At 66.7% G+C, this 56,100-nt stretch carries 48 protein-coding genes (1 of these 48 only partly in view); 12 read left to right on the top strand and 36 right to left on the bottom strand.

Translation table 11 applies throughout. The features are described 5' to 3' along the window. The 5 genes from pheT to ACMI1Q_RS00690 form a co-directional block, all read left to right on the top strand. Positions 1-2,185 carry the 3' portion of a phenylalanine--tRNA ligase subunit beta gene (gene pheT, locus ACMI1Q_RS00710; RefSeq protein ID WP_419502452.1) on the top strand. Its footprint begins 290 nt before the window's first position, so the window shows 2,185 of its 2,475 coding nt (coding positions 291-2,475); its start codon lies off the left edge, out of view; it ends in the stop codon at positions 2,183-2,185. Positions 2,186-2,308: 123 nt separating this feature from the next. Then, the gene (locus tag ACMI1Q_RS00705; RefSeq protein ID WP_330056370.1) at positions 2,309-2,554 is read left to right on the top strand and encodes an IreB family regulatory phosphoprotein; all 246 of its coding nucleotides are present in this window, start codon (positions 2,309-2,311) and stop codon (positions 2,552-2,554) included. A gap of 131 nt (positions 2,555-2,685) precedes the next feature. After that, positions 2,686-3,807, top strand: coding sequence for a glycosyltransferase family 1 protein (locus tag ACMI1Q_RS00700; protein ID WP_419502451.1), 1,122 nt, complete (start codon positions 2,686-2,688; stop codon positions 3,805-3,807). A gap of 5 nt (positions 3,808-3,812) precedes the next feature. Continuing rightward, complete coding sequence (locus ACMI1Q_RS00695; protein WP_417026773.1) at positions 3,813-4,793, top strand: glycosyltransferase family 2 protein; 981 nt, start codon at positions 3,813-3,815, stop codon at positions 4,791-4,793. Between the two features lie 38 nt (positions 4,794-4,831). Further along, complete coding sequence (locus ACMI1Q_RS00690; protein ID WP_419502450.1) at positions 4,832-6,076, top strand: glycosyltransferase; 1,245 nt, start codon at positions 4,832-4,834, stop codon at positions 6,074-6,076. Between the two features lie 61 nt (positions 6,077-6,137). Here the strand turns inward: ACMI1Q_RS00690 and ACMI1Q_RS00685 are convergent, their stop codons facing one another. The 27 genes from ACMI1Q_RS00685 to ACMI1Q_RS00555 all read right to left on the bottom strand — a co-directional run bounded on the left by ACMI1Q_RS00685 (position 6,138) and on the right by ACMI1Q_RS00555 (position 38,584). After that, positions 6,138-7,205, bottom strand: a complete 1,068-nt coding sequence (locus ACMI1Q_RS00685; RefSeq protein WP_419502449.1) for a hypothetical protein — start codon at positions 7,203-7,205, stop codon at positions 6,138-6,140. 130 nt (positions 7,206-7,335) lie between these two features. Then, positions 7,336-9,120, bottom strand: a complete 1,785-nt coding sequence (locus tag ACMI1Q_RS00680; protein ID WP_419502448.1) for a hypothetical protein — start codon at positions 9,118-9,120, stop codon at positions 7,336-7,338. Positions 9,121-9,229: 109 nt separating this feature from the next. Then, entirely contained in the window at positions 9,230-9,682 is a 453-nt protein-coding gene (locus ACMI1Q_RS00675) for a CD1247 N-terminal domain-containing protein (protein WP_394978904.1), read from the bottom strand. 87 nt (positions 9,683-9,769) lie between these two features. After that, positions 9,770-10,327 carry an elongation factor P gene (efp, locus tag ACMI1Q_RS00670; RefSeq protein WP_177521315.1) on the bottom strand — a complete coding sequence of 186 codons (558 nt, stop codon included), beginning with the start codon at positions 10,325-10,327 and terminating at the stop codon, positions 9,770-9,772. A gap of 115 nt (positions 10,328-10,442) precedes the next feature. Next, on the bottom strand, positions 10,443-11,252 hold the full coding sequence (locus ACMI1Q_RS00665; RefSeq protein WP_419502476.1) for a TIM barrel protein: 810 nt from the start codon (positions 11,250-11,252) through the stop codon (positions 10,443-10,445). A gap of 47 nt (positions 11,253-11,299) precedes the next feature. Continuing rightward, a complete protein-coding gene (locus ACMI1Q_RS00660) occupies positions 11,300-11,803 on the bottom strand; it encodes a YqeG family HAD IIIA-type phosphatase (protein WP_419502447.1) in 504 nt (167 codons plus the stop codon). 107 nt (positions 11,804-11,910) lie between these two features. Continuing rightward, positions 11,911-12,087 carry a 30S ribosomal protein S21 gene (gene rpsU, locus ACMI1Q_RS00655; protein WP_177521317.1) on the bottom strand — a complete coding sequence of 59 codons (177 nt, stop codon included), beginning with the start codon at positions 12,085-12,087 and terminating at the stop codon, positions 11,911-11,913. A 149-nt stretch (positions 12,088-12,236) separates the two neighbouring features. Further along, positions 12,237-14,651: a leucine--tRNA ligase gene (leuS, locus tag ACMI1Q_RS00650; RefSeq protein ID WP_419502446.1), complete on the bottom strand. Its 2,415-nt coding sequence runs from the start codon at positions 14,649-14,651 to the stop codon at positions 12,237-12,239. Between the two features lie 58 nt (positions 14,652-14,709). After that, positions 14,710-15,078 (bottom strand): ribosome silencing factor, encoded by a 369-nt coding sequence (gene rsfS / locus ACMI1Q_RS00645; protein ID WP_177521319.1) that lies wholly within the window; start codon positions 15,076-15,078, stop codon positions 14,710-14,712. A gap of 50 nt (positions 15,079-15,128) precedes the next feature. After that, a complete protein-coding gene (locus ACMI1Q_RS00640; RefSeq protein ID WP_419502445.1) occupies positions 15,129-16,430 on the bottom strand; it encodes an LCP family protein in 1,302 nt (433 codons plus the stop codon). 16 nt (positions 16,431-16,446) lie between these two features. Then, positions 16,447-17,037: a bis(5'-nucleosyl)-tetraphosphatase (symmetrical) YqeK gene (yqeK, locus tag ACMI1Q_RS00635; protein WP_419502444.1), complete on the bottom strand. Its 591-nt coding sequence runs from the start codon at positions 17,035-17,037 to the stop codon at positions 16,447-16,449. Beyond that, positions 17,027-17,650, bottom strand: a complete 624-nt coding sequence (gene nadD / locus ACMI1Q_RS00630) for a nicotinate (nicotinamide) nucleotide adenylyltransferase (RefSeq protein WP_394978913.1) — start codon at positions 17,648-17,650, stop codon at positions 17,027-17,029. Before nadD ends, yqeK begins: the two co-directional genes overlap by 11 nt. A 29-nt stretch (positions 17,651-17,679) precedes the next feature. Further along, on the bottom strand, positions 17,680-17,976 hold the full coding sequence (locus ACMI1Q_RS00625) for a YhbY family RNA-binding protein (RefSeq protein WP_419502443.1): 297 nt from the start codon (positions 17,974-17,976) through the stop codon (positions 17,680-17,682). Between the two features lie 30 nt (positions 17,977-18,006). Then, positions 18,007-18,738 carry an RdgB/HAM1 family non-canonical purine NTP pyrophosphatase gene (gene rdgB / locus ACMI1Q_RS00620; protein ID WP_419502442.1) on the bottom strand — a complete coding sequence of 244 codons (732 nt, stop codon included), beginning with the start codon at positions 18,736-18,738 and terminating at the stop codon, positions 18,007-18,009. Positions 18,739-18,754: 16 nt separating this feature from the next. Further along, entirely contained in the window at positions 18,755-19,672 is a 918-nt protein-coding gene (gene ftsY, locus ACMI1Q_RS00615; RefSeq protein WP_419502441.1) for a signal recognition particle-docking protein FtsY, read from the bottom strand. A 114-nt stretch (positions 19,673-19,786) separates the two neighbouring features. Beyond that, complete coding sequence (gene smc, locus ACMI1Q_RS00610; RefSeq protein ID WP_419502440.1) at positions 19,787-23,347, bottom strand: chromosome segregation protein SMC; 3,561 nt, start codon at positions 23,345-23,347, stop codon at positions 19,787-19,789. Positions 23,348-23,365: 18 nt separating this feature from the next. Then, complete coding sequence (gene rnc, locus ACMI1Q_RS00605; RefSeq protein ID WP_419502439.1) at positions 23,366-24,031, bottom strand: ribonuclease III; 666 nt, start codon at positions 24,029-24,031, stop codon at positions 23,366-23,368. Between the two features lie 22 nt (positions 24,032-24,053). Next, positions 24,054-25,064 carry a phosphate acyltransferase PlsX gene (gene plsX, locus ACMI1Q_RS00600; RefSeq protein WP_330059073.1) on the bottom strand — a complete coding sequence of 337 codons (1,011 nt, stop codon included), beginning with the start codon at positions 25,062-25,064 and terminating at the stop codon, positions 24,054-24,056. Positions 25,065-25,097: 33 nt separating this feature from the next. Next, positions 25,098-26,405, bottom strand: coding sequence for a methylenetetrahydrofolate--tRNA-(uracil(54)-C(5))-methyltransferase (FADH(2)-oxidizing) TrmFO (gene trmFO, locus ACMI1Q_RS00595; RefSeq protein WP_419502438.1), 1,308 nt, complete (start codon positions 26,403-26,405; stop codon positions 25,098-25,100). Beyond that, positions 26,402-28,477 carry a type I DNA topoisomerase gene (topA, locus tag ACMI1Q_RS00590; RefSeq protein ID WP_419502437.1) on the bottom strand — a complete coding sequence of 692 codons (2,076 nt, stop codon included), beginning with the start codon at positions 28,475-28,477 and terminating at the stop codon, positions 26,402-26,404. Before topA ends, trmFO begins: the two co-directional genes overlap by 4 nt. 19 nt (positions 28,478-28,496) lie before the next feature. Beyond that, positions 28,497-29,582 (bottom strand): DNA-processing protein DprA, encoded by a 1,086-nt coding sequence (dprA, locus tag ACMI1Q_RS00585; RefSeq protein ID WP_419502436.1) that lies wholly within the window; start codon positions 29,580-29,582, stop codon positions 28,497-28,499. Beyond that, positions 29,579-30,361 carry an RNA methyltransferase gene (locus ACMI1Q_RS00580; protein WP_177521331.1) on the bottom strand — a complete coding sequence of 261 codons (783 nt, stop codon included), beginning with the start codon at positions 30,359-30,361 and terminating at the stop codon, positions 29,579-29,581. The genes dprA and ACMI1Q_RS00580 overlap by 4 nt, the downstream gene beginning before the upstream one ends. A 115-nt stretch (positions 30,362-30,476) precedes the next feature. Then, complete coding sequence (rplT, locus tag ACMI1Q_RS00575; protein ID WP_177521332.1) at positions 30,477-30,830, bottom strand: 50S ribosomal protein L20; 354 nt, start codon at positions 30,828-30,830, stop codon at positions 30,477-30,479. A gap of 60 nt (positions 30,831-30,890) precedes the next feature. Further along, on the bottom strand, positions 30,891-31,094 hold the full coding sequence (gene rpmI / locus ACMI1Q_RS00570) for a 50S ribosomal protein L35 (RefSeq protein WP_177521333.1): 204 nt from the start codon (positions 31,092-31,094) through the stop codon (positions 30,891-30,893). 25 nt (positions 31,095-31,119) lie between these two features. Then, positions 31,120-31,674, bottom strand: a complete 555-nt coding sequence (gene infC, locus ACMI1Q_RS00565) for a translation initiation factor IF-3 (RefSeq protein WP_177521334.1) — start codon at positions 31,672-31,674, stop codon at positions 31,120-31,122. Between the two features lie 202 nt (positions 31,675-31,876). Next, on the bottom strand, positions 31,877-35,347 hold the full coding sequence (locus ACMI1Q_RS00560) for a UvrD-helicase domain-containing protein (RefSeq protein ID WP_419502435.1): 3,471 nt from the start codon (positions 35,345-35,347) through the stop codon (positions 31,877-31,879). Positions 35,348-35,362: 15 nt separating this feature from the next. After that, positions 35,363-38,584 (bottom strand): PD-(D/E)XK nuclease family protein, encoded by a 3,222-nt coding sequence (locus tag ACMI1Q_RS00555; RefSeq protein WP_419502434.1) that lies wholly within the window; start codon positions 38,582-38,584, stop codon positions 35,363-35,365. Positions 38,585-38,745: 161 nt separating this feature from the next. Here ACMI1Q_RS00555 and ACMI1Q_RS00550 point away from each other — a divergent pair, with 161 nt between their 5' ends. Then, a complete protein-coding gene (locus ACMI1Q_RS00550; protein WP_177522732.1) occupies positions 38,746-39,315 on the top strand; it encodes an HDIG domain-containing metalloprotein in 570 nt (189 codons plus the stop codon). A 134-nt stretch (positions 39,316-39,449) separates the two neighbouring features. Next, entirely contained in the window at positions 39,450-40,106 is a 657-nt protein-coding gene (locus ACMI1Q_RS00545; RefSeq protein WP_419502433.1) for a DUF1413 domain-containing protein, read from the top strand. 45 nt (positions 40,107-40,151) lie between these two features. On the opposite strand, the gene ACMI1Q_RS00540 is transcribed toward ACMI1Q_RS00545, so the two are convergent. From ACMI1Q_RS00540 to ACMI1Q_RS00515, 6 genes are all read right to left on the bottom strand, one after another. Beyond that, complete coding sequence (locus ACMI1Q_RS00540; protein WP_419502432.1) at positions 40,152-40,955, bottom strand: peptidoglycan-binding domain-containing protein; 804 nt, start codon at positions 40,953-40,955, stop codon at positions 40,152-40,154. Positions 40,956-41,014: 59 nt separating this feature from the next. Continuing rightward, positions 41,015-41,602 carry a stage II sporulation protein R gene (locus ACMI1Q_RS00535; RefSeq protein WP_419502431.1) on the bottom strand — a complete coding sequence of 196 codons (588 nt, stop codon included), beginning with the start codon at positions 41,600-41,602 and terminating at the stop codon, positions 41,015-41,017. A gap of 102 nt (positions 41,603-41,704) precedes the next feature. Next, positions 41,705-42,589 (bottom strand): 4-(cytidine 5'-diphospho)-2-C-methyl-D-erythritol kinase, encoded by an 885-nt coding sequence (gene ispE / locus ACMI1Q_RS00530; RefSeq protein ID WP_419502430.1) that lies wholly within the window; start codon positions 42,587-42,589, stop codon positions 41,705-41,707. Positions 42,590-42,601: 12 nt separating this feature from the next. Next, positions 42,602-43,756 (bottom strand): DUF362 domain-containing protein, encoded by a 1,155-nt coding sequence (locus ACMI1Q_RS00525; RefSeq protein WP_419502429.1) that lies wholly within the window; start codon positions 43,754-43,756, stop codon positions 42,602-42,604. Then, positions 43,749-44,930, bottom strand: a complete 1,182-nt coding sequence (locus tag ACMI1Q_RS00520) for an aminotransferase class I/II-fold pyridoxal phosphate-dependent enzyme (RefSeq protein WP_419502475.1) — start codon at positions 44,928-44,930, stop codon at positions 43,749-43,751. The genes ACMI1Q_RS00525 and ACMI1Q_RS00520 overlap by 8 nt, the downstream gene beginning before the upstream one ends. Beyond that, positions 44,930-45,409 (bottom strand): Lrp/AsnC family transcriptional regulator, encoded by a 480-nt coding sequence (locus ACMI1Q_RS00515; protein WP_177521195.1) that lies wholly within the window; start codon positions 45,407-45,409, stop codon positions 44,930-44,932. Before ACMI1Q_RS00515 ends, ACMI1Q_RS00520 begins: the two co-directional genes overlap by 1 nt. Positions 45,410-45,568: 159 nt before the next feature. Between ACMI1Q_RS00515 and ACMI1Q_RS00510 the strand changes: the two genes are divergently transcribed. From ACMI1Q_RS00510 to ACMI1Q_RS00495, 4 genes are read left to right on the top strand one after another with little or no spacing between them, the layout of a single operon-like run. Next, positions 45,569-45,838: an ACT domain-containing protein gene (locus tag ACMI1Q_RS00510; protein ID WP_394964873.1), complete on the top strand. Its 270-nt coding sequence runs from the start codon at positions 45,569-45,571 to the stop codon at positions 45,836-45,838. Positions 45,839-45,860: 22 nt separating this feature from the next. Further along, complete coding sequence (locus ACMI1Q_RS00505; protein WP_419502474.1) at positions 45,861-47,222, top strand: PFL family protein; 1,362 nt, start codon at positions 45,861-45,863, stop codon at positions 47,220-47,222. A gap of 13 nt (positions 47,223-47,235) precedes the next feature. Further along, positions 47,236-47,631 (top strand): DUF2752 domain-containing protein, encoded by a 396-nt coding sequence (locus ACMI1Q_RS00500; RefSeq protein ID WP_419502428.1) that lies wholly within the window; start codon positions 47,236-47,238, stop codon positions 47,629-47,631. 3 nt (positions 47,632-47,634) lie between these two features. Then, positions 47,635-49,161 carry a DUF4234 domain-containing protein gene (locus ACMI1Q_RS00495; RefSeq protein ID WP_419502427.1) on the top strand — a complete coding sequence of 509 codons (1,527 nt, stop codon included), beginning with the start codon at positions 47,635-47,637 and terminating at the stop codon, positions 49,159-49,161. Between the two features lie 84 nt (positions 49,162-49,245). On the opposite strand, the gene aspS is transcribed toward ACMI1Q_RS00495, so the two are convergent. The 3 genes from aspS to ACMI1Q_RS00480 form a co-directional block, all read right to left on the bottom strand. Next, complete coding sequence (gene aspS / locus ACMI1Q_RS00490; protein WP_419502426.1) at positions 49,246-51,030, bottom strand: aspartate--tRNA ligase; 1,785 nt, start codon at positions 51,028-51,030, stop codon at positions 49,246-49,248. Between the two features lie 144 nt (positions 51,031-51,174). Next, positions 51,175-51,504, bottom strand: coding sequence for a DUF4234 domain-containing protein (locus ACMI1Q_RS00485; RefSeq protein ID WP_419502425.1), 330 nt, complete (start codon positions 51,502-51,504; stop codon positions 51,175-51,177). Between the two features lie 107 nt (positions 51,505-51,611). Further along, positions 51,612-53,558 carry an NAD(+) synthase gene (locus ACMI1Q_RS00480; protein ID WP_419502424.1) on the bottom strand — a complete coding sequence of 649 codons (1,947 nt, stop codon included), beginning with the start codon at positions 53,556-53,558 and terminating at the stop codon, positions 51,612-51,614. A 259-nt stretch (positions 53,559-53,817) separates the two neighbouring features. On the opposite strand from ACMI1Q_RS00480, the gene ACMI1Q_RS00475 reads away from it, so the two are divergent. Next, positions 53,818-55,824: a DUF5107 domain-containing protein gene (locus tag ACMI1Q_RS00475; protein ID WP_419502423.1), complete on the top strand. Its 2,007-nt coding sequence runs from the start codon at positions 53,818-53,820 to the stop codon at positions 55,822-55,824. Positions 55,825-56,100: the final 276 nt, after the last annotated feature.

Genomic DNA, 56,100 nt, shown 5'->3' with positions numbered 1-56,100 from the left:
GAAGCTCCCCGGCGGCGTGGAGATCAAAACGGGCGTGCTGCGGGGCGTGGAGAGCTGCGGCATGCTGTGCAGCCTGGGCGAGCTGGGCCTGACCACCCACGACTTCCCCTACGCCATCGAGAACGGCATCCTGGTGCTGGACGAGCGGGATTACCCCGACGGCATGCCCGCTCCCGGCACCCCCGCTGTGGAGGCTCTGGGCATGGACGACGTGGTCTTTGAGTTCGAGATCACCCCCAACCGCCCCGACTGCCTTGCGGTGCGGGAGCTGGGCCGCGAGTGCGCCGCCACCTTCGGCGTGCCCTTCAAGGACCACACCCCCACTGTGAAGCCCGGCCACGGCAACGTGAACGACCTGCTCAAGGTGGACATCGAGAACAGCGAGCTGTGCATGCGCTACTGCGGCGCGGTGGTGGAGAACGTGCGCGTTGCCCCCAGCCCCAAGTGGATGCGGGACCGGCTGCGGGCCTGCGGCGTGCGCCCCATCAACAATCTGGTGGACATCACCAACTATGTGATGCTGGAGTACGGCCAGCCCATGCACTGCTTCGACCACAAGTATGTGAATGGCCAGCACATCCATGTGCGCAACGCAAAACCCGGCGAGCACATCGTCACCCTGGACGGCGTGGACCGCGCCCTCAGTGAGGAGATGCTGGTCATCGCCGACGACGCGGGCCCCATCGGCGTGGCCGGCGTGATGGGCGGCGAGTACAGCGGCACCTACGAGCACACCACCACCGTGGTGTTCGAGAGCGCCATGTTCTACGGCCCCTCCATCCGCACCACCGCCAAGAAGCTGGGCCTGCAGACCGAGGCCTCCGCCAAGTACTCCAAGGGGCTTGACCCCAACACCTGCGCCCCGGCCCTGGCCCGCGCGCTGGAGCTGGTGCAGCTGCTGGACGCCGGCGACGTGGTGGACGGCGTGGTGGACATCTACCCCGCGCCCCGCACCGAGAACCATGTGCCCCTGCGCCCCGAGGTCATCAACCGCCTGCTGGGCACCAGCCTCTCCCGCCAGGAGATGGTGGACATCCTGCTGCCCCTGGGCTTCCGCCTGGAGGGCGACGTGGTGGTCTGCCCCACCCTGCGCGACGACGTGAAACGGGACTGCGACCTGGCCGAGGAAGTGGCCCGGTATGTGGGCTACAACAAGATGCCCAGCACCCTGATGAAGGGCGTGGCCGAGGCCCGGCCCACCCCGCGCCAGAGCTTTGACGAAAAGCTCACCCGCACCCTGGCCGGCTACGGCCTGTGGGAGTGCGAGAACTTCAGCTTTTACAGCGCCAAGTGCTTCGACGCCATCCACCTGCCGGAGAACGACCCCCTGCGCAACGCGGTGGTCATCTCCAACCCCCTGGGCGAGGACACCAGCATCATGCGCACCACCGCCCTGCCCAGCGTGATGGACGTGGTGGCCCGCAACTTCAGCGCCCGCGCCGCCGAGTGCGCGGTGTTCGAGCAGGCCACCGAGTATCTGCCCAGCCCCCTGGCCGACGAAGTGGCGGACAACGACTTCAACGACTACCCCGCCCTGTGCAAGAAGCTGGCCGCCGAGGGCAAGACCCCCAGCGACCTTTTGCCCACCGAGGTGCAGAAGCTCATTCTGGCGGCCTACGGCCCCCAGTGGGACTATCTGGCCATGAAGGGCGTGGTGGAGGGCCTGCTGGCCACCGCCGGCATCAAGGACTTCACCGTGGAGCGCAACGCCGAGGGCGCTGCCTTCCATCCCGGCCGCGCCGCCGACATCTTCGTGAAGGGCGAAAAGGTGGGCACCGTGGGCGAAGTTCACCCCACCGTCTGCGCGGGCTACGGCGTGAAGGCCCGGGTGGTGGCCGCCGACCTGAACCTCGACAAGCTCTTCGAGCTGCGGGGCGGTGAGCCTCAGTTTGCGCCGCTGCCCAAGCACCCCGCCACCAGCCGCGACCTGGCCCTGGTGGCCGACGAGGCCGCTCCCGCCGCCGCGCTGGCCGGGTGCATCAAGGCGAACGCCGGCGAGCATCTGGAGAGCCTGACCCTCTTTGACGTGTACACCGGCGAGAAGGTGGGCGAGGGCAAGAAGAGCCTGGCCTACAATCTGGTGTTCCGCGCCGCGGACCGCACCCTCACCGACGAAGAGGTGGACGGCGCCATCAGCCGGGTGCTGAAGGCCCTGGGCGAGATGGGCGTGACCCTGCGCAGCTGAGCAGTTTTGAGCACAATTAACAAAAGTGTCACGCTTTTGTAGTGTTCCCCTGCTTGCAATCGGGGAGATTATCCTGTATACTATTGCATATAAACTACTGCCTTGGTAAAGGGGGGCTTCGAGATGTCTGATCCTACCGCTGTATTCTCCATCTACGACGAGCGCGACCGCGAGATCCGCGCCGTGGTGCAGGAGGTGTACGACGCACTGAAGGAAAAGGGATACAACCCCATCAACCAACTGGTGGGCTACATCCTCTCGGAGGACCCCACCTACATCACCACCTACAAGAACGCCCGCTCTCTCATCCGCAAGGTGGACCGAGATGACCTCTTGCAGGCGCTGGTGCGCAATTACGTGAATCCCTGATCTTTCAAGGGGGCTCCGCCGGGCGGCGGGGCCCCTTTTCTTGCGTTCTCTGCGCCCCGGCTCATTTGCAAAGGCCGGGGCTTTTTGCTATACTGATGCGTGTATCCTGAACCATGAAAGGGGGCGGCCGCATGGCGCCGATCCGGGTGCTTCACTGCGTGGCGGGCCTGGGCCACGGAGGCTACGAGAGCCTCATCATGAACCTCTACCGCAACATCGACCGGGAGAAGGTGCAGTTCGACTTCGTCTCCTCCTTCCCCGGCGTGTACGAGCCGGAGATCGAGGCCCTGGGCGGGCGCATCCACCGCATCCCCTTCATCACCCAGAAGGGCCCCTTCGTCTACACCGCCGCCCTGGACAGGGTGCTGCGCGCCGAGCCACGCTATCCCATCGTCCACTCCCACATGGACAAGTTCAGCGGCCTTGTGATGAAGCGGGCGGCGAAGGCGGGCATCCCGGTGCGCATCGCCCACAGCCACAACACCAAGAACGAGGGCGGGCTTGCCTTCCAGCTGGTGAAGGACCACTACGGCCGGATGGTGCTGCCCTGGGCCACCGATCTGTTCGCCTGCAGCAAGGCCGCCGCCGACTGGATGTTCGGCGAAAAGGCCGCCGAGGCGCGCATCCTCTTCAACGGGGTGCAGCCGGAGGACTTTGCCCCCAGCGCCGAGGCCCGAAGCCACATCTGCGCCGAGCTGGGCCTTGCCGAGAGCACCTTTGTGGCCGGGCATGTGGGCCGGTTCACCGAGCAAAAAAACCACGCCTTCCTTTTGGAGATTTTCGCCGCTCTCCACGCCCGCCGGCCGGACAGCGCCCTGCTGCTGGCGGGGGACGGCCCCCTGCGGCCCAAGATGGCCGAGACCGCCCGCAGGCTGGGCCTTGAGAGCGCGGTGCGCTTTCTGGGCCCCCGGCAGGACGTGCCTGCGCTGCTCTCCGCCATGGACTGCTTCATCTTCCCCTCCCACCACGAGGGCCTGCCGGTGACGCTGGTGGAGGCCCAGGCGGCGGGGCTGCCGGTGGCCGCCAGCAGCGCCATCACCGACGAGGTGTGCATCACCCCGCTGGTGCGGCGGCTGGGGCTGGACGAGGCCGCCGACACCTGGGCCGCCGCGGCGCTGGAGCTGGCGGAAGGCGGTTTTGCCGCCCGCAGCTGCCCCGCCGGGGCCATCCGCGGGGCGGGCTATGACATTGCGGACACCGCCCGCTGGCTGGAGGAGTTCTATCTCGCCCGCGCCGCGGGCAGCGAGGAGTGAAACACATGGAGCGACCGCTCATCACGGTGATCGTGCTGGTCTACAACGCGGGGGACTATCTGGGCCCCTGCCTGGAGAGCATCTCCCGCCAGACGATGACCGACTTTGAACTGCTGCTGGTGGACAACGGCAGCACCGACGGCTCGGGCGAGGCCTGCGACGCCTTTGCCCTGGCGGAGCCCCGCTGCCGAGTCATCCATCAGGAGAACCTGGGCATCATCGGCGGCCGGGGCGCGGGCGTGCGCGCCGCCCGGGGCGAGTATCTGGCCTTTGTGGATTCCGACGACCTGCTCCACCGGCGGATGCTGGAAGTGCTGGCGGAAAGCTGCCGCTCCACCGGCCTGCCGGTGGCCTGCTGCCGCTTTCTGCCCTTTTTGGGCGAGCAGCCCCCCGAGGTGCCGGACGAGCCGGGCCAGCGGCTGCGCTTTGAGGCCCCCCGCCAGCTGGACGCGCTGCTCCACGACAAGCGGGTGGAATACAGCCTGTGCAACAAGCTCTACCACCGGGGTCTGTTCGAGGGGTTCGACTTCTCCTCCCCCGTCATCTACAACGAGGACCTCTATCTCAACTGGCACATCCTGCAGCGGGTGAAGGGCATGGCCTTTGTGGACCTGGTGGGCTATTTCTACCGCCAGCACGCGGCCTCCACCACCCACCGGCCCCTGAACCGCCGTGCGCTGGAAGACCAGCTGTTCGTGGCCTCCACCATCCTGACCGAGGCGGAGGGCGGCGTGCTGGAGCCCTCGGTGCGGGCCTTCTATTACGAAAAACTTTTGTATCTGGACAGCATGATCCTGCGGCAGGAGAACGCCCGGGATTTCTGCGCCGACCACCGCCGCCTGCGCGGCCAGCTGCGCGGCGGGCTGGCCCAGGCGCTGGCCCTGCCCCGCCTGCCCGCTAAAATGAAGGCCGTGGCGCTGGTGGCCTGCCTGCCGGGGCCTTTCTACCGCTGGCTGTGCCGCCTGCTGCTCACCGACCGCCGCTGATTTTCAAAGCCGCCCGTCTTCCGGGCGAGGTGTTTTGTATGAAACTGCTCTTTATTCTGGACACCGTGGAGTTCCCTCTGGCCCCCACCCCCGCGCTGGCGCGCCGGGCGGCGGGCCTGCTGGCGCAGCGGGGCCACACCGTTCATCTTCTGGAACTGTGGGACGGGCGCACCCCGCCCCCCGCCGAGCCGGGATGTGAAAGCCACCTGCTGGCCTTTGGCGACGAGCGGCGGATGAACGAGGCGCTGGAGTTCGGCCGCGCCGGGGGCACGCCGGTGCCCCTGCGCCTTGCCCGCCTTGCCGCAAAGCCCGACGCGGCGCTGGCGGCGGTGCGGCAGATTGCCCTGAAGCGCCCCCGCCGCCTTGTGGCCGCCCGCAGCGCCATCGAGCGGCTGGACGCGGCCGAGGGCTTTGACGCCGCGGTGGCGGTGGCCGCCCCCTACGCGGGCAGCTTCGCTTTGGCCGAGGCCGCCGTGGCCTGCACCAAGATCGACTGGCAGATGGACCCCTACGCGGCCAACGCCAGCTATTCCGCCCCCGGGGCCTGGGACCGGGAACGGCAGCTGGCGGACGCCATGGACAAGCTGCTGGTGGCCCCTGCCATGGCCCGTTACTACGCCCCTGGCGCGCCGCTGGCGGACTTTGCCGGGCGGATGCAGGTGCTGGACTTTCCCAGCCTTGTGCCCCCCGCCCCCGCCGCGGCGGCGGTGAAGAGCGAGGCCGGGCGGCGGCGGTGCGTCTTTGTGGGCAGCCTCTACCCCGCCCTGCGCACCCCCCACTACGCCCTGGAGCTGTTCCGGGCGCTGAACGACCCCGGCTGGGAGCTGGTGTTCGTGGGCGGCGGCTGGGACAACTACCCCGCCGGCCTGCCCGAGGCCTGCCGGGCCGTTCTGGGCGAGCGGCTGGTCATCACCGGCCCGCTGCCCAGAGAGAAGGCGGAGGGCTATCTGGCGGGCGCGGACGTGCTGCTGAGCCTGGGCAACGACCTGGACAACCAGGTGCCCAGCAAGCTGTTCGAGTACTTCGCCGCCGGCAAGCCGGTGCTGCATCTGGCAAAGCGGGCGGACGACCCCTGCCTTTCCTATTTCGACCGCTGGCCTTTGGCCCTTTGCCTTTTCGAGAGCGAGGGCACGGGCGCGGATGTGACGGCGCGGCTGGGCCGCTTTCTGGCCGATGAGGGCGGGCGCACCCTGCCTTTTGCCGAAGCCGAGCGTCTCTTTGCCGAAAACACCCCCGAACACGCCGCCGGCGTGCTGGAGGCGGCCTGCGCGGGAGCGCAGTAAATCGCTTTTTTGCAAAAAGTCCCCTTGCCGGGAATCTTCCCGGCAAGGGGACTTTGCTTTGTTATTCTGTCAGTCGCCGGGCCTCCATCAGCCAGGTGCGGCTCACCGGGCCGTTGTCCGGCGGCACCAGGCCGAATCGGTACTCCATGCGCACCTCGCCCTCCGTGGTCGGGATGGTCACTGTGGCCACCACTTCGTCCACTGGCCGCATGGGGGCATTGCCCTCGGCGGCCTGGTCCTTCGTCAGCTGCCGGGAGTACTCCACCGACACCTGTTCCTCAAAAAAGCGTGCAGGGTCCTCCGCCGCGGGCAGGGCCACAAGACCGTTGTCGAGCAGACCGCTCTCCTGCAGCCGCACGTCCGCGCTGTTCCAGACCCCGTTTTCCGGCGAAAAGTCCGCCTGGACCATCCGCAGCACATCCGCTTGGGAAAGGGCCTGCCCGTCCGTGCCCGGCCAGCTCTGCGCCCGCAGGGCCAGCCAGCAGGTGAACTCCTCCGCCGTCCAGTCGGCGGGAGAGGTGTAGTCCCGCCAGACGCCGCCGGCGGCGAGGGCTGCCAGCTGGTGTTGGAGGATGGCCCACTGGTCGTCGGTGACGGCGAGTTCGGCGGCCTCGAACGGCGCGGGGACGTCATCGGGGCCGATGTCCGCAACGCTGGACGCGACGATGTCATAGCCTTCCCCCGCGGGTTCCAGCAGCGCCAGCACGGTCCAGATGCCGCCGGCGTACTGGGGGCCGTTGATGGTGGCCTCGGGGGTGTACTCCACCCGGAAGACGGCGGCGAAGAGCCGCCGGGCCTCGTCGGCCTCCAGCCAGCCCCGCCAGGTGCGCTCTTGCTCCACCAGGTGCTCGTCCAGCAGCGGGTATTCGTCCCAGCCTTCGGGCGGCACCACCCCGGCGCCGCGCACCTCAAAGGCGGCCAGACGGCTCTCGTCCGGGACACAGTGCAGGCGCAGCGCTTCGGCCAGCACCGCTTCGTCCAGGGCCTCGTCCGCCGGGGCGCTTTGGGCGGCGGACGTGCCGTCCGTCTGCCGCGTCTCCTGCCTTGACGCCGAAGCTGCCCGGACGCATCCGCAGTTCAGCGCAAGCATCAACGCCAGCGCCGCGCATCCCGCTTTTCTTTTCTTCATTTTCTTCCCCTCCTTTTTGCATTCCTTTTCGCCGCCCCCGGGCGGCGTCCTTCCATCCCGGTATACGCAGGAGGGACAGGGGTTATTGCCCGACGCAAAGGGCCGCCCCAGGGAGGAGGATGGAACAAGGTCACCACTGGTAGCGCAGATCGGCAAAGCCGGCGTTCGGGTCCAGGCCGAGGCTCTCCAAAAAGGCGCGGCTGGCGTCGTCCTGGGTGCAGAACACCAGATAGTCGTAGCCGCGGGCCTGCTCCTCGTCCAGCTCGGTGCAGAAATCCACCAGCGGGCTGTACAGGGCATAGCGCACCACATAGCGCTCGCTCCAGGTGTCCAGCCCCATGCCCTCCACGTACATCAGGTAGGAAGCGCCCTCCGGCAGGCCGTACTGCTCTTTCAGGTCCAGCCAGTAGTTCTGGCGGGCGGAAGCAGAGGCCGACCGGGCGGAATACCACAGGTGGGAGAAGCTGCCGTGGGCCCCGGTGAGGCCGAAGGAGAAGAGGGCCAGCGCCCCGCAGAGGGCGAAGGCCTGCCACTGGCGCACTGTGGCGGGAACAAAGCCCCGCAGGCGGCCCGCGTCTTCCAGCGCGGGCTCCAGATACACCAGCGCCAGCACGATGGCTGCGGCGGGCAGGCACTCGAACCAGCTGGCGGCATAGCGGCGGATGCTGGCGATGGCCAGCATCTCGTCGGTGTTCATGCTGAACAGGTAGGTCCCGGCCAGCGCCGCCACATAGACGGCGGTGGCCCCCGCCCAGGCGGCGGCGTAGCCCGCCGCGGCCCGCCAGCGCATGGCTTTGAGCAGCGCCAGAACGAGGCAGGTCAGCAGAAAGACGGCGGAGAAGAGATGGAGCCGCAGCACCGGCGGGTCGGAGACAAAAAGCCAGAACCCGCGGAATTTTTCCCAGAAGGCGGCGATGTCCTCGGGGGTCTTGCCGCTCAGCTGCTCGCCGTAGGCCGTGAGGGAGGCGGCGTGCTTGCTGCTTGCGCCCTCCACGAACACCAGCGCCACATGGGCCTGCCACAGCCACCAGGTGAGGGCCGGAGCGGCCAGGGGCAGTGCGGCGAAGCCGGCGGTTTTGAGGCTGCGGTTCTGCCCGGCCCGCGCCAGCAGCACCATCAGCGGGATGGCGCCCAGCACCACAAAGAACATGCCGCTGTTTTTCAGGATGGCCAGGAAGCACAGCACCGGCAGCGACGCCGCCAGGGCGCGCTTGGGCTCATGGCGCAGCGCCGCGGTGACGGCCCACACGCCGGCGGTGAGGGCGGTGAGCATGCCGTCCACCCGCAGTTCCCGCCAGACTACGCTCAAGGCCGCCATATAGACGCCGTAGCCCAGCACCGCCGCGCCGGCGTACCACCGCTTTTTGCACAGCGGCGCAAAGGCCAGGATGGCCGCCAGGAACAGAAGGCTCTGGGCAAAAAGCATGCTGCCGTCGGAAAAGCCGACGAGGTCGCACACCACCTTGATCCACAGGGTGGCCGCGGGAGGATAGTCCACGAATTCCACCATCGTGTCCGCCATGTTGGGCAGCCGCCCCTCGGTGACCACGGTCTTGGCGGCGATGGCCCAGTGGGCCAGTTCATCGTGGTTGTCGATCACACGGCCCCGCTCCAGCAGCAGGGTGGCCCCTGCCGCCGCCAGAAACAGCGCTATGGAAACGCAGACGAAGGGGCGCAGCGCCTGCCATTTTTCCCGCACAAGGCAGGTGACGGCCAGCACCGGGCCCGCCAGATAGAGGGCCAGCTGCACCGGCCAGATGATGTTGAGCAGCCCCGCGGCGTACACCACGACCCCCGCGCCGCACATCGTCACCAGCGGGGTGACGGCGGCGGGCAGCTTCGCTTTGCGGCACAGCCACAGGCACCAGCAGCCCAGCCAGGCGAAAAAGGCCCCGGCACGCAGCACCAGAAGCATCGTATGCAACCTTCTCTCTCCTCCTTTTGCTCAAAAAGCAAAGGCGGGCGCGGCCTCCCACAACGGTGGCCGGACCCGCCTTTCGGGCCTTGGCGGCCCGTGTCAAATCTTATTCTTCCTCGGGGGCGTCGCAGTCGGTGCAGCCGTCGCACTCGCCGTCGCACTCGGTGAACTCGATGTCGAACTCAGCGCCGCAGTTGGGGCAGCTGATCTTCTCGTTGAAGAGGGTGTCCTCGTCCACCACGGTCACAGCGCCGCAGTTGGGGCAGGTGAGCTCATACTCAACCTCGGCCTCCAGCTCGCCGTCGTCCTCGTCGTCCTCTTCCTCGTCGTCCATGTCGTCGCCGTAGACGTACTCTTCCAGCTCGTCCATGTCCTCGTCCATGGCGTCCAGCTCGTCGTAGACCTGGTCCAGATCGTCGTCCAGATCGGTGACGGTGTCGCACAGCTCGGCCAGCAGCTCGTACATGGCCTTGAGCACCTTGCCCTCTTTGGTCTCCTCGCTGATCTCCAGACCTTCCATCAGGCCCTTCAGATAGGCGGCTCTCTCGTTCAGTTCCATAGGGATGTTCCTCCTATTATTGCAGATTTGAAATGAAAAGCCGGGCGGCGGCATTGCCGCCGCCCGGGGCTGATCGCATTGCTTGGCTCAGGCGCGCTCCATATACTCGCCGGTGCGGGTGTCGATGCGGATCTTGTCGCCCTCGTTGATGAACAGGGGCACACGGATCTCAGCGCCGGTCTCCAGCTTGGCGGGCTTCAGGGTGTTGGTGGCGGTGTTGCCCTTGAAGCCGGGCTCGGTCTCGGTGACCTCCAGGACCACGAAGTTGGGAGCTTCGATGCCGAACACGTTGCCCTTGTAGCTGAGCACCTTGACCATCTCGTTCTCCTTCACGAACTTGAAGGAGTCGCCCAGGTCCTTCTCGTTGATGGGCACCTGCTCGTAGGTCTCCATGTCCATGAAGTAGTACAGACCGCCGTCGTTGTAGCTGTACTGCATCTCACGCCGCTCGATGTAAGCGGTGGGGAACTTGGCGCTGGGGTTGTAGCTGGTCTCGGTGACGGCGCCGGTGATGACGTTCTTGGTCTTGGTGCGCACGAAGGCGGCGCCCTTGCCGGGCTTCACGTGCTGGAATTCAACCACCTGCAGCACCTTGCCGTCCTCTTCAAAGGTAACGCCGTTGCGGAAATCGCCTGCAGAAATCATAAAGGATCCTCCATACTTTTTATAATCTCAAAGCTGAACCTTTGACATATCCGTAAATATTTTACCCTAAGGGCGGCTGTTTTGCAACCCTTTTGTGGCAAAAAGCCGCGTTCAGTCAGCCTTCGCCGAGGCTCTGATAATACCGTTTCATCACCGCCGCGTCCTCCGCCTGGGTGCCGGCGGACTCGCAGACGATCACCGGGGCCAGCCGGCGCTGAAAGAGAAGCTCCATCAGCGGCTCGAAGGGCGGGCCGAACACCGTGTCGGCAAAGGTGAGGTGACGCTTTTCGCCGCCGGTGGTGTACTCGATGCGGCTGAAGTGGGCGTGGAAGTTCACCGCCCGCTCGTCCCCCAGTTCCTGGGCCATGCGGTCCAGGATGAAGGCGTACTGCTCTGTGCCCTTGATCCAGCCGCCGTCCCGGGCGTTCAGATGGCCGAAGTCGATGCAGGGAGTGATGCGTTTGTCCACCTTGCACAGGGCCAGCACCTCGTCCAGGGTGCCCAGCTGGCCCACCTTGCCCATGGTCTCGGGGCACAGGGTGATGTCCTCAAAGCCGGCTTCGTCCAGCGCCGCCTGAATGCGGGCCATGGTGTCCAGCGCTTTTTCCAGGGCTTCTTCCCGGCTCTGCTTGCCGCAGCTGCCGGCGTGGAAGATGACCCGCCGGCCGCCCAGGGCGCGCACCGCGGCGGCGCTTTGCAGGATGTAGCTGACGCTGTTGAGCCGCTTTTCCTCCTCCATGCTGCTCATGGAGATGTAGTAAGGGGCGTGGAGGCTGAAACAGATGCCGCGGGCCTCGGCCCCGGCGCGGATGGTCTTTGCCAGTTCCTGGCCCAGACGCACGCCCCGGCCGCACTGGTACTCGAAGGCGTCCAGGCCCATGGCGTCGGTGTACTCCGGCACCTGGGCGCTGGACTTGTAGCCCATGGTCTTGAAGCTCTCGCTGGTGCCGGCGGTGCCGAACAGAGGCTTGTTCACAGCAGCTTGCCTCCTTTTTGATAATAGCGGCGCAGGAAGGGCTGTTCCAGCCTGCGCTTGATGCGGATGTCCTTGCGGGCGGGGCCGCCCCGGGGCGACACCACCAGCGCCGGGATGCCGAAGAAGCTGGCGGCCAGCCGGTCGGTGAAGAGCTGGTCGCCCACGATGGCCATGCGGGCCCGGGGCACGCCGAAGCGGCGGCGGGCGGCGGCAAGGCCGAAGGTGAGGGGCTTGCAGGCCATGGAGACGAAGGGCAGCCCCAGCCGGGCGGCAAAGGGGCTCACCCGTTTTTTGGTGTTGTTGCTGACGATCATCAGCTTGACGCCGGCGGCGCGCATCCTGCCCAGCCACTGTTCCACCTCGGCGTCCAGCTGCTGGCTGCCGTGGGCGGTGAGGGTGTCGTCCACATCCAGCACCAGCGCATCGACACCCTTTTCCTTCAAAAAGGCGGGGGTGATGGCGCTGACGCTGGAAAAAAGATATTCCGGTGTGATGAGCATGGGCATGCGCCCTCCTTCATAGTCTCGGGAAAACGAAAACGGGCGGGCCCCTGGTGGGCCCGCCCGGACGCTTGGTGCGTTGTCAGCCGGTTAACCGGCACCGCCGCTTACTTATACTTGCGCTTGCGGGCGGCTTCGGACTTCTTCTTGCGGCGCACGGAGGGCTTCTCATACGCCTCGCGCTTGCGAACTTCCGCCAACACGCCGCTGCGCGCGGTGGAGCGCTTAAAGCGGCGCAGGGCGCTTTCCAGCGACTCGCCGTCCTTGACACGAACTTCCGACATCTTACTTCCCTCCCTTGGACCTGAGGCAGGAGTTTTGCCGGGCCTTTAAAAGCAAAGTACCCAACATACCCGATTATACTATGCCTCAGAGGATTCTGTCAACCGGAAATTCCTCCGCGAAGGGGGTTTTCCCGATCGTTCACAAAGTTTTAACCTTTTACCACCAGGTTGACCAGCTTGCCGGGCACGGCGATCTCCTTCACCAGGGTCTTGCCTTCCAGCAGGGCGGCCACTTCGGGGGCGGCCTTCACGGCGGCCAGGGTGGCGGCGGCGTCCAGGCCGGCAGCCAGATTCAGGCGGGCCTTGGGCTTGCCGTTCAGCTGCACCAGCACCTCCACGGTGCTCTCGACGCACTTGGCCTCGTCGTAAACGGGCCATGCGGCGTGGGCGATCTGGCCCTCAAAGCCGCAGCGCTGCCACAGCTCCTCGGTGATGTGAGGAGCGAAGGGGTTCAGCAGGGTCAGCAGGGTGGCGAACTCGTCGCGGGTGACGCCGCCGGCGGCGTAGAAGTCGTTCACAAGGCTCATCATGGCCGCGATGGCGGTGTTGTGCTTGAGCACCTCGATGTCCTCGCCCACCTTCTTGATGGTGCGGTGGATGGCGCTCTCCAGCTCGGGGCGGTAGCCCTCGCCGGGCACGATTTGGTCCGCAAGGCCCCAGACGCGGTCCAGGAAACGCTTGCAGCCCTTGATGGACTGGGTGGACCAGGGAGCGGCCTTCTCGAAGTCGCCGATGAACATCTCATACAGGCGCAGGGTGTCCGCGCCGTACTCGTTCACCACGTCGTCGGGGTTGATGACGTTGCCGCGGCTCTTGGACATCTTCTCGCCGTTCTCGCCCAGGATCATGCCGTGGCTGGTGCGCTTTTTGTAGGGCTCGCTGGTGGGCACCACGCCGATGTCATAGAGGAACTTGTGCCAGAACCGGCTGTACAGCAGGTGCAGGGTGGTGTGCTCCATGCCGCCGTTGTACCAGTCCACCGGGCCCCAGTACTCCACGGCCTCGCGGCTCACGGGGGCGGTGTCGCAGTGGGGGTCCATATAGCGCAGGAAGTACCAGCTGGAACCCGCCCACTGGGGCATGGTGTCGGTCTCCCGCTTGGCGGGGCCGCCGCACCCCGGGCAGGTGGTGTTCACCCACTCCTGGTGGCGGGCCAGGGGGCTCTCGCCCTCGGGGCCGGGCTCAAAGTCGGTGATCTCGGGCAGGCGCAGGGGCAGCTCGCTCTCGGGCAGGGGCTGCCAGCCGCAGTGGGGGCAGTAGACCATGGGGATGGGCTCGCCCCAGTAACGCTGACGGCTGAACACCCAGTCGCGCAGCTTGAAGTTGACCTTGGCGTGGCCCTTGCCGTTCTCCTCCAGCCAATTGGTGATGGCCTTCTTGGCCTCTTCCACGGTCATGCCGGTGAGGAAACCGCTGTTCACCATCACGCCGGTGGCGCAGTCGGTGAAGGCTTCCTTTTCCACGTCGCCGCCGGCCACCACCTCGATGATGGGCAGGCCGAAGGCCTTGGCGAAGTCGTAGTCGCGGGTGTCGTGGGCGGGCACGGCCATGATGGCGCCGGTGCCGTAGGTGGCCAGCACGTAGTCGGAGATGAAGATGGGGATCTCGGTGTCGTTCACCGGGTTGATGCCCTTCACGCCCTCCAGGCACACGCCGGTCTTGTCCTTGGCAAGCTCGGTGCGCTCAAAGTCGCTCTTGCGGGCGGCCTCGGCCTGATAGGCCCGCACGGCGTCGGCGTTGGTGATGGTGCCGTTCTCCAGCCACTCCTTCACCAGGGCGTGCTCGGGGGCCATGACCATGTAAGTAGCGCCGAAGAGGGTGTCCGGCCGGGTGGTGTAGACCACCAGATCCTCGCCGGTGGTGGTCTTGAAGGTGACCTCCGCGCCGTGGCTGCGGCCGATCCAGTTCTTCTGCTGGGTGACCACGCGGTCGATGAAGTCCAGGCCGTCCAAATCGTCGATGAGCCGGTCGGCGTAGGCGGTGATCTTGAGCATCCACTGGCTCTTGACCTTGTGGACCACTTCGCCGCCGCAGCGCTCGCAGCAGCCGTTGACCACTTCCTCGTTGGCCAGCACCACCTTGCAGCCGGTGCACCAGTTGACGTTCATTTCCTTTTTGTAGGCAAGGCCGTGCTTATACAGCTGCAGGAAGATCCACTGGGTCCACTTGTAGTACTCGGGGTCGGTGGTGTTGATCTCCCGGTCCCAGTCGAAGGACAGGCCCAGGGCCTGCAGCTGGCTCTTGAAGCGGGCCACGTTGTTCTTGGTGACCACTTCCGGGTGGATGTGGTTCTTCATGGCGAAGTTCTCGGTGGGCAGGCCGAAGGCGTCCCAGCCCATGGGGTAGAGCACGTTGTAGCCGCAAAGGCGCTTTTTGCGGGCCACGATGTCCAGCGCGGTGTAGCTGCGGGGATGGCCCACATGCAGGCCCTGCCCGCTGGGGTAGGGGAACTCCACCAGAGCGTAGAACTTGGGTTTCGAGTGGTCGATCTTGGCGGCGAAGGTCTTTTCGTCCGCCCAGATCTTCTGCCACTTGCTCTCAACGGCCTTGAAATCGTATTTCACCTGACATCAACTCCAGAAATTGATTTGTTTCAAACGGCGGCGGGCAGGCCGCGCCGGTTCACTGCGCTTGGGTCTCGTCCTCTTCGAACTTCACATCCACCGGCTCGGCGTCGGCCCAGAGGTGCTCCAGGTCGTAGAAATTGCGGGCCTCGGGATAGAACACGTGCACGATGACGGTGCCATAGTCCAGCAGGATCCAGTTCTTGGAGTCGTAGCCCTCGGTTCGCAGGGCTTTGACGCCCTGCTGATCCAGCTGGAACTCCACCTCCTCGGCCAGGCTCTTCACATGGGTGGAAGAGGTGCCGGTGGCGATGACGAAGTAATCGGTGAGGACGGTGAGGTCCCGCACCTTGAGCACCTTCACGTCAGAGGCTTTTTTCTTGTCCAGCACTTTGGCGATGGCGGTGGCAAGCTGCAAACTTTCCATTGGGTTCTCCTTTCGCCGGCCCGGGGCCGGCTGTTGTTGGTGATGGGGGATCAGCCGGCGGCCTGACCGGCCTCGGCTTCGGTGTCCAGCTGGCCCATGTACTGCACGTTGGGGTCGGTGGACTCGCCCACGGTGGCAAGGGTGGGAACGTCCAGCTCATACACCGGGCCGCCGTAGGTGCGGAAATACTCGTTCAGCAGGTCGGTGGTCTTGGCCACGTCGCAGATCAGATGGGACTGATCGTTATAGCGCTGGGCGGCGGAGTAGGTGGGCAGTTTGCACATCATGATGTTGGCGCTGTCCACCTGCAAAAAGCTCACGCCCATGCTGATGAGCTCGTCCATGGGGATGTTGGTCTCCACATACTTGAGGGCCACCGGGGCCAGCTTTGCCAGATCCCACACGTTGGCGGTGCGGATGCGGGCGAACAGGCCCTGGTAGAAATAGCGCTGCATATCCAGCCGGGCGATGTCCGCCTGGGCGTAGTTGCGGTTGCGCACGAAGAACTCGGCGGCCTCGCCGTCCAGGTTGCGGTAGCCCTGCTCCAGGGTGCTGCCCTTGTAAGAGATGTCCTTGGGGATATAGACCTCGATGCCGCCGAAGAGGTCCACGATCTCCTTGAGGCTCTGCATGTCGATGGTGACGTAGTAGTCCACCGGCAGCTTGTACTGCTCGTGGATGAGCTCCATCAGGCTGCTGATGCCGTCGTTGTACAGGGCAACGGCATTGATCTTGCCGGTGTTGCCGTGCTTGTACTCCTCGCCGGGGTAGGTGTCGCGGGGGATCTGGAGCATGTTGATCTTGTGGTTGGCAACGTCAAAGTTGACATACATGATCATGTCGGTCATGCCGTCGTTGGAGCCGTCGCCGGAGTAGGCGCGGCCCTCCTCGTAGTCGATGCCGCACACCAGCACGTTCACCACATCGCCCTTGTACTCGGTGGGGGTGTTGATGATCTCGTTGATGGTGGGATTGCCGCCCTCGGGGCTGATGGAGCGCACCACCCACTGATAGAGGCCGAAGAGGCCGATGGCCAGCACGCCCACAAAGCAGCCCAGGCTGATGAGCACGGTTTTGAGCACGCTGCGCTTTTTCTTGCGGCGGCGGGGCGCCGAAGCGTGGGCGGCGGAGGCGGCGGCAGGCCGGGAGGCGGTGCGCCCGGAAGAGGCGGCCGCCGAAGAGGGCGCGTGGTAGACGTTGCGCGCCGCGCCGGAAGAGGAGGCGGAAGAAGCGCCGCTGCGGTTGATCTTGCGGCCGGCGGAAGAGGACGCGCCGCCCGTGCGGGACGCGCCCGACGCGCCGTGAGACGCGGAAGAAGTGTTGAGTTTCCTGTGCTGATTGGAATTGTTCATGGGGCAAACCTCCGTTTTACCGGGTGCTGACGATACGCTCCATATCGTCCAGCGCCCGCCTTGTGATCGGGTCGATGGTTTTGCCGCAAGCTTCCATCCACTCCACATTGTAGCGCAGGGCCGTGGCCACCGCCGTGTCCAGGTCCTGCAGGGAAAGCCGGCGCAGCTCCTCCACTTCGGGGTAGTCGCGCTCGGCACTGATCATGTCGCTCAAAAAGATGATTTTGTCCAATTTGGTCATGCCGGCCCGTCCGGTGGTGTGATACCGGATGGCGTCCAGCACTTCCCTGTCCTCCACACCCCAGCGGGTCTGGGCCAGGATGGCCGCGCAGACGCCGTGCCACACCGGGGGCGGGCTGTTTTCAGCGTTACCCGCTATTATAGCATTTTCCCGCAGAATCTGCAATAATTCCTCTTTCGGCAGCTCCTTGGCCGCGTCGTGCAGAAGGGCGGCCAGGGCCGCCTTCTCCTCGCTTGCGCCGTAGAGGGCCGCCAGTTCCACCGCCTTGTCCCTTACGTTGACGGTGTGGGTGAAGCGCTTTTTGGAGAGCGCCTTTTTCACCATTTTTTCGGCTTCGCCGCAGGTCATATTCTTGTCACCTTTCATAGAGATGGTTTTCTTCGATCACCCGCCGGGCCGCCTCTGGCACCGCGGACAGGTCCCGCCGGTGGGCGCGCAGGTCGGTGGAGGCCAGGGGCAGGGCGGGCGCGTCGGTGAAGAGCACTTTGCCGCCCTCGGCCTCCAGGGCCCGGGCGGCGGCGCGCAATGCGGGCATGTCCCCTTCTTCCCTGCTCTGGGCCACCAGCACCGTGCGGCGCAAAAGGTCCTGCCAGTCGCGCCATTCGGTGAAGGTGGTGAGCATGTCGCTGCCCACGCACAGATACACCGACGCGCCGGGGTATGTTTGTTCCAGCATCTTCACCGTGTCGATGGTGTAGCTCTTGCCGCCCTGGCGTATCTCCCAGTCGCTGACTTCCAGCGCCGGGAAAAGGGGCTTAAAGCACTGGCACATGGCAAGGCGCAGCGCCGCCGGGGTGGCGCTGGCCGCCTTGTGGGGCGGGATGCAGGAGGGCATCACCACCACCCGCGCGGGCTTTGCCGCCTCGATGGCGCTTTTGAGAAAGTGGATGTGACCGTTGTGGGGCGGGTCGAAGGTGCCGCCGAAGAGCAGCACACGTTCACCGTCCGGCCGGCGCGGGCCCCGGTTTTCCCCTTCCATGGCGGATGCTCCTTTCGGGTGCGCTGAGCTCATTTCAGCAGGTCTTCAAAGCGGCTCTCCTTCTTCTTTTTGAGGAAGAGCACGAACTTGGAGCCGATGACCTGCACCACCTCGGCGCCGGTCTTTTCGGCCAGCAGCTCGGCGGCCTCGCGGGCGGAGTAGAGGCTGGTCTCCAGCACCTTCATCTTGATGAGTTCCCGGGCGGCCAGGCAGTCGGCGGTGGACTTGATGAGGGTCTCGTCGATCTCGCCCTTGCCCACCTGGAACACCGGGTCCAGGCCGTTGGCGGCCTTGCGCAGCGCGGCGCGCTGTTTGCTTGTGAGCATGAAAAAATTCCTCCGTTTTTGGTTTTGTGTTCAGCGCAGCGCGCGGGTGAGGCGGTCGCCGTCCCGCTTTTGGTTGCGCTCAAAGCCCAAGGTACCCTCGATGGCGGTGATGGGCGCGCCCGCGCCCTCCCCCGCCGCCAGGAAGGCGGGCAGTTCCCTGTCCAGTTTGGCCATGGCCACGCCGCGGTGGCTGATGGCGTCCTTCTCCCAGTCTTCCAGCTGGGCGTAGCTTCGGCCCTCGGCGTTGGGGGCCTTGCCGCCCCCCGCAAGGCCCACCTCGTCGGGGATGAACAGCGGGTCGTAGCCGAAGCCGTTGGCGCCGGCCCGCTCGAAGCCCACCCGGCCCGGGCACTCGCCCAGCACCGTCAGCTGGCGGCCGCCGGGCAGGTAAAAGCACACCGCGCTGACGAACTTTGCCGTGCGGCGGCCCTCCTCCACATCGGAAAGGGCGGCCAGCAGCTTGTCGTTGTTGGCCTCGTCGTCGCCGTGGCGGCCGCAGTAGCGGGCGGAATAGACCCCCGGCGCGCCGTCCAGCGCGTCCACCGCAAGGCCGGAGTCATCGGCCAGGGTGGGCAGGCCGGCGGCCTCGCAGATGGCCCGGGCCTTGATACGGGCGTTTTCGGCAAAGGTGGTGCCGGTCTCTTCCGGCTCCAGCGTGATGCCCAGCTCCTTCTGGCTCTTGACCGTGTGGCCCTGAGCCTCCAGGATGCGGCGGATCTCCTTGAGTTTGCCGGCGTTGCCGGTGGCGGCGCAGATAAGCATGTCGTTTCTCCTTTTTTCAGTGCTCCGCGAAGAGAGCGTCGGTGAAGTCCTCGGCGGAAAATTCCATCAGATCGTCCATGCCCTCGCCCACGCCCACAAAGCGCACCGGCAGGCCCAGCTTCTGCTTGACGCTGATGACCGAGCCGCCCTTGGCGGTGCCGTCCAGCTTTGTGAGGATGATGCCGCTGGCGCCGGCGGCATCGATGAACTGGGCGGCCTGGCTGATGGCGTTCTGGCCGGTGATGGCGTCCAGCACCAGCAGGGTCTCCACGCTGGCGGCGGGGCAGGCCTTTTCCACGCTGCGGCGAATTTTTGCCAGCTCCGCCATCAGGTTGTGCTTGGTGTGCAGGCGGCCTGCGGTGTCGCAGATGACGATGTCCACCCCTTTGGCGGCGGCGGACTGCACCGCGTCGAACACCACGGCGGCGGGGTCGGCCCCTTCGCCGTGGCGCACCACCGGCACGCCCACCCGGTCGGCCCAGATGGTGAGCTGTTCGGCGGCGGCAGCGCGGAAGGTGTCGCCCGCGGCCAGCAGCACGCTCTTGCCCTGGCTCTTGTAGAGCCGGGCCAGCTTTGCGATGCTGGTGGTCTTGCCCACGCCGTTGACCCCGATGACCATGATGACCGCCGGGCGGCCGGAGAGGTTCATCGGGCCGTCCGCCCGCAGTTCCTCCACGATGATGGATTTCAGGGCTTCCAGCGCTTCGGCGGCGTTCTTGATGTGCTCGTGGCGCACCCGCTGGCGCAAAGCGGTCACCAGCCGGTCGGCCTCGTCGGCGCCCGCGTCCGCCAGGATGAGCTGGTCCTCCAGGTCATCGTAGAAGGAGTCGTCGATGCTGCCGGCGTTCATCATGTCCAGGATGCCGGCGAAAAAGCCCTTGCGGGTCTTGGCAAGGCCCTCGTCCAGTTTCTCTTTGCGGCTGAAAAATCCCATGGTCTGTTCCCTCATTTTCTGTTATTCCCGCCGCGGGGGGCGGGGCGTACTGTAAGTATATACGGCCGAAACGGGGCGAATGTTGCAAAATCCGCCGGTTTTCACACCTTTTCCTCAGGACACCAGCGAAGCGTCCACCTCGTCCAGGTCAAGGCGCAAAAGTTTCGACACGCCGTCCTCCTGCATGGTGACGCCGTAGAGCACGTCCGCGGCCTCCATGGTGCCGCGGCGGTGGGTGATGACGATGAACTGGGTGGCGTCGCAGATGCGCTGGAGGTACTGGGCGTAGCGCACCACGTTCACGTCGTCCAGGGCGGCTTCGATCTCGTCCAGGATGCAGAAGGGGGCGGGGTTCACCGCCAGGATGGCGAAGTAGATGCTGATGGCCACCAGCGCCTGCTCGCCGCCGGAGAGGGCGGACAGGTTCTTGATGACCTTGCCCGGAGGGGCCACCTGGATGTCGATGCCGCTTTCCAGCACGTTCTCCGGGTCGGCCAGGGACAGGCTGGCGGAGCCGCCGCCGAAGAGGGCGTTGAAGATGCGCCCGAAGTGGCCGTTGATCTGGTTGAAGCTCTCGGTGAAGATGGTCTTCATCTCGCCGGAAAGCTCGTTGATCATCCGTGTCAGCTCGGCCTTGCTCTTTTCCACGTCCCGCACCTGCTCCCGCAGGGTCTCGTAGCGGGTGCTGACTTCTTTGTATTCCTCGATGGCGGACACGTTCACGTTGCCCAGCGACCGTATCTTGCCCCGCACCTCGCCCACCTGGCGGCGCAGCTCGGTGACCGAGTCGAACTCCACACAGAGGCTTTGAGCGTCGGTCATGGTGAGCTGGTACTCCTCCCAGAGTTTGGCGATGGTCTGGTCGTACTCCACCTCGGCGGCGCTCTTGCGCTCGGCAAGGCGGGCCATCTCCTGGCTCATCTTTTCCCGCTGGTCGGTGATGGCGCGCACCTTCTGGGTCTTCTGGTTGACCTCGCCCTCCTTTTCCATGCGGCGGGCGCTGGCGGCGGCGATCTTCGCCTCCTGCTCCTCGATGCGGCCGGCGGCCTCCTCTTTCTGCAGGCGCACGGCGGCCATCTTTTCCTCGTTCTCGGCGTTCAGCGCCTCCAGACGGGCGATGCCCGCCCGCAGGGTCTTGTCCCGCTCGTCGCTCTCGCCGGAGCGGCTGGCCAGGGTCTCCAGCGCGGCGGCGTGGAGGTCCTTGTCCTTGCCGGCCTCCAGCCGCTGCATGCGCACGGCGGAAAGCTCGTCGGAGAGGCGGGCGCGGGTGGCCAAAAAGCTGTCGTCGCTGCCGGCCAGTTCCGCCAGCTCTTTTTCAAGGGCTGCAATTTCGCCGGCCAGCTTTTCCTGCTCGGCGGCGGCTGCCTTGCCCTCGGCCTCGTCCTTCGCCTTCTGGGCGGCGAGGCTGTCCGCCTCGGCGGCAGAAAGCTCGGCGGCGGCTTTGGCCTGGCTGAGGGCCGCCTCGATGCGGCGGGCCTCGGCCTCGGCGCGAATTTTATCGCCCCCGGCGGTGATGGCCTCGCTGGCGGCGGCGGTGAGCTGGGCGTTCAGCGCGTCCACCTCCGCCTTCCACTTGTCGGTGGCCTCGGCGGCGGCGTCCTGCTTTTTCTCCAGGTCCGCCACCTTCTTTTTCAGGTCCTCCATCTCCTGGCGGCGGCTGAACAGGCCCGCCGACCGGCTGGTGGAGCCGCCGGTGAAGGAACCGCCGGCGTTGATGACCTGACCGTCCACCGTGACCACGCGGTTGCGCCAGTCAAGGCTGCGGGCCACCCGGGAGGCCTCGTTTATCTCGTCCACCACGATGATGCGGCCCAAGAGATTGGCCACGATGTTGTCGTACTTCGCGTCGCACTTTACTAAATCCGCCGCCACCCGGGCGCTGCCGGAAAGGCGGGAGGAATCCATGCGGGTCCCCTTGACGGTGTCCAGCGGCAGGAAGGTGGCGCGGCCGGCCTTTTCGTCCCGCAAAAAGGCGATGGCGGCCTTGGCGGCCCCTTCGCCGTCCACCACGATGTTCTGCAAGGCAAAGCCGAGGGCCGTCTCGATGGCCAGCTCGTAGCCGGGCTGGACGGTGAGCAGGCCGCTCACGGTGCCCAGAATACCCCGCAGACGGCGATTCTGGGCGGCGCGCATCACGGTCTTGACGCTCTGCTGGTAGCCGTCCATGTTGCGTTCCAGATCGCCCAGCACCTGCAGGCGCTGCACGGCGGCCTCCCGCTGGCGGGTGATCTGCTGCTCGGCGGCGTCCGCCTCGTCCAGCTGTTTCTGGCGGCTGGCCAGCTTCATTTTCAGGCCGTTCTGCACGTTTTCCAGCCGGGCGAGGGTGTCGTTCACCGTGGCAAGGTAGGCCGCGGTGTCCGCCTGCTCGGCTTCCAGGCCCTTCAGGGCCTCGGCATTCTTCTCTTTGTCGGCGGCGATGGCGTTCAGCCGCTCGGCGGCGGCCGCCGCGCTGGAGGCGCAGGAGGCGGCCCGCACCTTCGCGTCGGTCTGGCGGGCGGTGAGCTGGGCCAGCAGGCCGGTGACAGCGCCCCGGCGCTCGCCGGTGGCGGCGTTCTCCGCCTGGATGGCCGCCAGCTGTTCCTCCCGCCGGGCGGCCTCGGCCTCCAGTTCGGCCATTTTGGCTTCCAGCTCCTCAATGGCCTTCCGGTGGGCGGCGGCTTCGGCGGCAAGGCCCTCCTTGCCCGCGCCCGCGGCCTCTATCTCCTCTTTAAAGGAAGCGATGGAGGCGTTGTTGTGGTCGATGTCGTTTTGCAGAACGGCCAGACGGCTGTCGCTGCCCGCCTGCTCCTCGGTGATGGCGCGGATGGCGGCGTTGCACCGCTCCACCTCCACCATCAGCCGCTGCATCTCCGCCTGGACCTGTTCGGTCTCGGCGTCGATGGCTTCTATCTCGGCGCAGAGGGCGTCGTAGTCCGCCTGGGCGGTCTCGTACTGGCGCTGCTGGGTGCGCACCGTCTCCTTGGCGCGGCGTACGCCGTCCACCCAGAGGGTGACCTCCAGCTCCTTGCGCTTTTCGCTCAGTTCCAAAAACTGGGCGGCCTTTTTGCTCTCCTTTTCCAGGGGGCCCACCCGGCTCTCCAGTTCGCCCAGGATGTCCCGCAGGCGGGAAAGGTTATCCTCCGCACCGGCAAGGCGGCGCTCGGCCTCGTTTTTGCGGTAGCGGTATTTGGCGATGCCGCTGGCCTCCTCAAAGATCTCACGGCGCTCGGCGCTCTTCGCGCCCACGATCTCGGCGATGCGGCCCTGGCCGATGATGGAGTAGCCGTCGCGGCCGAGGCCGGTGTCCAGGAAGAGCTCATACACGTCCTTGAGGCGCACGTTCTGGCCGTTGATGGAGTATTCGCTCTCGCCGGAGCGGTAGTATTTGCGGCCGATGACCACCTCGTCGGCGTCCACTTCCAGCCGGCGGTCGGAATTGTCCAGCGTGAGGTTGACCATGGCGTAGCCCATGGCGCTGCGCAGCTGGGTGCCGCCGAAGATGACGTCCTCCATCTTGCCCGCGCCGCGCAGCTGCTTGGAGCTGGTCTCGCCCAGCACCCAGCGGATGGCGTCGGAGATGTTGCTCTTGCCCGACCCGTTGGGCCCCACCACGGCGGTGATGCCCTGGTCGAACTTGACGCGGGTGCGGTCGGGGAAGCTCTTGAACCCCTGTATCTCCAGTTCTTTCAGTACCATTGCGTTGCTCCCAAAGCGTTATTTCACCAGGCCCATCAGCTTGAGGGCCTGCCGGGCGGCCGCCTGCTCGGCGGCCTTTTTGCTGTGCCCCTCGCCCCGGCCGATGAGGTTGGAGTTGAGGTACACCGCCATTTTGAAGTGTTTGTCGTGGTCGGGGCCGGTCTCCCCTTCCAGCTCGTAGCGCAGGCGCTCCTCGGGGTTCTGCTGGATGACCTCCTGCAGCTGGGTCTTGTAGTCGGCCTCGGCGGTCTTGCCCTCGGTGATGAAGGGCAGGATGAAGGCGCGGGCCACCTCGATGCCGCCGTCCAGATAAAGCGCGGCGATGAGGGCCTCGAAGGCGTCGGACACGACGCTGGGCCGCGTGCGCCCGCCGCCCCGCTCTTCGCCCCGGCCCAGGCGCAGATAGCGCCCCAGGTCGATTTCCTGGGCGAACTGGAACAGGGCGCTCTCGCACACAAGGCCGGCCCGGGCTTTGGTCAGTTCCCCCTCGGGGCGGTCGGTCCAGTGGTGGAACAGGTAGTCCGCCACCACGATGGAGAGCACGCTGTCGCCCAAGAATTCCAGCCGCTCGTTGTGCTTCACGCGGCCCTTGGCCTCGTTGGCAAAGCTGGTGTGGGTGAGGGCGGTCTCCAGCAGGGTGGGGTCCTTGAAGGTGTAACCGATGACGGTCTCCAGTTGATGCATGGAAAAATGCCTCCTGTTGGGGTCAGTTGGCGGCTTCGTCGGCCAGGTTGGCAAGGCTTTCGGCCATCACGCCGCACAGGTCGTTCTCCACGCAGAGTCTGGCCTGCCGGATGGCGTTCTGGATGGCCCGGGCATTGGAGGAGCCGTGGGCCTTGATGACCGGGCGGCGGGTGCCCAGCAGGGGCGCGCCGCCGTATTCGTCGGCGTCCATGCTCTTCTTGAAGTCGGCCACGCCGCCCTTCAAAAGCAGGTAGCCCACCTTGGTGCCCAGGCTCTTTTTGAACATCTCCTTCAGCTTGGAACCGAAGTACTTGGCGAGGCCCTCGGTGAGTTTCAGCACCACGTTGCCGGTGAAGCCGTCGGCCACCACCACGTCCGCATGGCCGGCGGGGATGTCCCGGGGCTCGATGTTGCCCACAAAGTGGATGGCCTTGTTGTTTTTCAGCAGCTGATGGGCCTCCACATAGGTGGGGGTGCCCTTGGATTCCTCGGCGCCGTTGTTCACCAGCGCCACCCGGGGCTGCTCCAGGCCCATGACCTTGTTCATGTAGACGCTGCCCATCACGCCGAAGGCCTCCAGCATGGAGGCGCGGCACTCCACGTTCGCGCCGCAGTCCAGCAGCAGGAAGGGCGTTTTGCCGGGGATGACGGTGGCCAGCGCCGGGCGCTTGACCCCCTTCACCGTGCGCACGATGAGGCTTGCGCCCACGTGCAGCGCGCCGGTGGAGCCGGCGGAGACAAAGGCGTCGCCCTTGCCCTCGGCCAGCATGCGCAGGCCCACCACCATGCTGGAATCCTTCTTGGCGCGCACGGCCTTGGCCGGCTCGTCGCACATCTCGATGACCTCGGTGGCGTTGACGATCTCGATGTTTTTCATCTCGATGGCGTTTTCTTTCACGCAGGCGGCGATTTTTTCCGCGTCGCCCACGGCCAGAATTTCCACGTCGGGCCAGGCGGCGGTGGCCGCGGCAGCGCCCTTCAGGATCTCGGCGGGAGCGTTGTCGCCGCCCATGGCGTCCAGAATGATCTTCATGGCAGTTACACCCTTTCCTTGTTGTTCTTTGTGTTATTCCGTTTCCTTTGCCCAGAGGGCCATGGCGGCCTGGGCCCGCTGGGAGATGGCGGCGTAGCGCAGGCGCTTGTCGCGGATGTGCTCGGCCAGCGGGGGCAGCAGGCCCATGTTCGCGCCCATGGGCTGGAAGTTCTTGTTTTCGCTGGTGATGTAGCGGGTGAGCTGGCCCAGCATGGTGTCCGCCGGGGGCGCTTCATAGCTGCGCCCGTTCAGGGCGGCCCAGAGGCTGCGGGCGGCCAGCAGGCCGCAGGCGGCGGACTCCATATAGCCCTCAAAGCCGGTGATCTGGCCGGCGAACCACAGGTTCTCGTGGCCTTTGAGGCGCAGGCCCTGGTCCAGCAGCCGGGGGCTGTTCAAAAAGGTGTTGCGGTGCATCACGCCGTAGCGGGCGAATTCGGCGTTGGCGAGGCCCGGTATCATGGAGAACACCCGCTTCTGCTCGCCGAACTTGAGGTTGGTCTGAAAGCCCACGATGTTGTACAGCGTGCCCGCCTCGTTCTCCCGCCGCAGCTGGACGTTGGCCCAGGGCCGGTGGCCGGTGGCGGGGTCCACAAGGCCCACCGGGCGCAGCGGCCCGAAGCGCATGGTGTCCGCCCCGCGGCCGGCCATCACCTCGATGGGCATGCAGCCCTCGTAGACGGTGAGGTTGCCGTCGAACTCATGGAGCTTGGCCCGCTCGGCGGCCACCAGAGCGGCGTGGAAGGCCTCGTACTCTTCTTTATTGAAGGGGCAGTTGAGGTAGTCCGCCTCGCCCCGGCCGTAGCGGCTGGCGGCGAAGATGCGGCTCATGTCCAGGCTCTCGGCGGTGACGATGGGGGCCGCCGCGTCGTAGAAGGAGAGCTCGTCGCCCCCGGTGACTTCGGCGATGGCCGCGGCCAGCGCCCCGTCGGTGAGGGGGCCGGTGGCCACCAGGGTGGGCAGGCTCTCGTCCAGCTCGGTGACCTCTTTGCGCACCACGGTGATGTTGGGCTGGCTCTCCACCAGCTGCGTCACCCCGGCGCTGAAGGCGTCCCGGTCCACGGCCAGGGCCCCGCCCGCCGCCACCCGGACCTTCCGGGCCACCGGCAGGATGTGGCTGCCCAGCAGGTCCATCTCGGCCTTGAGCAGGCCGGAGGCGGAGTCCGGCCGGTCGGCCTTCAGGCTGTTGGAGCAGACAAGCTCGGCAAAATTCTCGCTTTTGTGGGCGGGGCTTTTGCGGGCGGGCTTTTGCTCGAAGAGCTCCACCTGAACGCCCTTTTCCGCCAGCCACAGGGCGGCCTCGCACCCGGCGAGGCCCGCGCCCAGCACTCTGACCTTGCTCATTTGGTCACCTGGGTCTCGAACCCGCAGCCCTCTTTCGCGCAGTAGAGGCGGCTGCCTTTTTTGAACAGGGTGGCGCCGCACTTTTCGCAGGTCTGGGGCACCGGCTCATCCCAGGTCATGAAGTCGCAGTTGGGGTAATTCTCGCACCCGTAGTAGACCCGGCCCTTGGCGCTGCGGCGCAGCAGCATCCGCCCGCCGCACTTGGGGCAGCGGCCGCCGGTGTCCTTCACAAGGCGCCGGGTGTTGGTGCACTCGGGGAAGCCCGGGCAGGCCAGGAACTTGCCGTAGCGGCCGGTCTTGATGACCATCTTGCGGCCGCACTTTTCGCAAATTTCGTCGGTCTCCTCGTCGGGCACCTTGATTTTTTTGCCCTCCATGTCCTTCTCGGCCTTTTCCAGGCTGGCGGCGAAGGGCTTGTAGAACTGGTCGATGATGTCGTGCCAGTCGGCCTTGCCGCTCTCCACCTTGTCCAGGTTCTTCTCCATGTCGGCGGAGAAGGCCACGTCCACGATGGGGGCGAACTCGGCCAGCATCAGCTCGTTGATGGTGCGGCCCAGCACGGTGGGCTTGAGCTTTTTCTGCTCCCGCTCCACATAGCCCCGGTCCACGATGGTGGTGATGATGGGGGCGTAGGTGGAGGGGCGGCCGATGCCGTTTTCCTCCAGCGCCCGGATGAGGGTGGCCTCGGTGTAGCGGGCGGGGGGCTGGGTGAACTTCTGCTCGGGGGTCAGCTGGCTGAGCTTGAGGGTCTGGCCCTCCTCCAGGGGAGGCAGGGCGGTCTCCTTCTTCTCCTTCTCGTCGGTGGCCTCCTCGTAGAGGGCGGTGAAGCCGTCGAAGGTGACCACAAAGCCTGCGGCCCGGAACTGATAGCCGCCGGCGGTGATCTGGGCGGAGACGGTGTCCTGCTCGCAGTCGCTCATCTGGCTGGCGATGAAGCGGCTCCAGATGAGGCGGTAGAGCTTGGCGATGTCGCCGGAGATGCTCTTTTCCGCTTCGTCGGGGGTGAGGGACGGCACGCTGGGCCGGATGGCTTCGTGGGCGTCCTGGGCGGCGGTGGCGCTGCGGCTCTTGTAGGTGCGCTTGCCGGTGTAGACATATTTTTCGCCGTACTGCGCGCCGATGTACTCCCGCGCGCCCGCCACGGCCTCGTCGGAGACCCGAAGGCTGTCGGTACGCATGTAGGTGATGAGGCCCAGGGTGCCCCGGCCGGCGATGTCCACGCCTTCGTAGAGGGTCTGGGCGGCACGCATGGTGCGGGTGGCGGTGAAGCCCAGCCGGCGGCTGGCCTCCTGCTGCAGGGTGGAGGTGATGAAGGGGGGCGCGGGGGTCTTTTTGCGGCTGCCCCGGGTGAGCTTGGTCACCGTGTAGTCCTTGCCCTCCAGCGCCGCCACCACCTCGGCGGCCTTGTCGCCGGTGGGAATTTCCAGCTTTTTGCCGGCGGCGGTGCCGTAGAGCCGGGCGGTGAACTTCTTGTGCCCGGCGGCGAGGGTGGCGTCGATGTTCCAGTACTCCTGGGGCTGGAAGGCCTCGATCTCCTTCTCCCGGTCCACGATCAGGCGCACGGCCACGCTCTGCACGCGCCCGGCGGAGAGGCCCCGGCGCACCTTGCGCCAAAGGAAGGGGCTGAGCTTGTAGCCCACCAGACGGTCCAGCACGCGGCGGGCCTGCTGGGCGTTGAACAGGTCCATGTCGATGGCGCGGGGGTGCGCCATGCCCTCGGACACGCCCTTCTTGGTGATCTCGCCGAAGGTGACCCGGTTGGGCGCGTCCACCGGCAGGCCCAAAAGATAGGCCAGATGCCAGCTGATGGCTTCGCCCTCCCGGTCCGGGTCGGTGGCGAGGAAGACTTCGTCGGCCTTTTTGGCCTCGGCCTTCAGTTCCTTGATGAGCTTTTCCTTGCCCTTGATGTTGATGTATTGAGGCGCATAGCCGTGGTCCACGTCGATGCCCAGCTGGCTGGCGGGCAGATCGCGGATGTGGCCCATGCTGGCGGTGACTTCGTAGCCGTCGCCCAGATATTTTCCAATGGTTTTCGCCTTGGCAGGCGACTCCACAATGACCAGTTTCGACATTTGCTTCTCCTTAACGGTTTCATTTGCGGCGGAACAGTCCGCCGGCGCAGCCCCGGGCCTCGCCCGCCACTTCCAGTTCCAGCAGGGCGGCCAGGGCGCTGCCCGCGTCCAAGCCCGTCTCGGCGGCCAGCGCCTCCAGCGGGCGGGGCGTCTGGGAAAGGCATCCCAGCATGGTCTTTGCCCCCGGTGAGAGGGGCGGGGCCGTTTGCGCGGGGGCGGCGGGCTTTGCCCCCTGCCCTTCCAGGCCCAGGGCCTCCAGCAGCGCGCCGCCGCCGGTGGCCATGCGGGCTTTGCCTTCCGCCAGCAGACGGTTGGTGCCGGCGCACACCTCGCTGAAGATGCCGCCCGGCACCGCAAAGACCAGCCGGCCGTAGCGCTGGGCGTGGCCCACGGTGTTCATGGTGCCGCTTTTTTCCCGCGCCTCCACCACGCAGACAGCATCGCTCAAAGCGGCGATGAGGCGGTTGCGCAAAAGAAAGTTGCTGCGCTGGGCCGCTTCGCCGGGGAAAAACTCGCTGATGACCGCCCCCGTTTGTTCCATCTGCGCCCGCAGGCGGCGGTTGGTGGCGGGGTAGGTCTGGTCGATGGGGGTGCCCAGCACCCCGATGGTGGGCGCGCCGGCGTTCACGGCGGCCCTGTGGGCCTCGCTGTCCAGCCCGTCGGCAAGGCCGCTCACAAGGCAGACGCCCGCCTCGGCCAGCTGTTTGCCGATGCCGGCGGCGGCCTCCACGCCGTAGGCGCTGGGCCGGCGGGAGCCGATCATGCCCACGGTGTGTCCGGCGTTCAGGGCCGAGACCTCGCCGGTGACGAAAAGCGCCGGGGGCGCGTCCTCAATGTCCATAAGGCGCGACGGATAATCCGGGTCGGCCATGGTGAGCACCTGCACGCCCAGCGCCGCGCACCGGGCCTCCATGGGCGCGAAGACGGCGGGGTCGGTGGAAAGGCGGCCGCACTGGCCGGGGGTGAGCAGGCCGGAGAGGTCCTCCCTGCCCACCGCTTCGTGCACCGCCCGGGCGCTGCCGTAGACATCCAGCAGGCGGCGGCAGTGGGCCGCGCCGGGCCCCAGCACGAAGGAAAGCCACAGCCACCAGCATCCGTCGGTCATCTGCCCGCCCCCCGGAAGTGCCACAGCAGCACGCTGCCCGCCACGCCGGCGTTGAGGCTTTCCACCTTGTCGGTGATGGGGATGCGCACCGCCGCGTCACAGGCGGCAACGGCCGCGTCGGTGAGGCCCTGGCCCTCGCTGCCGATGACAAGGCACACCCCGCCGGGAAGTTCGGCGGGCACCTCGTCCAGCGGGCGGCTGTTGTAGAGGGCGGCGGCCAGCGCCGTCACGCCCTTTTGCCGCAGCGCGGCCAGCGCGTCGGGCAGGTGGGGCGTTTGCACCACCCTGAGGCGCGCCGCGGCCCCCATGGAGGCACGCAGGGCCTTGGGGCCGAAGGGGTCGGCGCAGCCGGGCGAGAGCAGCACGCCCTCGAAGCCGAAGGCGGCGGCGCTGCGCAAAAGCGCGCCCACGTTGCCGGGGTCCTGCACCCGCTCCAGCGCCAGCAGGCGGCCGGGCACGGGCAGGTCCTCAAAGCGGGCGGCGGGGCGTTCGAACACGCCGAACACGCCCTGGTGGGAGGCGCCCTCCGCCAGCTTTTCGGCCACGTGCTCCTCCACCAGATAATTCTCCCGGCCGAGGTTTTCCAGCGCGGGGGTCTTTTCCAGGGCGGCGGCGGTATAATATATTACCTTTAAGGGGCAGGCGGCGGCCAGATCGGTGCAGAGCTTCAAGCCCTCCGCGAAGAAGGCGTTTTCGCCCCCGCGGAAGGCCGCCGAACGGGCCAGTTTGCAGGCATATTTTATTTTGTCGTTTTCACGGCTGGTAATGCGGTTGGGCACTTCGCACCTCACAAGAAAAGCGCCGCGCCGAAGCCACAGCCCCGGCGCGGGGCCTTTTGCTGTCAATACAAAGCGACGCCCGTGCGTGCGCGCGGGCGTTGCTCGTTTTTTTATTTTACAGCGCCTTCTTGGCGGTCTCCACCAGAGCGGCAAAGCCGGCCTGGTCGTGGATGGCCATCTCGCTGAGCATCTTGCGGTTCAGCTCGATGCCGGCCTTCTTCAGGCCGTTCATGAAGCTGGAGTAGTTCATGCCCAGAGGACGAACAGCGTTGTTGATGCGGGTGATCCACAGGTTGCGGAACTGGCGCTTCTTCAGCTTGCGGCCGATGAAGGCGTAGTTGCCGCTCTTCATGACCTGCTGCTTGGCCATCTTGAAATGCTTGGATTTGCTGCCGTAGAAGCCCTTGGCCAGCTTCAGGGTCTTCTTTCTGCGTTTGCGAGTCATCATCGCGCCTTTGATACGAGCCATTGTTCTATCTCCTTTACACAGTCACTTGTCGAATTTCAGAGTCCTTGCCTTTTAAAGACCTCAGGCGTAGGGCAGCATGGCCTTGACAGCGGCTGCATTGGTCTTGTCGGCGTAGGCGTTCTTGCGGTAGCCGCGCTTGATCTTGGTGGTCTTGCCGTGGCCGTTGAGCAGGTGGCTGCGGTAAGCATGGCCGCGTTTCACTTTGCCGGTCTTGGTGAGCTTGAAGCGCTTCTTCGCACCGGAATGGGTTTTGATTTTAGGCATTGTTCGTTCCTCCTAAGATTTTGTGTTACTTCTGCTGGGCGCCGGGCTTGGGGCTCATGAACATCTGCATGCTGCGCCCCTCCAGTTTGGGAGCCTTGTCGACCTGCGCGTCGGGCAGCGCGTCGGCAAAGCGTTTTTCCACCTCGAGGCCCAGATTGGTGTGGGCCATCTCGCGGCCGCGGAATCGGATGGAGACCTTGATCTTGTGGCCCGCCTTCAGGAACTTCTCGGCCTGATTGACCTTGGTGTTGAAGTCGTTGGTGTCGATGTTCAGGGAAAGGCGGATCTCCTTGATCTCAATGACCTTCTGGTTCTTCTTGGCTTCCTTTTCGCGCTTTTGCTGCTCGAAGCGGTATTTGCCGTAGTCCAGGATCTTGCACACAGGCGGCTGCGCCTGGGGCGCGATCTTCACCAGATCCAGGTCCTGCTCCTGCGCCAGGCGCAGCGCCTCCCGGCCGGACATGACGCCCAGCTGGCTGCCGTCTGCGCCGATCAGGCGAACTTCCCTGTCACGGATGGCCTCGTTGATCTCGATCTCTTTTTTGCCGTTGGTAGCGATTTGGATACACCCCCATATCATTTGCCCGGAAAAATGAACGCGGCCGCCGATTTCCGGCAGCCGCGCGAACACACAAGACACACCGCGCCCAAAGCGCGGCAGAGCATCTTGACCCGGGCCCGTGGGGCCCCAAGGTGAGCGCGGCGGCAAACCGTCAGCTGCTTTCTTTACTCGAATAGCTTACCACGCCCGGGGAGCGGTGTCAAGCGGTTTTTGAAAAAAATCACTCGAAAGGCACGTCTATTTCCCGGCCAAGGGCAAAACTGTAGAGCGTGAGCTTTTTCACCGGCTTTGCCAGCCGCCGCGCCACCGCCTCCGCGTACATCCGCAGCTGGGCGGCGTAGGCTTTGGTGAGTTCTTCCCCGCTTTTGCCCCGGTCGGTCTTGTAGTCCAGGATCTCCAGCCGGTCGCCGAATTCCAGCACCACGTCCGCCACGCCCTGCACCAGCACCCGCGCGCCGGCGCCCGCCGCTTCGGGCGAGAGCTTTTCGGCGGGGATGGAGGTGATGAAGGCGTACTCACGCAGGACGCGCTGGGCGGCCTGCACGCGGGCAAAGGCGTCGCTTTCGAAAAAGGCGCGCAGGGCCTTCCAGGGCAGGCTGTGGTGCTGCTCGGCGGTGAGCAGCTTTGCCTCCAGCTGGCGGCGGCCCTCCCCTTCGGGGTCTTTGGCCGCGGCGGAAAGGTCGGCGTGCTGCAAAAAGGCGTGGAGGGCGCTGCCCTGCTCCGCCCCGGTGAGGCCCTCTTTGTACATGAAGGCCGGCCGGGCGGGGATGAGTTCCTCGCCGGTGTGGGCCAGCGCTGTGACGCTGACCTTGGCGGGCACCGTTTGCAGCGCCGCCCGGGGGCTGTTCCAGCCAAGGCGGGCGGCCAGGGCCGCGGCAAGGCCGGCGTCCGGGGCGGCGGCGGGCAGGCCCGCGGCAGCGGCGGGGGCGGGCTGCGCGTCCGCCGGCTGCTGAAAGTCCACGGTGAGGGTGCCGGCCATGGGGCGGGGATGCATCGGCACCGGCGCGTTCACCAGCCCCCGCAGGCATCCGGCGGAAGGATGGGTGAGCAGGGCCAGCAGCACCCAGTCCGCCCGGCTGGCGCAGTGCTGCAAAAGATAGGGCTGGCACCGGCCCGCGGCGGTGAGCTGGGCCGCCAGCCGTTCCAGCGTGCCCAGGGGATTTTTCAGGCTCATGGTGAGCAGCAGCTTGTCCTTGGCGCGGGTGGCGGCCACATAGAACACCCGCATCTCCTCGCTGACGGCGTCCGCCGTCTGGGCGGCCTGCACCGCCCGCAGGGGGGCGGTGGTGTAGGTGCCGCCCGTCCCTGCCCGCAGGGTGAGCCCCAGCCCCAGCCGGGGATGCAGCACCACCGGGGCGATGAGGTCCTCCCGGTTGAAGGGCCGGTCCAGCCCGGCGGCGACGACCACCGGGAACTCCAGCCCCTTGGAGCGGTGCACCGTCATGATGGACACGCACCCCGGGCGGCTCTGGCCCTGTTCGGGGCCGGGCACGCCGCCCCCGGCCAGGGCCGCGTCCATGGCGCGCACCACGCCCGCAAGGCCGTTTTTGCCGCAGTCGGCGGCAAAGGCGGCGAAGCGGCGCAGGTTCTGCCGCCGCGTCTGGCCTTCCTCCATCGCGCCGGCGGCGGCAAGGCAGCCGGTGCGCAGGAAAATTTCTTCCATCAGCCGGTCCACCGGCAGGGTCTGGGCCAGCCGCCGCAAGGTGCGCAGCCAGTCCATGAAGGCGGCGGCTTTGCCCCCGGCGGCGCTCACCGCGCCGTAGAAGCTGCCGGCGGGCTGCGCCGTGCGCAGCCGCACCAGGTCGTCCGGCTCAAAGCCGCCAAGGCCCAGCATCACCGCCGCCAGATGCACGTCCTGGGAAGGGTTATCCAGCACGCGGACAAGGCTGGCCAGCACCCGCACCTCCGGCGCGTCCAGCAGGTTCTCGGCCCGGTCCACGTAGACCGGGATGCCCTCGGCTTCCAGCGCGTCGGCATAAACGTCGAAGTTGGAGCGGCTGCGGGTGAGGATGCAGAAGTCCTCATAGGCGGCGGGCCGCTCCCCGCCCCGGCCGTCCCGCACGGTGAAATTGGAGGCGGGGTCCGCCAGCTCCCGGATGCGCCGGGCGATGAAGGCCGCCTCGGCGGCGGGGCCGCCGTCCCCTTCCACAACGTGCACCTCGCACCCGCCGGCGTAGCCGCCGTAGGCCGCAAGGCCGCCGAGGCCCGGCACCAGCTTTTCGCCGGGGCCGTAGTCCACGCCGCCCACCTCGTCGCTCATCACCGCTTCGAAGATGGCGTTGACCCCGTCGATGACCCCCGGCGCGCTGCGGAAGTTCGCGTCCAGAAAGACCTTCTGGGGGCCCGTGCCGCCGTGGGGGGCGTAGCGGGCCAGCTTGTCCCGGAAGACCTCCGGGTCCGCCTGACGGAAGCGGTAGATGCTTTGTTTCAGATCGCCCACGAAGAAGAGGTCCTCGCCGCCGGGGGCGGCCAGGGCGGCGTAAAGCGCGTCCTGCAGGGCGTTGGTGTCCTGGTATTCGTCCACCATCACCGCCGCGTACTCCCGCCACAGCTGGTCCGCCAGTTCGGTGCGCGCGCCTTCCGGCGTTTGCAGCAGACGCAGGGCCAGATGCTCCACGTCGCTGAATTCCAGCAGCTTTTCCTCGCATTTTGCCTGCCAGAAGCGGGCGATGAAGTCCCGCTCGGCCTTCACCAGCGCGGCCACCAGCGGCGCGGCGGCCGCCCGGTCGGCGGCGAACTCCTCCCCGGTGCAGACGAACACCGTGTCCTGCAGGCGGGCGAGGGTCTTTTTCAGCACGTCCCGCCGGGCCTTGATGCGCTCCATGTGGCAGCCCTTGTAGCCCCGCACCGCCTTGAGAGGCTGGTAGCTGAGGGTGCGGAAGGTGTCGAGGATGTCGTTCCAGGGGGCGGACGCCACGGCGGCCTCCACCGCCTGGGCGGCGGCCACGTCGCTTTGCAGCGCGGGCAGGTAGTTGCCCAGCTCCCCGTCCGCCTGGGCCTCGGCCAGATTTTCCAGCGCCAGCGCAAGGGCGCACTTCGCCCCCCGCGCCCCCTCGGCCCGCAGGGCCTTGCCCCACTCGGTGGCGTCCAGCGGCAGGCCGGCCGCCCAGTCGGCGGCCAGCTTGTCCAGGCTGGCGTCCGGGAAGGGCATGCTGGAAAGAAAGTCATAGAGCTGTTCCAGCACCCGGGCGGCCTGCTTGTCGCTGCGGCCCTTGCCGTACAGGTCGGCAAAGGCGCAGAAGTCCGGGTCGGTGTAGGCGTTTTCCAGCGCGGCGGCCAGGGCCTCGGCCCGCAGGCGGGCCAGCTGGGGCCCGTCGGCGGTGGAAAAATCCGGCGGGATGTCCAGCTTGCCGAAGTGGGTCTGCACCAGCTGCAGACAGAAGGAGTCGATGGTGCCGATGCTGGCCCGCTGCAGCAGCATGCGCTGGCGGCGCAGCCAGGCCGAGCCGGGGTGTTTGAGCTGTTCCTCCGCCAGCCGGGCGGCCAGCTTTGCCCGCAGGCTTGCCGCCGCCGCCCGGGTGAAGGTGACGATGAGCAGCTTGTCGGCGGGCACGGGGTCCTTGTCCCGCACCAGCAGGCGGGCGGCCCGCTCCACCAGCACGGCGGTCTTGCCGCTGCCCGCGGCGGCGCTCACCAGCAGGGCCGAGCCCTCGTGGTCGATGGCGGCCCGCTGGTCCTTTGTGAACTGCATGTTCCCTTCCCCCTTTCATTCCTGCCGGCGGCAGACGTTCCGATAATCGCACCAGCGGCAGTGGGTCTCTTTTTTGCGGCCGGCGGCCAGCGGCTCGGCGGCGATGTGGCCGGCGTAGAGCTCCTCGGCCATCTGCACCATCAGGCGGTCCAGTTCGCCCTCCAGCTTCGCCAGCTCCTCCACCGAGGTGAGAGCCTCGCCCAGGCGGGGGTTGCCCGCCTTGTCAAAGCGCACCGGCACATACAGGCCGGTGGCGGCGCTGTCCATGGCGGAGAGCACCTGCGGCTCGTTCACCACCACGCCCTCCACCTTGTAGTCGAGGCCCCCGGCGGCGGTGTTCCGGTCGGCGCGGGCGGGGGCCGGGTCGGCCATCAGGTAGAGCACCCCCGCCGGGGCGGGGTCCTGGAAGGCGCCGCCGGCATTGCGCACCAGCGTGAACAGATACACCAGCATCTGGCAGCCCTGGCCCCGGCGCACGTCCTCCAGCAGGAACTCCTTGCTGCCGGTCTTGTAGTCCACCACCCGCAGCCAGGTCCTGCTGCCCTCGCGGCAGGCGTCCACCCGGTCGATCTTGCCGATCATGCGCACCGTCTCGCCGGTCTTGGTGGTGAGCACCACCGGCGGCACCTGGTCCGGCCCGTCGCCAATGCCCAGCTCAAAAGCCACCGGGCGGAAGGAGCCCTGGCGCTGCTCGGCCTGGATGAAGGCCAGCAGGGCCGAGGCGCTTTTTTGCAGCCGCTGGATGAGGTATTCAAAGCGGGCCCCTGCGCCGGGCATGTTGGCGGCCACGTACTCCCGGGTGACGGCGGCGGCAAGGTCCGCCAGCTCCGTCTCCGAGAGGTCCACGAAGCCCGCGCCGGCCCGTTTCAGGGCCTGCTCCAGGATGTAGTGCACCAGGGTGCCGGTCTGGTCGGCGGTGAGGGCCGCCTGCCTGCGGGGCCGCGCGCCCAGCACGTATTCCAGAAAATAGGCGAAGGGGCAGGAGTAATAGCGCTCCATCCGGCTGGGAGAAAGGCGCATGCTGCCCCCCAGCAGCCGGTGCATGGCGGCGGTGTCCCGCACCTGGAAGGGCTCGGCCAGGGCGGCCCGGCGCACCGGGGCCAGGGCGGCTTTGCCCTCTTCGCTTGCCTCCACCGCCTCGTAGAGGGCGGCGGTGGCGGGGCTGGCGGCGTTCCAGGTCTGGCCCAGCAGGTCCAGGGCGGCGGCGGGGGTGGCGGCCAGGTCCGCCGTCTCCAGCGCGGGGGCGGCGGGTTCCAGGCACTCCTTTGCCTCGGCCAGGGCGCTGGTCATGGGCAGGGAGGCCGGGCCCGCGGCCCAGCTCATCCACACGCCCCGGGCGGCGGCGGTGAGGGCTTTGTAGAAGCACACCTGCTCGCGCACCATGCGGTTTTCAAAGCAGTCGGGCATCTCCACGCCCTGGCGGATGAGGGCGTCCCGCTCGGCGTGGGTCAGAAGGCCCCGCTCGCCGGGGGCGGCGGGGAACTCCCCTTCCGCGAGGCCCAGCACGAAGCAGTAGTCCGGTTCGTCCAGCCGCATGCGCCCGGCGGTGGTGAAGATCACCGCGTCCAGGCTCTGGGGGATGTGCCCCAGGTCGGTGGTGCGGGCCAGCAGGTCGAACAGCTCGCCGTACTCGGCGGCGGGCAGGGTCTCGTCCCCCAGCAGCAGGGCCATCTGGTCCAGCAGGTCCGCCGCCAGGTCCCACACCCGCACCGCCTCCTCGGCGGCGGGGATGCCCTCCTTCTGCTTCAGCGCCTCGGCAGAGGCGGTGAGCTTGTCCTCCGCGCCCAGGGCCAGCATGGTGCGGAACAGCGTTTCGCACAGCGCGGCGGCGGGCTTTTTGCGCGCCGAGGCCGCGAAGTTCGCCAGCACCGGGGCGAGTTTTGCCCGGGCGGCCTCCGCCAGCGCCAGCTGCTCGGCGTCGGCGGGGCGCATCTCGCCCCCGAAGCCCGCGGGCGAGAGGGTGAAGGGCTGCTGCCACTGGGCGGCGGACAGCTGCCAGGTATAAGCGTAGTTTTCCAGCGCGCAGAGCTCGGCCTCCGAGAGGCTCGTCAGGCCGGTCTTGGCCACCGCCAGCACCGTCTCGGTGGAAACGCCCCGGCGCACGATGCTCAAAAGCGCCTTCACCAGCCGCAGGGGCGCGGCGTGCTCGGCGCTGGCGGGCTCGTCGAAGAAGAGGGGCACGCCCGCCAGCCGGAACTCATAGCGCACGGCGGCCAGATACTGGGATGCGTCCCGGCAGATGACCGCCATCCTGCCGTAGGGCACCCCCGCCCGGGCCAGCTTTGCCGCCGCGGCGGCGGCCAGCTTGGCCTCGGTCTGGCGGTCCTCCGCCCGCAGCAGGGTGAGCTGGCCGGGGTCGGCGGGGCCGGGCGCGGGCATGTCCCCCGCCAGCAGCGCCGCCAGCCGGGCAAGGTCCGGGGCGTTTTTGTGGCGTTTGTCCTCGGTCAAGATCACCGGCGAAGCCACCGCCACGCCGTTTTTGCGGGCCATCTCCCGCAGGGCCCCGGCCATCTTTTTGGCCCCGCTGAACAGGCCCAGGCCCCCTTCCCGGTCCTCCAGCCCGTCGGCGCACAGGGCCACCGTGATGGACTGGGCGCACCCGAGCATGGCCTCCAGCATTTTGCGCTTGGGAGCGTTGAAGGTGTCGAACTCGTCGATGAACACCTCCACCCCCTCGAAAAATCCCGGCGCGAGGCGCTCGGCGGCGGCCGCCACCCGGTCGGTGGGGTCCATGGCCGAACCCTCCAGAAGGGCCTGATAGGCGGCGTAGACCCCCGCCAGCTCCCGCAGCTTTTCGCCGGAAGCGCCCGCGCCCGCCGCCAGCTGCTCCAGCTGGGGGGCGCTGATGCCGGCGCTTTTCAGCTCGTTCAGGGTCTCGGCGCACTTTTCGCAGAAGGCGGTGCTGCGCCGGTGGCGGCTGTAATAGTGCACGGTGTCGCCCATGGCCTCCAGCGCGCGGCGCACCAGCACCGCGCGGCCCGCGTCGGTGAGGGTGCGCACCGCCGCGCCGCCGTAGGTGTTCAGCAGTTTTTCCGAAAGGCTGGTGAAGCTGTGGCTCTCCACCCAGCCGGAATATTCGTCCCCCAAAAGGGTGTAGATGCGGTTCTCAGTGCTGGAAGTGAACTGTTCCGGCACCAGCAGCAGGCTGCGCTGGCCGGCCTCGGCCCGCGCCTTGATGCGCCCCAGCAGATAACTTGACTTGCCGCTGCCCGACGGCCCCAGGACCAGTTGCAGCATAAACGTCCCTCCCTGCGAAAAAAAGTCTCCTAAATTTATCATACGCAGGAGGGGGCGGTTTGTCCACTTGACGGGCGGGGATTTTTTTGCCCGCCGCCTCTGGCAATTCCCCGCCCGGTGCGTTATAATGAGGAAAAATCACCGGAAAAGAGGTCATCATCATGCCCGGACTTACCATGGAGACCGCCCGCCAGCTGCTGGCGACCACCACCACCGAGGACCATCTCTTTGAACACGCCATCGGCGTGAGCGCCGCCATGGGCGCCATGGCCCGCCACTTCGGCGCGGACGAGGAGTATTGGAAAGCGGTGGGCTACCTGCACGACTATGACTACGAGCAGTTCCCCGAGGAGCACCTGCACCACACCGCCGAGCCCCTGCGCGAAGCCGGCGTGGACGAGGAGAGCATCCGCGCCATTTTGTCCCACGGGTGGGAGTTCTGCACCGACGTGAAGCCGGAGACCGACATGGAAAAGAGCCTGTTCACCGTGGACGAACTCACCGGCCTGGTGGGCGCCACCGCCCGCATGCGTCCGGGCGGCATCTCCGACCTGGAAGTTTCCAGCGTGAAGAAAAAGTTCAAGGACAAGCGCTTCGCCGCCAAGATCGACCGGGCGGTCATCCAGCAGGGCTGCGACATGCTGGGCATGGACCTGGCCGACGTGATCGGCCTGTGCATCGAGGGCATGCGCACCGAGATGGACGCCCTGGGCCTTGGGCCGAAGGAATAAACCGCAACAGCAAGGGGTCCCGCCGGCAAAAACCGGCGGGACCTTTTTATTTTGGATTTTTATCTTGCATTTTCTGAAGATCCATGGTATTATTTTTCATGAAAATCAGGAATGCCAAAAAAAGGGGGCTTTTGATGGCAAAGACGGTGACCATTTCGGTGACGCTCACGCAGGCGGAGCTCAAACTGGCAGAAAAACTGGCCAAAGAACACGGGCTGCCGCTGGCCCAGTGCGTCAAGCAGTTTCGGCTGTGCGACCAGGTGTTTGAGGAACACTTTGAAACGCTGAAACAGCGGGCGGCGGCCCAGCCGGAAGGGCAGCCCTTCACGGTGATGGGCCTGTTCGACGACGCCGAGTGGAACGACCTGGACCGGGGGCTGAAGCTCTCCCTCGGGCGCACCTTCAATCATTTTGTGCGGGGCGGCAAGCTGCCCGGCGTGCGCCCTGCCGGCAAGAACAGCTCCAACGTGCAGCTCTATGAAAAGGAGCGGCCCCAAACGGCGCTGGAAGAGCGACTGGCCGCCCTGGCCGCGGAGTACGGGCTGGAAAAAGCGGAGCCCGGCCCGCTGACGGAAGAGCTGGTGGAGCGGGGCGAAGCGGCGGAACTGGCGCAGCTGCTGGAGGAGGCAAAACTCGCCGGCAGCAGCACCGAGCAGGCCCTTGCCCGCCAATACGAGGCGGCGCTGGACGAGGCCCTGCGCTTCGGCCCTCTGGAAAACAGCCGGGACGAAGCCTTCTGCAACTGCGGCGAAGAAGAGCAGGGCGAAGCCTTCGACGGATGGGATTTTTAACGACAAACGCCCCGCCGGTCATTCGACCGGCGGGGCGTTTGCTGTTCAGGCGCGCAGGGTGCCGTTGAAGGCCATCACCAGGGCGCTCCAGGTGGCGGGGCCGACCTTGCCGTCCTCGGTGAGGCGGGCCAGCCGCTGGAAGGAGCGCACCGACGCGGTGGTGGCGCTGCCGAACTGGCCGTCGATGGTCACCTTGGGCACGGTGCCGCCCAGCGCGGACAGATAGCTCTGGACGCAGCGCACCGAATCGCCGGTGCTGCCCTGCTGCAAGAGGCCGGGGTAGCGGGGCAGCACCGGGGTGGGCGCGCCCGCCAGCACCTGGCCGTAGACCTTGGCCAGGGCGGCGAAGGTGTTGCGGCCGAAGGAGCCGTCGATGCTCAGGGCAAACTGACGCTGGAACTGCTTCACCGCCCCGGCGCTGGCGCTGCCGAAGGCCCCGTCCGCGCTGATGGAAGCGATGGCGGTGTAGACCTGGCGGATGCGGATGAGCTTCTGCTGCATGCTCTTGACCACCGCGCCCCTATCGCCCGAGCGGGCGGTGATGCCGCAGAACACCTCCCCCGCGCCGCGGATGTCCGCGAAGGCGGCGTAGAGGGCGTTCCAGGTGGAGGAACCCACCTGCCCGTCGGCGGTGAGGCCCGCCACGGTCTGGAACGCCTTCACCGCGTTCGCGGTGTTGCTGCCGTACTGGCCGTCCACCGTCACCGACGGCACCTGGGGCCAGCGGGTGTGCACCCCGTTCAGCCAGGTCTGCACCTGGGCGCAATCCGGCCCGGAAGAGCCGTTTCTCAAAACTGTGCCGAAATAAGGCGGCATCGCGGTGGTGCCGGCCTGTTCAATGGTTGCCATAAATCGCATCCCTCCTTGCCCCCATTGTATGCCGGGGGGCCGGGAAGGGTGCGCCGCGCTCAGTCCCCCGCTTCGCCGGTGAGGTGCTCCAGCCATTCCAGGGCGGCAAAGCGCACCTCCACCCTGGGCGCTTCCACCAGATCCTGCTGGGCCTCGGTGGGATACACCGCCGCCTCGCCGGCGGCGGGCAGGCACAGGCCGGGATAGAGCACGCAGAACCAGTTCCTGCCCGCGTGGGCCCCCAGCTCCACCCGCAGCGCGTCGTAGACCCCGGCGGGCAGGGTGAAATCCTCGTAACAGGTGGTGTCGAAGTACATCTCGGTGAGGTAGACCCGGGCGGAGAGGCTGCTGCCCTCCTCTTTCAAAGTGCGCTCCACGCAGGCCTGCAGCCGGGGCAGCGACTCCTCGGCGATGCGGCGGGCATCCGCCTCGTCCTTTGCGCCGGCAAAGAGGGCAGCGGCCTCTTCCAGCACTGCGTCCCGCACGGTGAGTTTGAGGGCCTGGTCGGCCTCGGAGTCGGAGTTTGCCTGCACGTGCAGGCGCAGGGTGTTCGCCCGCACCTCGTCGGCCAGGGCGCAGAAGCTGGACATCCAGCAGGTAAGTACCACGGCCAGGAGAAGGCCCAGCCCCGCGCTGAATTCCAGCACCGCCCGGCGGCTGAGGCGAACATGAAAATGAGCAAACAAAAAAACACGTCCTTCCTTTTGGTAACATCTGCCAAAAGTATAGACGTGTTTTTTGCGGTTTATTCAGCCGCGGCGCTTGGGCGCGGGCAGCACCCTCGCGCCGCCCTTGTCGGGGGCGGCCAGATACACCTGGCGGTACTCCTTTGCCAGGGCGGCCCGGGCTGCCTCGGCCCGCTCGGGGTCGTCGAACACCCCGAACACCGCCGCGCCGCTGCCGGTCATCAGCGCCTGCTTCGCGCCGTTTTGGCGCAGCAGCTCCTTGATGTGGGGCGTTTCCTTCGCGCCGCTGCACTCCTCCAGGGCGTTGCCCATGGCGGCGCAGAGGGCGGCGAGGTCCCCGGCACGCACGGCGGCCTCGGCGGCCTCGCCGTCCGGGTGGACGCTGCTGCCCACCTCATCGTAGGCGGCGAAGGCGGCGGGGGTGCTCACCCCCACGCTGGGCATGGCCACCACGAAGCGGCAGTCCGGGCAGGGGGGCAGGGGGCGCAGAAGGTCCCCTTTGCCCTGCACCCGGCAGGTGCCGCCCAAGAGGGCGAAGGGCACGTCCGCCCCGAGGGAGGCCCCGATGGCGCACAGTTCGCTCATGGAAAGGCGCGCGTCGTAGAGGGCGTTGAGGCCCACCAGCACGGCGGCGGCGTCGGCGCTGCCGCCCGCCATGCCCGCCCGCACCGGGGTGACCTTGCGCACCTCCATCTCCACCCCGGCCAGCAGGCCGGTGTAGTGGAAGAAGGCCAGGGCCGCCTTGTATGCGGTGTTTTTTTCGTTTGGGGGCACCCGGCTGCCCGGCAGCCGCAGATGCAGGTCCCGGCTTTTGCGCAGGGTGACCCGCTCATGGAGGGTGATGGCCTGCATGATCATGTCCAGCGCATGGTAGCCGCCGGGCAAAAGGCCCACCACGTCCAGGGTCAGGTTGAGTTTGGCCGGGGCCAGCACGGTGACCTGTTTCATGGCGCGTTCACCTCACAGTTTTTTAAAGAGGAAAAACCGCTTTGTGTCGATGGCCTGCACCGGGCAGACCTCGTGGCAGCAAAAGCAGCGGATGCAGTCTTTGGGCTTGATGTGAGCCTTTTTGTTTTTCAGCTCGATGGTGTGCTGGGGGCAGATCTCGGCGCAGCGGCCGCAGCCGATGCAGCGCGCCGGGGCGATCTTCGGCCGGGGGGCGACCCACTTTTCCACCGCGGGCACCGCCCAGCGCACCGCCCGGGGGGCGGAGTCGGAAAAGTTCATCTTGCGCCAGGAATCCGGCAGGCGGAAGTTTTCCACCGGGGCGAACAGCGCCGTCTCCCCCGCCGCCAGGGCCGGGTCGAAGGCCGCGGGGCAGAGCCCGCGCCGCCCCGCCGCGGCAAGGTAGGGCACGCTTTCCGGCGCAAGGCCCAGCATCCGGCAGAGGGCCAGGTCCATGGACAGCATATCCTCCGCCGCCGCCAGAAAGCCCAGGGGCCGGGGGCTGCCGCCGCTGGGCCCGTTGCCCTCGTGGCCCACCACGCCGTCCAGCACCGCGAAGGAGGGCTTCACGGTGAGCAGCAAATCGATGAGCATATCGCCGAAGTCCTCTTTTTTGGGGCAGCGCATGTGCCACTCGGCCTTCTGCAGGCCGGGGATGCAGCCGAAGAGGTTCTTGGTGGCCGCCGACAGGCCGGTCATCATGTGGGTCTTGCACTTGGGCAGGTCGATGATAACGTCCGCCGCCAGCACCGGCTCCAGCAGGGTGAAGCGGCGCTTTGCGCCCTCGGCTTTGGGGGCCTCGCCGCTGGCGGTGCCGGTGTAAAGCTGCACGCCCTCCTCGGCGCAGACGGCGGCGATGCCGCTGGACTTCCAGGCGGCTTTCACAAGGCCGGAGGCGTGGGGCCCGCCGGGGGAATCGGCCACGGTGATGTCGGCCGCGGCCACGCCCCGGCGCTTTGCGGCGCGGATGACCGCCTTCACCACCGCCGGGTGGGTGGTCACCGCCTTTTCGGGGGCGGTGCCGGAGAGGAGGTTGGGTTTCAGCAGCACCTTTTTGCCCGGGGCCAGCAGGACGGCAGCGGGCAGCTGCCGAAAGAGCCCTTCCACCGCGTCGTCCACCGCGCTTTGGGAATAGCTTGGCGCGGCGGCAAAGAACACCCGTTCATCCATGGACGCCCAGTTCCTCCAAGAAGCGCTCGATGCGGCCCAGGGCCTCGGTGAGGTGGGCCACCGAATAGGCGTAGCTCACCCGCACATAGCCCTCGCCGGAATCGCCGAAGGCGGTGCCGGGCACCACAGCCACCTTCTGGCTGTAGAGCAGCTTTTCGCAGAAGTCGGCGCTGGAAAGGCCGGTGCGCTGGATGCTGGGGAACACATAGAACGCGCCCTTGGGCTCGAAGCAGTCCATGCCCATGTCGTTGAAGCGCTTGACCAGAAGCCGGCGGCGCACGTCGTATTCCCGGCGCATGCGCTCAATTTCGTCGTCGCACTCCCGCATGGCCACCACCGCGGCGTACTGGCTGGTGGTGGGCGCGCACATGATGCAGTTCTGGTGCAGCTTGGTCATAATTTTCATCACCGGGGCGGGGCCGCAGGCGTAGCCCAGGCGCCAGCCGGTCATGGCAAAGGCCTTGGAGAAGCCGTTCACCACGATGGTGCGCTCGGCCATGCCCGGCAGGCTGGCGATGCTCACGTGGCGCTCGGTGCCGTAGTTCAGCTCGGCGTAGATCTCATCCGACAGCACCATGATGTCGGTGCCCCGCAGCACCTGGGCAATGGCCTCCAGATGCTCCTTTTCCATCACCGCGCCGGTGGGGTTGCAGGGGAAGGGCAGCACCAGCAGTTTGGTCTTGGGGGTGATGGCGGCCTTCAGCTCCTCGGCGGTGAGGCGGAACTCGTTCTCCGCCTTCAGGGGCACCGGCACCGGCACGCCGCCGGTGAGGGTGGTGATGGGCTGGTAGCACACAAAGCAGGGCTCGGGGATGATGACCTCGTCGCCCGGGGCCACCAGACTGCGGATGGCCATGTCGATGGCCTCGCTGCCGCCCACGGTGACCAATATCTCGTGCAGGGGGTCGGCGTATTCCAGGCCGAAGCGCCGCTTCATGTAGGCGGCAATCTCATAGCGAAGCTCTTTCAGGCCGGCGTTGGCGGTGTAGCTGGTGCGCCCCTTTTCCAGGCTGCGGATGCCCGCGTCCCGGATGCGCCAGGGGGTCTTGAAGTCCGGCTCGCCCACGCCCAGGCTGATGCAGCCCTCCATCTCGGCGGCCAGGTCGAAAAATTTGCGGATGCCGCTGGGGCGCATGGCCGCCGCGGCAGGCGCGATCACCTTGTCATAGTTCATCACAGCGTGGCCCACTCCCTCTCGTCGGTTTCCTCGTCCGCGTAGAGCACGCCGTCCTTTTTATAGGTGCGCAGCACGAAGTGGGTGGCGGTGGACAGCACGTCGTCCATGGGGGCCAGGCGCTTGGCCACGAAGAGGGCGATCTCCTGGAAGCTGTGGCCGGTGAGGATGAGCTGCAGGTCGTAGCCGCCGCTCATCAGCAGCACGCTCTGCACCTCGTCGAAGCAGGCGATGGCGGAGGCGATCTCGTCAAAGCCGTGGCTCTTCTTGGGACGCACCCGCAGCTCGATGACCGCCTTGACCCGGTCGGCGTTCAGCTTTTCCCAGTCCACCAGGGCCTTGTAGCCGCGGATGACGCCAGTCTTGGTGTATTCGTCCATCTTTGCGGCCACCTCTTCCGGCGTGGAGGAGAGCATGGCAGCCAGGTCCTCCACCGACAGGCGGGCGTTTTCTTCCAGCAGTTGCAGCAAGCGTTCCATATTCACTACCTCGGTTCCTTGATGTGATTGCGGTTTGTTCTTAATTATAAAAAAAATCATGCGCAAAGTAAACAAAAAGAGTGCAAAATCTGATATAATGAGCCTAACCTGTGCGGCGCGTTTTTTTCACGCCCGGGGTGGAAAGCGAGGAAAAGCATTATGAGAGCTGTTATCACCGTGGTAGGCCGGGACACCGTGGGCGTTGTGGCCCGGGTCAGCCAGGTCTGCGCCGAACTGAACATCAACATCGAGGACGTGACCCAGAGCATCATGCAGGAGATGTTTTGCATGATCATGCTGGTGAATCTGGAAAAGTGCACCGCGCCCATGGAGACCGTGCGCGCCGCGCTGGGCAAGGTGGCCGCCGCCATGAACATGGAGCTGCACCTCACCCGCGAAGAAGTGTTCGACGCGATGCACCACATTTGAGCGGGAGGCGGTTTCAATGAGCATGATCAACACCCGCGACATCATGGAGACCATCAACATGATCTCCGGCGAGAACCTGGACGTGCGCACCGTGACCATGGGCATCAGCCTGCTGGACTGTGCCGACCCCGACCCCAAGCGCGCCTGCGAGAAGATCTATAACAAGATCACCACCCGCGCCGCGCGGCTGGTGCCGGTGGCGGAAAAGATCAGCAGCGACTACGGCATCCCCATCATCAACAAGCGCATCAGCGTGACCCCCATCGCCATGCTGCTGGCCTCGGCCCCGGACGCCGACCCGGTGGACTACGCCAAGGCCCTGGACAAGGCGGCCAAGGCGGTGGGCGTGAACTTCATCGGCGGCTTCGGCGCGCTGGTGCACAAGGGCTTTTCCGCCGGGGACGAGCGGCTCATCGAGGCCATTCCCCGGGCGCTGGCCGAGACCGACATCGTTTGCAGCAGCGTGAACATCGGCTCCACCAAGACCGGCCTCAACATGGACGCGGTGAAGATGATGGGCCAGGTGGTGCGCAAGGCCGCCGAGGCCACCGCCGAAAACCAGTGCATGGGCGCGGCCAAGCTGGTGGTGTTCTGCAACGCGCCGGAGGACAACCCCTTCATGGCGGGCGCCTTCCACGGCGTGGGCGAGCCGGACTGCGTGGTGCACGTGGGCGTTTCCGGCCCGGGCGCGGTGCGCGCGGCGCTGGCAAAGCTGCCCAAGGACGCGCCTCTGGACCAGGTGGCGGAGCTCATCAAGCGCACCGCCTTCAAGATCACCCGCATGGGCCAGCTGGTGGGCAATCTGGCCGCCAAGGAGCTGGGCGTGCCCTTCGGCATCGTGGACCTGAGCCTTGCCCCCACCCCCGCCATCGGCGACAGCGTGGCCAACATTCTGGAAGAGATGGGCCTGGAGAGCTGCGGCCAGTGCGGCACCACCGCCGCCCTCGCCCTTCTGAACGACGCGGTGAAGAAGGGCGGCGTGATGGCCTCCAACCATGTGGGCGGCCTTTCGGGCGCTTTCATCCCCGTGAGCGAGGATGACGGCATGATCCAGGCCGTGCGCCGGGGCAGCCTGTGCATGGAGAAGCTGGAAGCCATGACCGCCGTTTGCAGCGTGGGCATCGACATGGTGGTCATCCCCGGCGACACCCCCGCTGAGGTCATCAGCGCCCTCATCGCCGACGAGGCGGCCATCGGCATGGTGAACAGCAAGACCACCGCCGTGCGGGTCATCCCCGCCATCGGGCGCAGCGCCGGCGAAGAGCTGGACTTCGGCGGCCTTCTGGGCTATGCGCCCATCATGCCCATCAGCAAATACAGCCCCAAGGTGTTCATCGACCGGGGCGGCCGCATCCCCGCCCCCATGCAGGCGCTGAAGAACTGACCGGGACGGCGGCATGAAAAAACAGGACTTGGCCGCCCTGGCCGCCGTGGCGGCGCTTTACGCGGCGCTGCACTTTGCGGGCTTCGGCTGCCCCATCAAAGCCGTCACCGGCGTTTCCTGCGCCGGGTGCGGCATGACCCGCGCCTGGCTGGCGGCGCTGGCCGGCGACTGGGCCGAGGCCTTTTTCTACCACCCCCTGTTCTGGATGGTGCCGCCGGCAGTGCTGGTGTTTTTTCTGCGCAAGAGCCTGCCCCGCCGCCTTGTCACCGTTCTAGCCTGGGCGGCAGGCATTGCCTTTGTGGCGGTGTATATCCTGCGGCTGGCGGACCCGGAGGACACTGTGGTGGTGTTTGCCCCCGAAACGGGGCTTTTGAATCGTATCCTGCGGCTTTTGCCGTTTAGAAAGTGAGGAATGACCATGTTTTGCAAGCAATGCGGAAAAGAGATCCCCGAAAACAGCAATTTCTGCATCTATTGCGGCGCGTCTCAGGCTGCTGCGGAGCCCGCAGGCGAGACGGTGATCGAACCTGTTCCCCAGGCGGGGGAGCCCGCTGCCCAGCCGGAGCTGGTGGTGGAGCCGGGCCCGGCTCCCGAAGCCCCGCCCGCCCCGGAACTGGTGTTTGACCTGCCGGTGCCGGAGGCCGCCCCCGCCCCCAAGGCGCAGGAGCCGGAACCCATGCCCCTGCCCGACCCGGTGCCGGAGCCTGCCCCCATGCCTCTGCCCGACCCGGTGGCTGAGCCCGCGCCCAAAGCGGATGAGCCCGCGCCCATGCCCCTGCCCGAGCCTGTTCCCGGCCCCACCACCGGCGGCCCTGCCGGCGGTCCGCCGCCCGTTCCCCCCACCCCGGCCCAGCCTGCCGGGGCGGCAAACGCAAGCGGCGGCGTGAGCTATGACCTGCTGCTGAAGATCTTTGCCACTGTGTGCGCTGTTGTGACCGGCGTCAACGCGCTGAAGCAGATCCCCGAGCTCTTCTCCTTGATCTTCGATCTGAAGATGCTCATCTTCTATCAGTCCGTTGTTTCCGTTCTGTACATCCCCGCGACGCTGATCGCCTTTGCGGGCTATCTCGTCATGGCGCTCGTTCTTTTGCTGCTGGCCTTCCGCCGCACGAAAGAGAACACCGACGCTCTGGTCTTCGGGCTTTCTGCCGGCGCCATCCTTGTGCTGGGTTCTTACATCCTCAGCTTTGTGGTCACGCAGATCTCGCTGCTCATCAGCCACTGGTACTACATCGACGTGGTTCCCTCCCTGTGGGGTCTGGTCCGCCTCGTCTTCTGGCTGGCCGTCTGCCTGGGCGGTGTGTGGGGCTTCCTGTATCTGATGAAAGCCGCCCCCTCCTTTGAGCATCTGATGGAAGACCCCGCCGGCAAGTTCGCCATCCTGATGGACGCCCTGCAGAAGGGCGCGGGCGATGTGCAGCAGCAGGCCGGCGCGGCCGCCGCTTCCGCCAAGAGCGCCTACGACGCCCATCAGGCGCAGCAGGCCCAGGCGGCCCAGCAGGCACAGGCCCAGGCTCAGGCGGCCGGCTATCCCACCGCCACCCGCATCCCCACCAACCGCAGCCTCATCGCCTACATCCTGCTGAGCATCATCACCTGCGGCATCTACAGCTACTACTTCATCTACTCCATCGCCCGTGATGTGAACACCATGTGCCGCGAGGACGGCGAAAAGACCGGCGGCCTGCTGGCCTTCATCCTGCTGAGCTTTGTCACCTGCGGCTTCTACGGCCTGTACTGGGAGTACAAGCTGGGCAACCGTCTGGCGGCCAACGCCCCCCGTTACGGCATCACCTTCCAGGAGAACGGCACCAGCGTGCTGCTGTGGTATCTGGTTGGCATTCTGCTGTGCGGCATCGGCCCCTGGGTGGCCATGCACATCCTCATCAAGAACACCAACGCCCTGGCGGCTGCCTACAACGCCCGCAACGGCCTGTAAGAAAAGCAGCCCTTGCGCGTTCGTGTGAACAAACAGAAAAACGCCCCCGCGGCCAAAGGCCGCGGGGGCGTTCCCTTTTGTTCTTTACTCTTCGGCGCCGGTGCACTCGATGCACAGATCGCGCAGCTGCTTTTCGTCCACGGTGTCGGGCGCGCCGCTCATCAGCTCGCTGGCGTTCTGCACCTTGGGGAAGGCGATGACGTCGCGGATGGAGTCGCGGCCCAGCATCAGCATCACCAGACGGTCCAGGCCGATGGCCCAGCCGCCGTGGGGAGGCGCACCGTAGCGGTAGGCGTCCATCAGGAAGCCGAAGTTCTCACGGGCGCGCTCCTCGGTGAAGCCCAGGGCCCGGAACATGCGGGCCTGCAGCTCGGGGTCGTTGATACGGATGGAACCGCCGCCCAGCTCCACGCCGTTGAGCACCACGTCGTAGGCGTTGGCGTAGCAGGCGCCGGGGTCGGACTCCACCTTGTCCATGGAGTCCTCGGTGGGCATGGTGAAGGGATGGTGCATGGCCATGAAGCGGCCCTCCTCCTCGCTGTACTCGAACAGCGGGAAGCGCACCACCCACAGGAAGTTGAACTTGGCGGGGTCGATGAGCTCGCAGCGGCGGCCCACCTCCAGACGCACCTGGCCCAGAGCCGTGCAGGCGCGGGTGGAGTTCTCGTCGCTCACCACCAGCAGCACGTCGCCGGTCTCGGCGCCCGCGGCTTTGCGCAGGGCGGCCTTCTCCTCTTCGGTGAGGAACTTCTCAAAGCTGGAGGTCTCGCCCTCCTCGGTGAGGCGGGTGTAGGCAAGGCCCTTCACGCCGTAGGTCTTGGCCACGTCCACCAGCTTGTCGATGGTCTTGCGGGTCAGCTGATGGGCCAGGCCCTTGCAGTTGATGAGGCGCACACTGCCGCCGCCGGCGATGGCGTTCTTGAAGGGGGCGAACTCGGTGGAGCGCACCGCGTCGGTCACGTCCTGCAGCTCCAGGCCGAAGCGGGTGTCCGGCTTGTCGGAGCCGAAGCGGGCCATGGCCTCGTCCCAGGAAAGGCGCTCGAAGTGCTCGGACAGGTCGATGTCCAGCACTTCTTTCCACAGCTCCTTCAGAAGGCCCTCGCAGATGGCCATCACGTCTTCCTCAGAGACGAAGCTCATCTCCAGGTCGATCTGGGTGAACTCGGGCTGGCGGTCGGCGCGCAGATCCTCGTCGCGGAAGCAGCGGGCGATCTGGAAGTAGCGGTCAAAGCCGGAGAGCATCAGGATCTGCTTGTAGATCTGAGGCGACTGGGGCAGGGCGTAGAAGTGGCCCGGCTGCACCCGGCTGGGCACCAGATAGTCGCGGGCGCCCTCGGGGGTGGACTTCATCAGCATCGGGGTCTCGATCTCGCAGAAGTGGTTGTCGCACAGGAAGTTGCGGGTGACCTGGCAGATCTTGCTGCGCAGCACCAGCGGCTCGTGCATGGAGGGGCGGCGCAGGTCGAGATAGCGGTATTTCAGGCGCAGCTCGTCCTTCACCTTCACCTCGTCCCGGATCTCGAAGGGCGTGGTCTCGGCGGCGCTGAGCACCCGCAGCTCGCTGACATACAGCTCCACATCGCCGGTGGCGATCTTGTCGGTCTTGGCGTCCCGCTCGCGCAGGGTGCCTTTGGCGATGATCACATACTCGCTTTTCAGGCTGCCGGCCTTTTCGAACACGGCCCGGTCGGTGCCGTCGTCAAACACCAGCTGCAGAATGCCGCTGGTGTCCCGCAGGTCCACGAAGATGATGCCGCCCTTGTCGCGGCACTTGGCCACCGAACCGGCCACCACCATCTCCTGCCCGGCATCCGCCAGGCGCACTTCGCCGCAATATCGGGTGCGGCGCAGGTTGCCCATGGTCTCCATTTTTGGTTCCTCTTTTCCGCGCCGGGCAAAAGGCCCGGCGAACAGTCTTTTTACATCAGTTCATTATACTTGCTTTTTCCGCCGAATACAAGGAAAAGGCGCAAAAAAGGCCGCCCCCCGCCGGGGACGGCCTTTTTTCACGGTTTACTGCTGGGTGGGATAGGCGCGGTTGATGGAATCCTGCATGATGCACCAGTTGACGATGCTCAGGCCGATGATGGACAGCACCAGATACAGCACGCTGTTGTCAGGCGCGCCGATGGCCGTGAAGGCCTTGCCCATCTTGTAGTTCCAGTAGTAGCCGAAGACGCCGCAGGTGACCACCGTCAGCACCACCACCAGCACGCCGTCCAACTGCCACTCGCCCGGGTTGACAGTGCGCGCAGCCTCGTTGAGGGTGTACAGCCAGTACAGCCCGTAAATGCCGCAAGTTATGATGCTGAGGATGACGCAGAGCACAATGTTCTTGTTCATGATTTCCTTCCTCCCTCTGAGAAGATGTTAGAGGAATCATACCATAATGATGGGCACACCGCAATAGAAAATGTGAAATTTTACCTTACTCTGTCAAAAACTATACATCACTCAAACTCCAGGAATTCCGCGGCCTCGGCGTCGCTGGGCATGCGCCAGTCGCCCCGGGGCGAGAGGCTCACCGAGCCCACCTTGGGGCCGTCCGGCAGGCAGCTGCGCTTGAACTGCTGGGTGAAGAAGCGGCGGTAGAAGGTCTTGAGGGTGGCGCGCACCGTCTGGCGGCTCACCTCGGGGTAGGCGATGCAGGCCATCTCCAGGATGCGCTGGGGGGAATAGCCGCCCCGCAGCATGTGGTAGAGGGCGAAGTCGTGCAGGTCGTATTTGCCCAGGGTCTCCTCGGTCTTCTGCACCAGTGCGCCGTCCTGCCCCACCGGCAGCAGCTCCGGGCTGATGGGGGTGTCCAGGATGTCCAGCAGCACCCGGGTGATGCGGGGGTGCTCGTCGCACATGCGGCGGGCGTGCCAGGCCACCATGGCCTTGACCAGCGTTTTGGGGATGGAGGCGTTCACACCGTACATGCTCATGTGGTCGCCGTTGTAGGTGCACCAGCCCAGGGCCAGCTCGGACAGATCGCCGGTGCCCACCACGATGCCCCCCTCCTGATTGGCCAGGTCCATCAAAATCTGGGTGCGCTCCCGGGCCTGGGCGTTCTCGAAAGTGGTGTCGTAGAGGTCGGCGGAGTGGCCGATGTCCTTGAGGTGGCCCTCCAGAGCGTTCTTGATGGGCACCTCCCGGTATTCCGCGCCGGTGAGCTGCGCCAGCGCCGCGGCGTTGCCGAAGGTGCGCTGGGTGGTGCCCACGCAGGGCATGCTCACCGCCAGCACGTCGGCGGCGGGGCGGCCCAGGCTTTCCATGGCCTGCAGCGCCGCCAGGAAGGCGAGGGTGCTGTCCAGCCCGCCGGACAGGCCGATGACCGCCCGCTTCGCGCCGCTGGCGGCCAGCCGCCGGGCAAGGCCGGTGGCCTGGATGCGGGCAATTTCCGCGCAGCGGCCGTCCAGCTTTTCCGGCTCGTCCGGCACGAAGGGCAGCCGCTCCACCGGCCGCTGGGCCAGCAGGCGGCCCTGGGCGGCCGGGTCGATGAGGTCCGCCGCCAGCCGCACGGTGCGCCAGGGCGCGGGGCGGATGCTCTCCATATAAGAGCCGTGGCGCAGCCGGTCGGTGCGCACCCGCTCCACGTCCACCACCGCCCGGATGACGCTGCCGGGGGCGGGATAAAGCTGCTCGGCCAGCAGGCGGCCGTTCTCGCAGATCATGCCGTGGCCGCTGAACACAAGGTCGGTGGTGCTCTCGGTGTCGCCCGCGCCGGCGTAGACATAGACGCAGTCGCACCGGGCGGACTGGCCCTTCACCAGCTGGCGGCGGTAGTCGCTTTTGGTCACCGTCTCGTTGCTGGCGGAGGGGTTCAGGATGACGTCCGCCCCGGCAAGGCAGGCGAAGCCGCTGGGGGGCACCGGGGCCCACAGGTCCTCGCAGATCTCGGCGGCCAGCACCACCGCGCCGGTGCGGTCGGCCACCAGCAGGTCCTCGCCGAAGGGCACCTGGATGCACTCGCCGTTTTCCAGCGGCCAGAGCACATGGTCGGACAGGCGGGCCGAGGCGGGGGCGAACCACCGCTTTTCGTAAAATTCGCCGTAGTTGGGCAGGCAGCTCTTGGGCACCACGGCCACCGGCACGCCGCCGTGCAGCAGCACCAGGCAGTTGAAGAGCTGGTTGTCGGCGGGCACCGGCGCGCCCACGGCCAGAAGGCCTTTCACGCCCTTGTCCCAGGCCTCTTTCGCCAGCCAGTTCAGCCACCGGCGGGAAGCCTCCAGCAGGCGGGTCTGACCGAAGAGGTCGGCGCAGGTGTAGCCGGTGATGGCCAGCTCCGGGAACAGAATGACCGAAGCGTCGGCGTTTTCCACCGCCAGGGCCAGCATCTCCCGGGCGTTGGCTTCCGGGGCGGCGATGTGCACCCGGGGCGCGGCGGCGGCCACGGTAAGCAGTTGTGAAGTCATGGGTCCTCCCCCTTGGTCTCGCCTGCGCGGGCAGGCGCTTTTGTTTGTTTTGCACTATTATAACACATCCTCTTCGGTCACAACACCCACCCGGCAAAAAAGGGCGGCGCGGCGCTGCCGATAGGACAAAAAAGGCGAACGAAAAGCCGAATGTCTCCCCCTTGTCCGCCCCGCCGGGGCGGGGGTATAATGGGGTCACAAAGCACCCCCCGGGTGCAAATTTCGGAGCGAATTCTTCAACAAAAGGAGCATCGGCATCATGCGTCTTTCTGCCAGCCAGCTGACCCTGCCGGGCGCGCTGCCCGGCCCCCAGGACCCCCAGCCCTTCTTCCGCGTGCCGGTCCAGGACCTCGAGGTGCCGCAGAACGGCACCTTCCGCCCGGAGGACCTGGAAGGTTACGGCGTGGGGTGCGGCGCGCGCACCCTCCCCTACCGCATGCAGGACCGTTACACCCGCAGCGACGAGCCGGTGAGCCTGCCCACCCTGGTGCTGGAAAACGAGCACCTGAAGGCCACCCTTCTGCCCACCATGGGCGGGCGGCTGTGGTCGCTGTTTGACAAGGACGAAGGCCGGGAACTGCTGTTTGAAAACCCCGCCCTGCGCATCGCGAACCTGGCCATCCGCAACGCCTGGTTCTCCGGCGGCGTGGAGTGGAACCTGGGCCACACCGGCCACCATGTGTTCACCTGCTCGCCCCTTTACTGCTGCAAGGTGAAGGAGCCGGACGGCGGCGAATTTTTGCGGATGTACCAGTACGAGGCCATCCAGCGGCAGGTCTACCAGCTGGACTTCCACCTGCCCGACGGCGCAAAGCAGCTGGCGGTGCACGTGCGCATCGAGAACACGCTGGACAAAGCCTCTCCCCTTTACTGGTGGACCAACACCGCCGTGCCCCTGACCGAGCACACCCGCGTGTTCAGCGCTTCGGGCCAGGTGCTGCACCAGCTGCAGATGACCGAATACGGCGTGAACCCCGGCTTTGGCCGGTGCGAGATGCCCTGCCCGCCCACCATGCACGGGGCGGATGCCAGCTACCCCTGGCGCATCCCCTTCTCCACCGAGTACTTCTTCCAGAACGAGCGCACCGAGCCGGCCCCCTGGGAGGTAGCCGCCGAGGAGGACGGGCGCGGCTTCTTTGAGCGCAGCACCCAGCCCCTCTACGCCCGCAAGATGTTCTGCTGGGGCAATTTGCAGGGCGGGCGGCACTGGTGCGATTATCTCTCCAAACCCGGCCAGGGCGACTACATCGAGGTGCAGGCGGGCCTTGCCCCCACCCAGCTGCACACCGCCGTCATCGGCCCCAAGGCCGTGGTGTCCTTCACCCAGATCTTCGGCGCCTTCGCCGCCCCCGCTGCCGAGGTGGCGGGCGAGTGGCACGACGCCCAGAACAGCGTGGCCCGGAAGGTGGAAGCCCTGCTGCCCGCCGCCGAGGTGGCGGCCATCGACGCCGCCTGCGCCGCGGCGGCCACCCTGCCCGGCGGGGCCCTGCTCTTCGCCGGCGACGAGCGGGGCGGTCTGGAGCGGATGCGCCGCGCCGCCGCGGGCGAAGGGGACTTCGCGCCCCATCTGGCCTTCCCTGCCCCCACGCCGGAGAGCGCCCTCTGGCCCTGGGCGGAGGTGCTGGGCGGCGGCATGCTGCCCGACGCGGCCCTGCCCGCCGCCTACATGACCGCCCCCGAGTGGCTGGGCATTCTGGAGCGCACCGCGAACCGCCCCGACGCCACCGCCGACGCCCGCTTCCAGTGGGCCGTGGCGCTGGTGGAGAACGGCCGGGAGGCCGAGGCCGTGCCGGTGCTGGAGGCTCTGGCCGCCGGCGGCAGCGCCTTTGCCGCCGCCGCCCTGGGCAAGCTGGCCGCCCGCCGAAACGACTGGGCCACCGCCGCGGACTGGTTCGTGGCCGCCCACCGGCTGGAGGGCGACAAGCTGGACGAGAGCTTTGCCGAGCTGGCGCTGGAGGGCCTTGTGCGCGCGGGCCGCTTTGCCGAGGGCTGGGCCCTGTGGCAGGCGCTGCCGGCCCACCGCCGCACCCAGAGCGCCCGCCTCATCGCCGCCGAAGCCGCGGTGAAGCTGGGCAAGCTGGACTTCGTGGACGAGTGCTTCAAGGTGGACTACGCCATGATCCGGGAGGGCGCGCTGGGCCTTGCCAATGTGTGGTTCGAGGCCGAAGCCCGCAAGAAGGCCGCCGCCGAGAACCGCGCCTTCACCGAGGCGGACATCGACCGCACCCTGCCCCTGCCCTGGGAACTGGACTACCGCATGTTCTGAATATAAAGCCAAAAGCCGCCCCGGCGTTTTAAGCCGGGGTGCCGTAAGAAAACGACGCCGGGAAGCAGGCGCTTTTGCGGTATCGCGGCGTCAAAGCGCCTTGACAACCACCAAGGGTGCCTGCGGCGCTTTTCCTTGCGCTCCCATCAAAATCGCCCGCTTCCTGGTGCTGTGCAGTCCGGGTCCGCGAAGCGGCCAAGGCCCCGGTGGGGCCTTGGACCGGCTGGGCGGTCTGCAAAGCAGAGCGGGCGCATCTTTGTTGCGCCCGCAGCCCAC

It is taken from the genome of Candidatus Allofournierella excrementavium, assembly GCF_048526665.1.
GTDB classification, from domain to species: domain Bacteria; phylum Bacillota; class Clostridia; order Oscillospirales; family Ruminococcaceae; genus Allofournierella_A; species Allofournierella_A excrementavium.
This window is presented reverse-complemented; position numbering and strand designations above follow the sequence as displayed.

What these genes read in the sequence shown, in the direction of transcription:
- ACMI1Q_RS00525 (WP_419502429.1), bottom strand. Translation starts at nt 43,756, where the DNA reads ATGGATGAACGGGTGTTCTTTGCCGCCGCGCCAAGCTATTCCCAAAGC.
- rpmI (WP_177521333.1), bottom strand. Translation starts at nt 31,094, where the DNA reads ATGCCTAAAATCAAAACCCATTCCGGTGCGAAGAAGCGCTTCAAGCTC.
- topA (WP_419502437.1), bottom strand. Translation starts at nt 28,477, where the DNA reads ATGTCGAAACTGGTCATTGTGGAGTCGCCTGCCAAGGCGAAAACCATT.
- ACMI1Q_RS00665 (WP_419502476.1), bottom strand. Translation starts at nt 11,252, where the DNA reads ATGGGCTACAAGTCCAGCGCCCAGGTGCCGGAGTACACCGACGCCATG.
- ACMI1Q_RS00625 (WP_419502443.1), bottom strand. Translation starts at nt 17,976, where the DNA reads ATGCTCACAAGCAAACAGCGCGCCGCGCTGCGCAAGGCCGCCAACGGC.
- ACMI1Q_RS00560 (WP_419502435.1), bottom strand. Translation starts at nt 35,347, where the DNA reads ATGCAGTTCACAAAGGACCAGCGGGCCGCCATCGACCACGAGGGCTCG.
- rsfS (WP_177521319.1), bottom strand. Translation starts at nt 15,078, where the DNA reads ATGGAAAGTTTGCAGCTTGCCACCGCCATCGCCAAAGTGCTGGACAAG.
- ACMI1Q_RS00690 (WP_419502450.1), top strand. Translation starts at nt 4,832, where the DNA reads ATGAAACTGCTCTTTATTCTGGACACCGTGGAGTTCCCTCTGGCCCCC.
- rpsU (WP_177521317.1), bottom strand. Translation starts at nt 12,087, where the DNA reads ATGTCGGAAGTTCGTGTCAAGGACGGCGAGTCGCTGGAAAGCGCCCTG.
- ACMI1Q_RS00680 (WP_419502448.1), bottom strand. Translation starts at nt 9,120, where the DNA reads ATGCTTCTGGTGCTGCGTGCCGGGGCCTTTTTCGCCTGGCTGGGCTGC.
- ACMI1Q_RS00640 (WP_419502445.1), bottom strand. Translation starts at nt 16,430, where the DNA reads ATGAACAATTCCAATCAGCACAGGAAACTCAACACTTCTTCCGCGTCT.
- efp (WP_177521315.1), bottom strand. Translation starts at nt 10,327, where the DNA reads ATGATTTCTGCAGGCGATTTCCGCAACGGCGTTACCTTTGAAGAGGAC.
- rdgB (WP_419502442.1), bottom strand. Translation starts at nt 18,738, where the DNA reads ATGCTTATCTGCGCCGCCACCGGCAACGCCGGCAAACTCAAGGAGATC.
- ACMI1Q_RS00480 (WP_419502424.1), bottom strand. Translation starts at nt 53,558, where the DNA reads ATGACTTCACAACTGCTTACCGTGGCCGCCGCCGCGCCCCGGGTGCAC.
- rnc (WP_419502439.1), bottom strand. Translation starts at nt 24,031, where the DNA reads ATGCATCAACTGGAGACCGTCATCGGTTACACCTTCAAGGACCCCACC.
- aspS (WP_419502426.1), bottom strand. Translation starts at nt 51,030, where the DNA reads ATGGAGACCATGGGCAACCTGCGCCGCACCCGATATTGCGGCGAAGTG.
- ACMI1Q_RS00685 (WP_419502449.1), bottom strand. Translation starts at nt 7,205, where the DNA reads ATGAAGAAAAGAAAAGCGGGATGCGCGGCGCTGGCGTTGATGCTTGCG.
- ftsY (WP_419502441.1), bottom strand. Translation starts at nt 19,672, where the DNA reads ATGGGATTTTTCAGCCGCAAAGAGAAACTGGACGAGGGCCTTGCCAAG.
- yqeK (WP_419502444.1), bottom strand. Translation starts at nt 17,037, where the DNA reads ATGAAAGGTGACAAGAATATGACCTGCGGCGAAGCCGAAAAAATGGTG.
- trmFO (WP_419502438.1), bottom strand. Translation starts at nt 26,405, where the DNA reads ATGAGCAAGGTCAGAGTGCTGGGCGCGGGCCTCGCCGGGTGCGAGGCC.
- ispE (WP_419502430.1), bottom strand. Translation starts at nt 42,589, where the DNA reads ATGAAACAGGTCACCGTGCTGGCCCCGGCCAAACTCAACCTGACCCTG.
- ACMI1Q_RS00700 (WP_419502451.1), top strand. Translation starts at nt 2,686, where the DNA reads ATGGCGCCGATCCGGGTGCTTCACTGCGTGGCGGGCCTGGGCCACGGA.
- dprA (WP_419502436.1), bottom strand. Translation starts at nt 29,582, where the DNA reads ATGACCGACGGATGCTGGTGGCTGTGGCTTTCCTTCGTGCTGGGGCCC.
- smc (WP_419502440.1), bottom strand. Translation starts at nt 23,347, where the DNA reads ATGGTACTGAAAGAACTGGAGATACAGGGGTTCAAGAGCTTCCCCGAC.
- ACMI1Q_RS00505 (WP_419502474.1), top strand. Translation starts at nt 45,861, where the DNA reads ATGATCAACACCCGCGACATCATGGAGACCATCAACATGATCTCCGGC.
- ACMI1Q_RS00520 (WP_419502475.1), bottom strand. Translation starts at nt 44,930, where the DNA reads ATGAACTATGACAAGGTGATCGCGCCTGCCGCGGCGGCCATGCGCCCC.
- ACMI1Q_RS00500 (WP_419502428.1), top strand. Translation starts at nt 47,236, where the DNA reads ATGAAAAAACAGGACTTGGCCGCCCTGGCCGCCGTGGCGGCGCTTTAC.
- plsX (WP_330059073.1), bottom strand. Translation starts at nt 25,064, where the DNA reads ATGAAGATCATTCTGGACGCCATGGGCGGCGACAACGCTCCCGCCGAG.
- rplT (WP_177521332.1), bottom strand. Translation starts at nt 30,830, where the DNA reads ATGGCTCGTATCAAAGGCGCGATGATGACTCGCAAACGCAGAAAGAAG.
- ACMI1Q_RS00475 (WP_419502423.1), top strand. Translation starts at nt 53,818, where the DNA reads ATGCGTCTTTCTGCCAGCCAGCTGACCCTGCCGGGCGCGCTGCCCGGC.
- ACMI1Q_RS00540 (WP_419502432.1), bottom strand. Translation starts at nt 40,955, where the DNA reads ATGGCAACCATTGAACAGGCCGGCACCACCGCGATGCCGCCTTATTTC.
- infC (WP_177521334.1), bottom strand. Translation starts at nt 31,674, where the DNA reads ATGATATGGGGGTGTATCCAAATCGCTACCAACGGCAAAAAAGAGATC.
- ACMI1Q_RS00705 (WP_330056370.1), top strand. Translation starts at nt 2,309, where the DNA reads ATGTCTGATCCTACCGCTGTATTCTCCATCTACGACGAGCGCGACCGC.
- ACMI1Q_RS00695 (WP_417026773.1), top strand. Translation starts at nt 3,813, where the DNA reads ATGGAGCGACCGCTCATCACGGTGATCGTGCTGGTCTACAACGCGGGG.
- ACMI1Q_RS00675 (WP_394978904.1), bottom strand. Translation starts at nt 9,682, where the DNA reads ATGGAACTGAACGAGAGAGCCGCCTATCTGAAGGGCCTGATGGAAGGT.
- ACMI1Q_RS00550 (WP_177522732.1), top strand. Translation starts at nt 38,746, where the DNA reads ATGCCCGGACTTACCATGGAGACCGCCCGCCAGCTGCTGGCGACCACC.
- ACMI1Q_RS00515 (WP_177521195.1), bottom strand. Translation starts at nt 45,409, where the DNA reads ATGGAACGCTTGCTGCAACTGCTGGAAGAAAACGCCCGCCTGTCGGTG.
- ACMI1Q_RS00510 (WP_394964873.1), top strand. Translation starts at nt 45,569, where the DNA reads ATGAGAGCTGTTATCACCGTGGTAGGCCGGGACACCGTGGGCGTTGTG.
- ACMI1Q_RS00660 (WP_419502447.1), bottom strand. Translation starts at nt 11,803, where the DNA reads ATGCTCATCACACCGGAATATCTTTTTTCCAGCGTCAGCGCCATCACC.
- nadD (WP_394978913.1), bottom strand. Translation starts at nt 17,650, where the DNA reads ATGGAAGGGGAAAACCGGGGCCCGCGCCGGCCGGACGGTGAACGTGTG.
- ACMI1Q_RS00495 (WP_419502427.1), top strand. Translation starts at nt 47,635, where the DNA reads ATGACCATGTTTTGCAAGCAATGCGGAAAAGAGATCCCCGAAAACAGC.
- ACMI1Q_RS00545 (WP_419502433.1), top strand. Translation starts at nt 39,450, where the DNA reads ATGGCAAAGACGGTGACCATTTCGGTGACGCTCACGCAGGCGGAGCTC.
- ACMI1Q_RS00555 (WP_419502434.1), bottom strand. Translation starts at nt 38,584, where the DNA reads ATGCTGCAACTGGTCCTGGGGCCGTCGGGCAGCGGCAAGTCAAGTTAT.
- ACMI1Q_RS00485 (WP_419502425.1), bottom strand. Translation starts at nt 51,504, where the DNA reads ATGAACAAGAACATTGTGCTCTGCGTCATCCTCAGCATCATAACTTGC.